This window comes from Streptomyces sp. NPDC060184, from assembly GCF_042728795.1.
Lineage (GTDB): Bacteria > Actinomycetota > Actinomycetes > Streptomycetales > Streptomycetaceae > Streptomyces.
This window is the reverse complement of the sequence record NZ_JBHWYX010000008.1, coordinates 115,344-173,014: the sequence shown is the minus strand read 5'-3', so window position 1 is coordinate 173,014 and position 57,671 is coordinate 115,344. Positions and strand designations below refer to the sequence as shown.

The 57,671-nt window shown below is 74.5% G+C and carries 20 protein-coding genes and 1 pseudogene (2 of these 21 cut by a window edge); 12 read left to right on the top strand and 9 right to left on the bottom strand.

Annotated features, from left to right (window positions below; all coding sequences use genetic code 11):
* Nucleotides 1–1,092 carry the 5' portion of a type VII secretion integral membrane protein EccD gene (gene eccD, locus ACFWEE_RS08025; RefSeq protein ID WP_386887415.1) on the bottom strand. It extends 309 nt beyond the left edge of the window, so only the first 1,092 of its 1,401 coding nucleotides appear in the window; it begins with the start codon at nt 1,090–1,092; its stop codon lies beyond the left edge, outside the window.
* A gap of 284 nt (nt 1,093–1,376) precedes the next feature.
* Here eccD and eccCa point away from each other — a divergent pair, with 284 nt between their 5' ends.
* Nucleotides 1,377–5,318, top strand: coding sequence for a type VII secretion protein EccCa (gene eccCa / locus ACFWEE_RS08020; protein ID WP_386887438.1), 3,942 nt, complete (start codon nt 1,377–1,379; stop codon nt 5,316–5,318).
* A gap of 85 nt (nt 5,319–5,403) precedes the next feature.
* Here the strand turns inward: eccCa and ACFWEE_RS08015 are convergent, their stop codons facing one another.
* Together ACFWEE_RS08015 and ACFWEE_RS08010 are read right to left on the bottom strand one after the other, a co-directional pair.
* A complete protein-coding gene (locus tag ACFWEE_RS08015; protein ID WP_386887413.1) occupies nt 5,404–6,663 on the bottom strand; it encodes a S8 family serine peptidase in 1,260 nt (419 codons plus the stop codon).
* A gap of 35 nt (nt 6,664–6,698) precedes the next feature.
* A complete protein-coding gene (locus ACFWEE_RS08010) occupies nt 6,699–10,031 on the bottom strand; it encodes a right-handed parallel beta-helix repeat-containing protein (protein WP_386887412.1) in 3,333 nt (1,110 codons plus the stop codon).
* A gap of 396 nt (nt 10,032–10,427) precedes the next feature.
* Here ACFWEE_RS08010 and ACFWEE_RS08005 point away from each other — a divergent pair.
* Nucleotides 10,428–10,582 (top strand): annotated as a pseudogene (locus tag ACFWEE_RS08005) (IS5/IS1182 family transposase); the annotation flags it as partial.
* A gap of 31 nt (nt 10,583–10,613) precedes the next feature.
* On the opposite strand, the gene ACFWEE_RS08000 reads toward ACFWEE_RS08005, so the two are convergent.
* The gene (locus ACFWEE_RS08000) at nt 10,614–11,651 is read right to left on the bottom strand and encodes a quinone oxidoreductase family protein (protein ID WP_386887410.1); all 1,038 of its coding nucleotides are present in this window, start codon (nt 11,649–11,651) and stop codon (nt 10,614–10,616) included.
* An 868-nt stretch (nt 11,652–12,519) separates the two neighbouring features.
* On the opposite strand from ACFWEE_RS08000, the gene ACFWEE_RS07995 reads away from it, so the two are divergent.
* From ACFWEE_RS07995 to ACFWEE_RS07980, 4 genes are all read left to right on the top strand, one after another.
* The gene (locus ACFWEE_RS07995; RefSeq protein ID WP_386887409.1) at nt 12,520–12,717 is read left to right on the top strand and encodes a hypothetical protein; all 198 of its coding nucleotides are present in this window, start codon (nt 12,520–12,522) and stop codon (nt 12,715–12,717) included.
* A 389-nt stretch (nt 12,718–13,106) separates the two neighbouring features.
* Nucleotides 13,107–13,757, top strand: coding sequence for a response regulator transcription factor (locus ACFWEE_RS07990; protein WP_386887407.1), 651 nt, complete (start codon nt 13,107–13,109; stop codon nt 13,755–13,757).
* Between the two features lie 169 nt (nt 13,758–13,926).
* Complete coding sequence (locus tag ACFWEE_RS07985) at nt 13,927–15,117, top strand: hypothetical protein (RefSeq protein WP_386887406.1); 1,191 nt, start codon at nt 13,927–13,929, stop codon at nt 15,115–15,117.
* Between the two features lie 228 nt (nt 15,118–15,345).
* Nucleotides 15,346–17,436 carry a hypothetical protein gene (locus tag ACFWEE_RS07980; RefSeq protein ID WP_386887404.1) on the top strand — a complete coding sequence of 697 codons (2,091 nt, stop codon included), beginning with the start codon at nt 15,346–15,348 and terminating at the stop codon, nt 17,434–17,436.
* Between the two features lie 24 nt (nt 17,437–17,460).
* Here the strand turns inward: ACFWEE_RS07980 and ACFWEE_RS07975 are convergent, their stop codons facing one another.
* Entirely contained in the window at nt 17,461–19,536 is a 2,076-nt protein-coding gene (locus ACFWEE_RS07975) for a cysteine/serine endopeptidase inhibitor (protein WP_386887402.1), read from the bottom strand.
* Between the two features lie 505 nt (nt 19,537–20,041).
* On the opposite strand from ACFWEE_RS07975, the gene ACFWEE_RS07970 reads away from it, so the two are divergent.
* Genes ACFWEE_RS07970 through ACFWEE_RS07960 form a run of 3 tightly spaced genes read left to right on the top strand, consistent with a single transcriptional unit; the run spans nt 20,042 to nt 24,794 of the window.
* A complete protein-coding gene (locus ACFWEE_RS07970) occupies nt 20,042–20,230 on the top strand; it encodes a hypothetical protein (RefSeq protein WP_386887401.1) in 189 nt (62 codons plus the stop codon).
* Nucleotides 20,218–23,091 carry a hypothetical protein gene (locus ACFWEE_RS07965; RefSeq protein WP_386887399.1) on the top strand — a complete coding sequence of 958 codons (2,874 nt, stop codon included), beginning with the start codon at nt 20,218–20,220 and terminating at the stop codon, nt 23,089–23,091. Before ACFWEE_RS07970 ends, ACFWEE_RS07965 begins: the two co-directional genes overlap by 13 nt.
* A gap of 53 nt (nt 23,092–23,144) precedes the next feature.
* Nucleotides 23,145–24,794 carry a hypothetical protein gene (locus ACFWEE_RS07960; RefSeq protein WP_386887398.1) on the top strand — a complete coding sequence of 550 codons (1,650 nt, stop codon included), beginning with the start codon at nt 23,145–23,147 and terminating at the stop codon, nt 24,792–24,794.
* Here the strand turns inward: ACFWEE_RS07960 and ACFWEE_RS07955 are convergent.
* The 4 genes from ACFWEE_RS07955 to ACFWEE_RS07940 all read right to left on the bottom strand — a co-directional run bounded on the left by ACFWEE_RS07955 (nt 24,775) and on the right by ACFWEE_RS07940 (nt 31,954).
* Entirely contained in the window at nt 24,775–27,000 is a 2,226-nt protein-coding gene (locus ACFWEE_RS07955; protein WP_386887396.1) for a hypothetical protein, read from the bottom strand. The genes ACFWEE_RS07960 and ACFWEE_RS07955 overlap by 20 nt on opposite strands.
* Before the next feature lie 552 nt (nt 27,001–27,552).
* A complete protein-coding gene (locus tag ACFWEE_RS07950; RefSeq protein WP_386887394.1) occupies nt 27,553–29,253 on the bottom strand; it encodes an ArnT family glycosyltransferase in 1,701 nt (566 codons plus the stop codon).
* Nucleotides 29,250–30,257 carry a glycoside hydrolase family 26 protein gene (locus tag ACFWEE_RS07945; protein WP_386887393.1) on the bottom strand — a complete coding sequence of 336 codons (1,008 nt, stop codon included), beginning with the start codon at nt 30,255–30,257 and terminating at the stop codon, nt 29,250–29,252. The genes ACFWEE_RS07950 and ACFWEE_RS07945 overlap by 4 nt, the downstream gene beginning before the upstream one ends.
* Nucleotides 30,254–31,954 (bottom strand): glycosyltransferase family 2 protein, encoded by a 1,701-nt coding sequence (locus tag ACFWEE_RS07940; RefSeq protein WP_386887391.1) that lies wholly within the window; start codon nt 31,952–31,954, stop codon nt 30,254–30,256. The genes ACFWEE_RS07945 and ACFWEE_RS07940 overlap by 4 nt, the downstream gene beginning before the upstream one ends.
* Before the next feature lie 413 nt (nt 31,955–32,367).
* Between ACFWEE_RS07940 and ACFWEE_RS07935 the strand changes: the two genes are divergently transcribed.
* The 3 genes from ACFWEE_RS07935 to ACFWEE_RS07925 all read left to right on the top strand — a co-directional run.
* Complete coding sequence (locus ACFWEE_RS07935) at nt 32,368–32,823, top strand: YbaB/EbfC family nucleoid-associated protein (protein WP_386887389.1); 456 nt, start codon at nt 32,368–32,370, stop codon at nt 32,821–32,823.
* A 108-nt stretch (nt 32,824–32,931) separates the two neighbouring features.
* Nucleotides 32,932–33,282 (top strand): hypothetical protein, encoded by a 351-nt coding sequence (locus ACFWEE_RS07930; RefSeq protein ID WP_386887387.1) that lies wholly within the window; start codon nt 32,932–32,934, stop codon nt 33,280–33,282.
* Nucleotides 33,282–57,671 carry the 5' portion of a hypothetical protein gene (locus tag ACFWEE_RS07925; protein ID WP_386887386.1) on the top strand. It continues 9,318 nt past the right edge of the window, so the window shows 24,390 of its 33,708 coding nt (coding positions 1–24,390); the start codon lies at nt 33,282–33,284; the stop codon falls past the right edge of the window. The genes ACFWEE_RS07930 and ACFWEE_RS07925 overlap by 1 nt, the downstream gene beginning before the upstream one ends.

Genomic DNA, 57,671 nt, shown 5'->3' with positions numbered 1-57,671 from the left:
CACCAGCAGGAGCACGGCGAGCACCCCCGCGGTCAGGACCTCGGGGAGTACCGGGTTGCGGCTCAGCGGCACCAGGCAACCCGCGCACAGAAGGCCGGAGGCGCCGTAGAGGCCGGTCATCCAGCCGCTCGCCAGCTCCGTGCGGGTCGTCACGTCCGTGCCGTCGTAGGGCTCGATGCCCTCCTGGAGCTGCTGCGGGTTGGTCGGCAGGGCCGGCATGCGCATCCCGGCCAGCTGGAAGGACAGGGCGGGCACGAAGCCGCCCAGCAGCACGGCCAGCGACGCCACGGCTGCCGCCGCACCGTCCACACTCAGGTCGAACAGGCTCATCAGGACACCCGCCAGCACCCCGGCCAGCGACACCAGCGCCGAGGCCACGAACAGCGGCGTGCATACGGCGGTCAGGGCGAGTGCGAGCACCGCGCCGCCCGCGCAGGCGGCGGCGGCGGCCAGCAGCCGGGCGCCCAGCACCTGGTTGGCCTGGGGGCCGGCGATCTCACCGCCCGGCTGCAGCCAGCCGGCCAGGGCCAGGAACGGTCCGGCCATGAAGCCGAGTGCGGCGGCGCCGGCCGCGTCGCCCACCGCACGGCTCGCGGAGGCGGCCCCGGCCAGCAGCAGCAGCCCCGCCACGCCGGCGGCGGCCATCCGCGGCCCGGTCGGACCGCCGGGCCAGGCCAGCACCGCCAGTCCCAGTGTCAGGGCGGCCACCGCCATGCCGAGCAGCAGACGCCGCCCGGCCGCCGCGTCCCAGCTGTGCAGCCGGTCCCGGGTCACCGTCGCCATACCGTCCACCAGGTCGTCGAGCCGTACCTCCGGCAGCGACTCGGTGTGTGGCCGCAGGTACAGGACCTCGCCGTCCTTGAGGTCCACCGCGGCCAGGGTGCTCTCCTCGTCCAGCGCGGCGCCGCCGAGGCGCTGGAGCACCCACCCGTCGTGCTCCAGGCCGTTCTCCTCGACCTCCTCGCCGGCGTAGTGCAGGACGGTGGGCAGCAGATCGGCGACGGGTACGTCGGAGGGCACCGCCAGGTCGATGGTCCTGGCCGGGGCTCTGACGGTGAGGCGGCAGAGGCCCGCAACGGAGCTGTCGGTCATCGTGGGTCTCACGTTTCCATGAGTCGGGCCGGGGGAGCCGGAGGTCTGACCCGAACTGGCAAGATGCCGACGGGAGTCATGCGAGGGCCTGCTTGGACGTACCTATCGTCGCCATGCAGACTACTGATGGGCGGTCGAACGGAATTATGGGCCCCTACCGACGGCGTGTCACAACGACGGGGATTCGGCGACCAGTTACGCGGCGCTCAACCCCGATCCTTTAAGGAGCAGTTGCGTTGAGCGTGGTTCTCTTCCGCAGACCGGCCCGCCGCCGTGGTCCCGACATGCCCGAGGGTGAGCTGAGCCTGCAGGAACCCCCGACACTTCCGGAGACCGTGCCGGACAGCTCGGCGGTGTGGACGTACCTGCCGATGGCCATGATGTCCGTTTCCATGATGCTGATCTTCATCAAGCCGGGTGGCGGAAACAGTTCGTTCACCTACATCGCGCTGGGCACGATGGTGATGGGCTCCGGTGCCATGATGGTCGGCCAGGTGATGCGCAAGGCGGGGGAGCGCAAGCAGCGGCTGCGCGGAGAACGCCGGGACTACCTGCGCTACCTCACCCAGATCCGGCGCCAGGTCCACCGGGCGGTCGTCGAACAGCAACTGGCCCTCGCCTGGCGGCATCCGCATCCCCGGACGCTGCGTGCGATGGTCCGCACCACCAGGCTGTGGGAACGGCGGGTCAAGGACGAGGACTTCGGCGAGGTCCGGATAGCCGTCGGCGACCAGCAGTTCGCGATGCGGCTCAACCCGCTGTCCACCAAACCCGTCGAGGACCTGGAGCCGCTCAGCGCGCACGCCCTGCGCCGCTTCATCCGCGCCTACAGCACCGTGCCCGGCCAGCCCATCGCGCTCTACCTGCGCTCCTGGTCACGAGTACTGACCCGCGGCGACGAGGCCGCCACCCGCGCCATGGTCCGCGCCGCACTGAGCCAGCTGGCCGTGTTCCACCCGCCGGAGGAACTGTGGATCGCGCTGTGCGTCTCGGACGAGCGGCGCGCGGACTGGGAATGGGTCAAGTGGCTGCCGCACAACCTGCATCCGCAGGAGCAGGACGGCGCCGGACCCGCGCGCATGGTGGCCGCCACCCTCAACGACCTGGAGGAGCTGCTCGGCGCCGAGTTCACCGAGCGCCCGAGTTTCGACCCGGACGCGGTACCGGGACGCGACGAGCCCTACACCGTGATCGTGGTCGACGGCGTCACCGTGCCCACCGGTCACCGGCTGGAGGGTCCCGGATTCCGCAACACCGTCGTGCTGGACCTCTCCGGGGCACTCGCCTGGCGCCCCGGCCGCACCACCCTGCGCCTCGACGTGGCCCCCGACGCCGTCCGCCTGGTGCGCACCGACCGCAGCCGCAAGGAGCAGACCACCCTCCTCGGCCGCCCCGACCGGGTCGGACCCGTCGCCGCCGAGGCGCTGGCCCGGATGATCGCCCCGTACCGCATGAGCCTGGCCGCCGACATCGCCGAACCACTCAGCTCAGACGTGCAGTTGACCCAACTGTTGGGCATCCCCGACCTCTACCGGCACACGCCCGAGACCCTCTGGAGGCGCCACGCCGGCGCTGCCCGGCTGCGGGTCCCGGTGGCCGTCGGCGCGGACGGCACACCCGTGGAACTCGACATCAAGGAGTCCGCGCAGGGCGGCATGGGGCCGCACGGCATGCTGATCGGCGCCACCGGCTCCGGCAAGAGCGAGCTGCTGCGCACGCTGGTCCTCGGACTGGCCCTCACCAACTCCTCCGAGACGCTGAACTTCATCCTGGTCGACTTCAAGGGTGGCGCGACCTTCCTCGGCCTGGACGAACTCCCGCACACCTCCGCCGTCATCACCAACCTCGCCGACGAAGTCGCCCTGGTGGAACGTATGCAGGACGCCCTGCACGGCGAACTCATCCGCCGCCAGGAACTGCTGCGCGCGGCGGGCAACTACACGTCCGCCCTCGAGTACGAGAGGGCCCGCGCATCCGGTACCCCGCTGGAGCCACTGCCCAGCCTCTTCGTCGTGGTCGACGAGTTCAGCGAACTTCTCGCCTCGCACCGGGAGTTCATGGACCTCTTCGTCATGATCGGCCGCCTGGGCCGGTCGCTGGGCGTACACCTGCTGCTCGCCTCCCAGCGCCTGGACGAGGGACGCATGCACCAGCTGGAGAGTCATCTCTCCTACCGGATCGGCCTGCGCACCTTCTCGGCCATGGAGAGCCGCGGGGTGCTCGGCGTCCCCGACGCCTACCAACTGCCGTCGCAGCCCGGCGCCGGCTATCTCAAGAGCGGGGTGGAGGCACTCACCCGCTTCCGTGCCGCGTACGTCTCCGGGCCCTATCGGCACCGCCGCGGCGCCGCCGTGCAGGCCAGGGTCGCCAGCCAGGTCGTGCCCTGGACGGCCGGCTGGGTGGTCCCGCGGGCCTCCGCCGCGCCCGCTCCCGACCCGGTGGAGGAGACGGAGTCCGCCGAGAGCCTGCTGGCCGTGGCCGTCGACCGGCTGCGCGACTCAGGTCCCGACGCGCACCGGGTGTGGCTGCCGCCGCTCGACGTACCGCCGACCCTGGACGGTCTGCTCCCCGGCATCGAACCCACCGCCGACCGTGGCCTCAGCGCCACCCGCTGGCCCGGCACCGGACGCCTCCGGGTACCCGTCGGCCTGGTCGACAAGCCCTTCGACCAGCGGCGCGAGCCGTTGGTGCTCGACCTGTCCGCGGGCGGCGGCCACCTCGCCGTCGCGGGCGGCTCGCAGAGCGGCAAATCGACGGTGCTGCGCACCCTCCTCACCTCGCTCGCCCTCACCCACACCCCGGCCGAAGTGCAGTTCTACTGCCTCGACTTCGGCGGCGGAACCCTCTCCTCGCTCACCGGTCTGCCGCACGTCGCCGGGGTCGCCTCCCGTCTCGACAGTGAGCGGATCAGCCGAACGGTGGCCGAGGTCACCACCGTGCTCGAGCACCGTGAGCGGTTCTTCCTCGACCAGGGGATCGACTCCATGGCCACCTACCGGCGCCGGCGCGCGGCGGGGGAGTTCACCGACGAGGCACACGGGGACGTCTTCCTCGTGGTGGACGGCTGGGCTCAGGTCAAGCAGAACTTCGACCACCTGCTCCCCACGTTCAACCAGCTCGCCACCGGCGGTCTCAACTACGGCATCCACCTGATCACCACCACCACCCGCTGGGTGGAACTGAGCGCGCAGGTACGCGACCAGAGCGCCACCCGGCTGGAACTGCGGCTCGGTGACCCCATGGACTCCGTGGTGGACGTACGCAAGGCGGCCGTCGTTCCCCGGCTGCCCGGACGCGGACTCACGGTCGACGGCAAACTGCACTTCCTGACCGCCCTGCCCCGTCTCGACGGCGTCACCACCACGGAGGACCTCAGCGAGGGCGTCACCGCGCTGGTGGAGAGAATCGCCGATCACTGGTCGGGCGAACCCGCGCCCGCCGTAAGGATGCTGCCGCACCGACTGCCCGCCTCGGCCCTGCCCGCACCGGAGTTGGGCGACGGGCTGCGACTGGCACTGGGTCAGGACGAGGAAAAACTCTCCACGGTGTGGCACGACTTCAGCCGGACTCCGCACCTGGTGGCGGTCGGCGACACCGAGAGCGGCAAGACCAACCTGCTGCGGCTGGTCGCGCAGGCGGTCACCGCCCGCTACGCCCCGACCGAGGCGCGGGTCCTGGTCGTCGACTACCGGCGCGAACTCGTGGACGCGGTCCCGCCGGAGTACCAGCTCGGGCACGCCGTCTCCGTCGACGCCCTCAAGGAACTCGTGGGCGGCTCGGCGCGCGCGCTCAAGACCCGGCTGCCGGGGCCCGACATCACCCCCGCCCGGATGCGGCTCGCCGACTGGTGGCAGGGGCCCAGGCTGTTCGTGCTCGTCGACGACTACGACATGGTGGTCGGCAGCAACAACTTCGACCACCCCTTCGCCCCGCTCTTCGACCACCTGGCCCTGGGGCACGAACTGGGACTGCACGTCATCGTCGCCCGCTCCGCCACCGGCGCCGGCCGCGGCCTCAACGACCAGCTGCTGCGCCGCCTCGACGAGGCCAACACCCCCGGAGTACTGCTGTCCTGCCCGCCGTCGGAGGGCTATGTCTTCGGCAACATCAAGCCGCGCAACCTGCCCGCGGGACGTGCGCGGTACATCGCCAGGCGCAAGCCGACGCTGATCCAGACGGCACTCGCGAAGACGGCGGAGCCCTCCGAAGGAGCGGACGGGAACTGACCCGGCGCGCGTCGGACCGGGAAGAGCGTGCCCGGCCCGGTCCGACGCGGTGTCCGGACAGGGACGGGCGGCTGCCGCCCGCCCGTCAGGTCCCGTCGCCGCTTCTCCCGTCGCCGCCAGGGGAACCCGCCGGCCGCCACCGGCGAGTACGGGCCCGGGGGAGCGTCAGGGCGGCCCAGACCACCAGGAGCATCAGCCCCGCGCCCGCCGCCGCGAACAGCGTGGCCCGGCGGACCGGCAGGGCCGCGTCGTCATCGGGCAGCCGTACGGCGGCTCCCGGCGCCGGGGCCGCGGCGCGGGCGGTGTTCCCCGGCGCCACCACCGTCACGGCCGCGAACGGATCGAGCCGGGGGACGACATCGGGGTAGGCGCTCGTGGTGAGACGCGCGGCGGTCTCCGCGCCGGTGAGGCCGGGGTGGGAGGAACGCACCAGAGCCGCCGCCCCGGCCACGTACCCGGCGGCGAAGGAGGCACCCGAGCCGATGTAGTGCCCAGTGCCGCGCGCGCCGATCCCGACCACTCCGTCACCGGGTGCCGCCAAGTCGGCGGAGACCGGCAGCAGGGCGTCGTCCGGACGCTTCCCCTGCGCGTCGACGTCCAGCACCGACAGCACGCCGGGCTGCGCGGCGGGCCAGTAGTCCCGCGGCGTCGGCTCCTCGTCCTGCGCCGAGGACCTGGCCGGCGGGTCGGGCACGGCCGCCGCGATCACCAGCACGTCCTTCGCGAGAGCCGCCTCGACGGCCTTCGTCAGCCCGTCCGATCCCCGCACCAGCGCCGGCGAGACGGTGATGACGTCGGCGCCCGCCGCCGTCGCCGCCGCTATCCCCGAAGCGACGCTCTGCGCGGTGGCCGCGCCGCGTTCGTCCGTGCCGCGTACCGCGAGGATCCTGGCCCGCTGGGCGACCCCCGCGAACCGCACCCCGTCGACGGTGGCCGCGGCGACCAGCCCCGCGACGAAAGTCCCGTGCCCCACGCAGTCCCGACCCGCAGGGCCGACCGCGGTCACCCGGCCGGACAGGGCGGACGCCGTCGTGGACACCCCGGTGTCGACCACCGCCACCGTCACCCCGGAACCGTCCGAGAACGGCCAGGTGCGGGTCAGTTGGAGACTCCGCTGCTCCCAGGGCACGGTCGTGGCCCGCTGGGCCGAGGCGCTGGTGCAGTCCGCGTCGGCGTCCAGCCGCGCGGGCATCACGGGCAGCCGCACCGGCGTGTCGTCGGCGGCGGACGCCTCGGTCACACCGCCCAGCGGCAGCAAGGTTCCCACGCAGAGACAGACGGTCAACGCCCGTGCCAAGTGCAGGAGATGAGCCAGAGGAGGGCGCCGCCGAGACATGTTCCGCATCCTACGGGCAGCCGCCGGGCGCCAGCGGCCACCCCTCACCCGTTCGGCGTCGGCATCCGCGTTCCGGGCACGTCGCCGGGCATCAGGAGCCGCAGTTCGTCCAGGCTCGGTGCGGCGATGGCGCTGACCCGGCCCGCCTGCCTGGTCATCATGGACTCCAGGACCTGCCGGGCCAGCCGCCCGTTGCCGAAGGAGCGGTCGCGCGGCAGGGAGTCGAAGTACTCCCGCAGCAGCCCGCCGACGCCGGGGCCGCACTCGTAGCCCGAGGCGTCCGCGTGCATGCGGACGATCGTCACCAGCTCGTCGGAGGTGTAGTCGGCGAACTCCACACGCCGCGAGAACCGGGACGACAGACCCGGGTTGGACGCGAGGAAGGACTCCATCTCCCGGGTGTAGCCGGCCACGATGACGACCACCTCGTCACGGTGGTCCTCCATCAGTTTCAGCAGGGTGTCCACGGCCTCCTGGCCGAAGTCCGAGCCGGAGGAGCCGCTTCCCGGAGTGAGCGTGTATGCCTCGTCGATGAACAGCACGCCCCCACGGGCCCGCTCGAAGACCTCGCGGGTCAACTGCGCCGTGTGGCCGACGAACCGGCCCACCAGATCGGCCCGCGCCACCTCGACGAGCTGGCCCTGGGGCAGCACGCCGAGCGAGACGAGCAGTTCGCCGTAGAGTCGGGCGACGGTGGTCTTGCCGGTGCCGGGCGGACCGGTGAAGACCAGATGGTGACTGATCCGGGGACTCGGCAGGCCGGCGGCCTCACGCCGCCGGGCGGTCGACAACAGGTTGACCAGATCGGTGACATCGCGTTTGACGGCCGCGAGACCCACCATGTCGCCGAGCCGGGACAGGGCGTCGCCGCGGTCCGGCTCGCCCGCCTCGCCGTGCGGTCCGGCCGGGACCTGAATCCCCACGTCCTCGGGGACCAGCAGGCTCAGGTCCCGTTCGCTCACCTCGGTCTGTGCGGCCAGTCGTACGGCCTGCCGGTCGACCATCTCCTCGAACACCTGGCGGGCGGCACGGCCGTTGCCGAACGTGGCGTCCTTGGGCATGCGCTCGAAGTGCGCGGCGAGTGCCGCGCCGGTGCCCTCGCCGAGCTCGTACTGGTGCCGGGTGCACATGGTCTCCATGATGGCCACCAGCTCGTGCACCGTGTAGTTCTCGAACTCCACGGTCCGCGAGAAGCGGGACGCCAGGCCCGGGTTGCTGCCGAGGAAGGACTGCATCTCCCCGGAGTAGCCCGCGGCGACGACGACCACGTCCTCACGGTGGTCCTCCATCAGTTTCAGCAGGGTGTCCACGGCCTCCCGTCCGAAGTCGGGCCCCGAACGCCCGCCGTCGGAGGTCAGGGTGTACGCCTCGTCGATGAACAGCACGCCGCCCAGAGCCCTGTTGAAGGTCTCGGTGGTCTTGATGGCGGTACCGCCGATGACCTGGGCGACCAGATCTGCCCGCGAGACCTCGACCAGGTGCCCGGTGCGCAGCGCGCCCAACTGGGCCAGCACGGTGCCGTAGAGGCGGGCGACGGTGGTCTTACCGGTGCCGGGCGGGCCCGCGAAGACCAGGTGACGGCTCATCGGCGGTGCCGACATGCCCAGCTGGGCCCTGCGCTGGGCGAGTTGGGTGAGATTGACGAGAGTGCGGACCTGCTGCTTGACGTTGGCGAGGCCGATCAGCCCCTCCAGTTCGGCGAGCGGCCCGCTCTCCCCGGTCGCGCCCGCGCCGTCCGGCGCGGTTCCGGCCGGGTCGGTGCCCTCGACATCGCCGTAACCCCAGGCGTCCCGGCGGCCGTTGCCACTGGAGGTGAGGGACTCGACGGCCAGCCGGTCGCCGGGCTGCGACTGGACCAGGCCGCTGCCCGCGTTGTCGCGCACCGTGCAGTTGACGACGGACACCGGCAGGGAGGTCTCCACCCGCAGGCCGTCCTTGCCGCTGCCGGCCAGGGTGCATCCGTTGAGCGAGGCGCGCCCGCCCTGCCGGATGACGGCGCCGCACTCCGGGGCGCCGACCACCTGGAGCCTGGTGCCCGTCAGTTCGCCCTCCGCGTCGACGAGCACGCCGTCCGCTCCGGCCTCGCGGATCTCGCAGTCGCGGGCCGTGAGAGTACCGTCGGTGCCCACGGACAGACCCGTTGCGGCCGGCGCGCGTACGGTGGTGCCCCCCACGTAGAGGTTGCCCGCGCTCTCCACGTGGACGCCCGCCGCGCCGGTCCTGGCGATCTCGCTGTCCTCCAGCCGTCCCCGGCCGTCCTTGGCGACCTCGACGCCGTTGCCGCCCGCGTCGCTGATCCGGGCGCGGCGGATCATCGGGTTGGCGCCGGTCGCGATCCGAATACCGGCGCCCGCGGTGTCGATCACCTCCACCCGGTCGAGTTCGGCGGTGGACTCCTCCTCCAGCAGCAGCCCGGACGTGGCCGCGCAGTCCCGCACGGTCAGCGAGGTCAGCGACGGCGATCCGGACCCGGTCACCCGCAGCGCGGGCGCCTGGGAGGATTCCAGCCAGCAGTCCTCGTAGGTGCCGCGGCCCCGGTCGGTGATCAGCAGGCCGTTGCCCCCGGTGCGGGCCGTGCGGCAGCGGCGCAGCAACGGGTCGCTGCCCTGCGAGACGACGAACGCCGGACCGGTGGTCGCGGTGACCCTGATGTCCTCCAGCACGGTGCGGGAGGCACTGGTCAGATGCACACCGATCCCGACGTCGTGGACCACCGTGCGCACGACCCGCGTTGTGCAGCGGCCCTCCAGCGCGACGGCCGGCTGGTCGGTGGAGGAGATGTCGCAGTCCTCGACGGATCCCTGGGCGTCGCCGTTGGCCAGGATTCCGTTGGCCCGCGCGTCGCGCACGGTGCAGCCGCGCACCGAGACCCGGCCGCGTTCCCCGATCACCACACCCGACGTGCCCAGATGCTCGACGGTGCAGGACTCCAGGGAGCTCTCCACGGCGGAGGTGACGACCACTCCGGCCCCCACGCTGTTGCTGATCCGGCAGTCACGCATCGCCAGCGAACCGGTCTCCCGGGCGAGGACCGCCGTCCACGCGGACCCGGTGACCTCACAGCCGTCCATGGCCACTTGGCCGCGTACCGCGTCCACGACGGGCAGGTCCTCGTCCCCGCCGCGCAGCACCAGATCGGTGAGCATCACGGCGTCGGCGCGCAGGCTGACCGCGCTGCCGCGCCGGGGGCGTATCTCCACCGTCCCCCGCGACTGTTCGGCGACGATGGTCACCCGTATGCCGACGACGAGGCTCTCCTCGTACGTACCGGGGCCCACACTGATCACCGCGCCGCTGCGCGCCCCCACGAGCGCCTCACCGATCGTGCGGAAGCCGCCGGTTCCGTCGGAGCGGACCGTCAGTACCTGGCGTGACACGCGCTCTCCATCTCTCGCAGACTCACGGTGCCGATCGCCCTTGGCAGGGTGCCGACGGCCCCCATCATGCCTGGCTCTACCAGGTGTTGACACGTCGGCCCGAGTCGGGGACGCCGCCTTTCCCGTCGGACGCGGCCGATCGCCGGGCTCGGCCGGCACCGTCCCGGCCGCGACCGCGGTACCCATGCTGACGGCCGCCTCGACCCAAGTGGTGTCCCCACGGCAACGGAGTTCGCGCACCTCGCCCGGAGCCGGGTCGAGCAGGCTGCCGGCGGAGCCCCCGTGGGCGTCCGGCGGAGCCCCCGTGGGCGTACCGGACACCGACGTCGCCTTCGAGGACCGCGACCGCACGAGGGCGCGGGTCCCCTCGTCCCGGGCCGAAGCCGGCGCTGCGGCAGACCCCGTAATCGGTTCGCCAAGGACACGGTGCTGAGCGTGGACGCACCTCGGTGCCGGCCCGCGGCGACCACAAGGTGGCCGAGCGGTCGAAGAACCACCGCTCCTCCTCCGACCACCAGGTCGTCTTCGAAGCCGACACCCGCACCCAGGTATCCCGGCCGTGTCACCCGGCGGACCCCCGCATCAGCTGCGCGTCCCCTTGGGGGATCCACTTCCGGCTGCATCCGGCAGAATGAGCAGCTTGCCGGTGGTACGCCGAGCCTCCAGATCGCTGTGGGCCTGGGCGGCCTCGGACAACGCGTAGCGCCCCGTTATGGTGACCTCGAGCGCCTTGGAGCGCACCCACTCGAACACGTCGGCGGCTCGTCGGAGCAGTTCGGACCGATCGGCGACGTAGTCCCCGAGGCTCGGCCGGATCAGGGTCAGCGAGCCGCCGTGGGCGAGCCGAATCGGATCAAACGGCGGCACGGCACCACTTGCCGCGCCGAAGAGCACGAGATGGCCGCGGGTTCGCAGGCTCGCGAGGCTCGCGTCGAAGGTGTGCGCGCCGACGCCGTCGTAGACAACCGGCAGTCCCTGACCGCCGTTGAGCCGCCTCACCTCGGCTGCGAGATCGTCGACCTCGGAGGAAAGGATCACCTCGGCGGCCCCGGCACGCTTCGCCAGCTCGGCCTTCGCTGCGGTCGATGTCGTGCCGATCACCCTGCCGCCGAGATGGGTGATGAGCTGGGTCAAGAGCAGCCCCATGCCACAGGCAGCCGCATGCACGAGCACCGTGTCGCCCCCCTGGACCGGGTAAGCGTCCGTGACGAGACAGTGCGCGGTCATTCCTTGCAGGAGCACGGCGGCGGCGGTCTCGAAGCCGATGTCGTCGGGCAGCGGCACCAGCCGCGTTGAGTCCACCACGGCCCGCTCGGCATAGGTACCGGGAATCTCCACCCAGCCGACCCGGTCCCCCACGGCGACGTCAGTCACGTCCGGTCCGACTTCGACGACCGTGCCGGCGCCCTCGACGCCCGGAGTGAAGGGCAGCGGGAGGCTGTACCGGCCTTCGCGGTGGTAGACGTCGAGGAAGTCGACCCCGGATGCGGCGACCTCCACGACCACCTCGCCCGGACCCGGCCGCGGCTGGTCCACATGGGCCTCCTGCAGCACCTCGGGACCGCCCACGGAAACCACAACGTCCCCGTGCGCGGCATCGTGCGGGACGGCGGTGGACATACTGCCTACGGGGCCGTCCTCGATGCCATACAACGGCATCGACGCAAGCCGCGCGGAGACCTCCGCCGCACCACCGCTGGTGGCGTGGGAGAGAACCGTGGGAGCCCCTGGACAAGGCACCCGACATCATCCTCGCGGCGGTGGACGAAGCGCCGGCCGCGCTCCCGGACCAGGCAACCCGCTCGTGCGCGGTGCGGGTTGCGGCGATCAGCCGAAGTGTGCGTCTCGCCCCCGGGCACGCCGACCGCCGAGTTCGTCCCCGACGACCGGTGCAGGAGGTTGACGACACTCGCTGCGAGACCACAACGGGGGCGAGGGGTGTGGGCGACGAAGCTCGGCAAAGAAGCTGCAAAGGGGTTGGATAAGGGCAGGTCGCGAAGGGTGCTCTCCGTGCGAGCGGAGATGAACCCGTACGGCACCAGCACCGTGTCGACCCGACGGAGTGCTCTCCGTGCGAGCGGAGGTGAACATGCCCCGGTCGGCACGGGGCGGGTGGCCGTTACGGCGGTGCGGCAGGTGCCGCGGGGGCAGGGCGGGGGTCACATGGTGCAGTGATCAACTACCAGCTTTGCCTTACTCGGAGTAACGAAATGATCATCGGGTGAGCGGTTCCGGTCGGTCGTCCGGGCCGCTCCGTCCGTTCGTCATGCGTCCCACACAGCCCAGTCCGCTCGGTCCCGCTCGGTCGATCCGGTCCGTTCGATCCGCTCGGTCGACTCGGCCCGTTCGACCGGCTGGTGCCGGTCCGTTCCGGTCCGTTCCGGTCCGTTCCGGTCCGTTCCGTTCCGGTCTGTTCCGGTCTGTCCGGTCCGTAATGTCCGTACGGAGCGCGGAGAGCGCGGGGCGCCCCATGCCGCGAGGAGTCACCATGCAGCAGTCCGGCCAGCCTTCGGCCCCCTTCGACGAAGCGCGCGACGCGTACGAGGCGCACCGGCGGGCGTGCCGTCAGTGCCGGGTGGACGGCCTGCCCTGTCCTGCGGCCAAGCATCTGCGTCGCGCGCACAACAACGCGCTCCGCGCGGCCCGTTCCGCCCCGGCCGGTCGGTCGCCGCTCCGCCCGTCCTGAGGCGTCCCGCCCGGTACCCGGTACCCGGTACCCGGTCGCCCGTCGAACTGGACCTGAACAGAGGCGGGTTGCACCACCGCGTGCATCCTCACCGCCCTCCTCGTGAGAGTCCGACGGTGCTGACGGAGGTGTTGCGTCGGCGCCCGTGACCCAGGGTTGTCCGACAGTGCACTGCTTCTGCTTCATCGTGCATGGACCACCGGGTCGGGCGGGGCTGATGCCCCGTGAGCTGTGATGATCGGAATCGAGAGAAGAGAGCACGTACTCCACGACTCCGTCGGTCCGGCACACCGGGCGGACCTGCCCGATCGGCGAAGGTGCAGATTCCGGGCCGTCACGGGACCTGTGCGCTCCTTCCGCGCGGTATCGCGCCCTCGACAAGGAGTCCCATGGCTGATCAAACCGACGAAGCGCGCGCCGTCCCGGGAGTCGTCGTACAGGCCGACGATCTCCTCACCCGCGACGGGACGGCCGCTTTTCTGGGCGCGGACGGCCGGGTCACGCTGCTGGAGGCCGACCGGATCGCCGACGCCGACATCCTGGTCGTCCTCACGGCCACGGTGAGTGGCAAGACCCTCTCCACGATGAGCCGGGCCAGCCAGGCCACCGGGGGCCGGATCCGGATCGTGCTCGTCGCCGACCACATCTCGGAACAGCAGCTCGCGCTGGCGGTCAACCACGGCCTGGTGAGCTTCCTGGTGCGCCCCTTCACCAGCTTCAGCCGGATCCTCTCGGCGGCCGTCGAGGCGCATCGGGGGCGCGCCGCCCTGCCGCCGATCCTGATGAACATGCTGCTGGACCGGATGCGCACCATGCAGAAGGACGAGTGCCCCACCGGCCTGCTGCCGGTCGAGCTCTCGCAGCGCGAACTCGATGTGCTCCAGCTCCTCGCGGAGGGGATGGACACCGTCGAGATAGCCAACAAGCTCAGCTACTCGGAGCGTCTGATCAAGAGCGTCATCCAGGCCGTGATCAAGCGGCTCGACCTGCGCAACCGTACCCACGCCGTCGCCTACGCCATCCGTATGGGCATCCTCTGACCGGCGGTCCGCTCCGACCGGAGGTGTCGAGAAGGGTACGGGTGATGTGCGTCCGTGCAGGCCCCTCCCGCACCGGTCCACCCTCCTGCCCGCTCTCCCTAAGCTGCCCGGAGAGTCGTCGCCACGTGAGCGGCTGGGCCGACGACCGCACCACCTGGACCGGGAAGGCATGGAGATGAACCACCGCGAGCCACAGGCCGGACACTCCGACGAGTTCGCCGGAGCGCCGGACGGGCGGGCGGTATGGGAGAGCGAACTGCCCTGGCAGCTCCCGCATCCGGACCAGGCGGGGGAGGGGAGCCCGCTCTACGCGAACCACGAGGAACACGCGGCCGAAGAGGTCCCGCCCACGAACCCCGACGCGACCGCCGTCCGTCCCGTCGCGCACGCCCCGGCCTCGGACGCGACCGCCGCCCGTCCTGCCGCGCACGGCCCGGTCCCGGACGCGACCGCCGTCCTGCCCGTCGCGCACGCCCCGGTCTCCGGGACGTCGTCCACCCATGCCCCCGCCGGTACGTCCTCTTCCGGCGCCGAGGGCGGGTCGACGGTCCGCCGTACGAGCCGGCCCGCGACCTCCCCGCAGCCGACGGGCGGCGGCGGACGCCGTCGGCGGTCCGCCGGCGCAGGAGGGCGGCGGCCGGGTTCGCGCGGGCATCTCGCCAAGCCGATTCTGGCCGGAGCCGGCCTGCTCAGCGCGCTACTGCTGCTCGCCCCGCACCTCTTCGGCGACGACGCGCCCCTGCAGACGGTCAAGGCCGGCGCGGAGGACAGGGAGCCGGAGACCGGCACCGCACCCGACCCGGGCCACCCCGACGCCGCGAAGACGTCACCGCGCCCGGCGGCCTCCACCACGCGGCGAGGCGAGGACTCCGCTGGCGGCGGGCACGACGCCATCGTCGAGGTGGCGGCGACCGTGCCGACCGCGTCGGCGAAACCCACCACCGGGCCGACGGCCGCCCCGAGCGCGACCAGGAGCGCCACACCCACCAAGGCCGCCCCCGCGCCGACCGCGACAACGGAACAGTGGACGACCACCGTGGTGAACGGCACCCGCGTGCTGGATCCGGGCCAGTTGTGGTCCACCAACCGTATCGGCCTGAACTTCCAGGGCGACGGCAATCTGGTGCTCTACGACACCAAGGGCACCCCGCTGTGGTGGTCCGGGACGGTCGGGCAAGGCGGGGTCCGGGCCGTCTTCCAGGCCGACGGCAACCTCGCCGTCTACAGCCAGGATTCGCGGACCGTCTGGTCCTCGCACACCGAGGGCCACGACGGCGCCCGGCTGGTGCTCCGGGCCGACGGGAACGTGGTCATCGAGCAGGGCGGCACCGTGCTGTGGTCCACCGGCACGGCGATGTGACGCGCTCCGGAACAGTTCTGACGGACCGTCGGTTCAATCGGAGTCGCCATCGTACGGGCGGACGCCCCCTCATCTGCCGCCCAGAGACAGTCCGTAGGGAAGTCCCCGCGGTTTCGGCGGGGTGAAACTCGCTGGAGCGGAACAGAGTTGGCCGTTGATCCCTGCATGGAACCGGTCGATCACGCCCGCTCACCGGCGGGGAGCCCCGCCTGCACGGAGAAGCCGGCCATGAGTGGCAACCACACAGGAATGACCGCCCCCGGTGGAGGCGCTGCGGCACCGCTCGCACCGGGGCCTCGCCAGGACCCGGGCCGACCGGGTCCGGACACGCCGTCCGGCGGCGGTGCTCCCGCCGTCGGACGCCAGGGTGTCGGCGGCCCCCGCTTCACCGCCCACCGCGCGGGTGGGGCCTGGCTGGTGGCCCCGGTCGGCCCGGTGGATCCGCGCGCCCTCGCCTTCACGGCCGGGCTTGCCCCGGACGCCGAGTGCACCGTCGTCGTGGCGGACCTGCCCGACGGGTCGGACGACGCGACCCTGGACCGGTTCGTCCGGGCGATCCCCGCCGGGTCGGACGACCTGAGGCTCGTGTTCGGCCGGCCGCTGCGGGACGCCGTGACGGTCGCCCAGCACCTCGCCGTACGACTGGGCCGGACGGTCGTCGCTCCGGCAGGCGCACCACTGCCCACCCCCGGCGGAGGTCTCTGGGTGGGTCCGGACAGCGGACCGGGCTGGATGCGCTGCGCGCCCCGGGGCCCCCGGACGCCGGACTCCAGGGCCTTCCCGAAACCCTTGTGGGAATGCGCCGTCCCACCGCGCCCGTGGGCGATCGGCAGAAGCGTGGCGGAGCCCATTCCCGCAGGCGTCTGGCTGCGGCCCTCGGCGGAGGACCCCGCCCGCTCCGCCCAGTGGACGCGACTCGCCGGAGGGCCCGCGGTGTCCACCGAGCTGATGACCGTGGCGATCGGCGCCCCCGGGGCCCCGGCGCTGCCGGTGGCGGACGTCGCCCGGTTCTGGGAGGACCTTCCCCCGCGGCTCCGGCCGGCGGTCCGCTTCCTCTGCTACGGACCCGCCCGGCTGAGCGGCGGACGGCATCTCGGAGACGTCCTCGCCCAAGTGGTCGGCGAGCCGGTGCGCTTCCTCAGTGGCATGCCGCAGGACACGGGCGACGGGCGAGAGGTGGTGCTGACGGCAGACGACGGCACGCCGGGCCGCCCGCTCAGGGCCCACGAGTTCGTCCACCTGCCCCCGGCCCGATTCCCCGCTCCGCCGCCCTCCCCGTTCGCGGCGGCCCACCGATGGCCGCTCGGCGCGTTCCCGGAGATCCGGCCCGGTACGCATCGCCTCGCCGACGACGTCGTCGTCGAAGTGGTCCGCAGCGGCCTGTGGGTGCGGCCGACACCGGCCCCCGCGCACGCCCCGCAGATGCGGGACGCCGACCCGGACCCCGCACACGAACGGGTGCTCTGCGACGCCGCGTCACAGGAGCACCTTCCGCGGCTCCGCCGGCTCGCGCAGGACCTGGTGCGCTCCTTTCCCCCCGGACTGCGCGGCGCGGTGCGCCTGGGTACCGGCCGCCCCACGGCCCCGGTCGGCCGCGCCTCCTCGCACGCCTCCCGGGCCCCTCTCCCCGGCGTGCCCCGGTCGCCCGCCGTCCCGTACCCGGTGCCCACGGGCCATGCCTCCCCCGCGGGCGAGGCGCTGCCCGGAAACCCCGAGGCGCTGCGCGGAAACCCCGAGGCGCTGCGCGGAAACCCCGAGGCGGCCGAGGGCACCCCGGACTCCGCTGACGCCCTCGCGGCCGTCCTGCGCCGACTGGCGGGACAGGGCGCGCCGGACGCACCGGAGACCTCCGCGGACGGGAACCCGCCCGGCCCCACCGAGGACGTCCTGCTGGGCAGGGGGCTGCGGATGCTTCCCCTCCGCCCCGGGCCGACCGGCCTGCGGGCCACCCTCGACGAGCCGATGCGCCGCTGGTACGCCGCACAGGCCGTGGTGACCGACCCGCACGCCTGCGAGGCGTCGACGCTGGGCCCCGCCGGGGCGCCCGGCAACACCGTCTTCCTGATCCTTTCCGTGAACGGCCGCAGCACAAAATCGCTCGACCCGCTCCGGCCGGACCGCGTGCTCTTCCTGCCCGGCTCCCGGTTCCGCGTGCTGGAAGCCGGGCCCGGCGCCACGGACGTGGTCATGATGAGGGAGCTGGCGCCCGGGGAGTCGTCCCTCGACCGCGTACGCGACGCGGCGGCGGTGGGCGAACTCACCCGGGCCTGGCAGGACTGGCGGGCGGGGCGGTCCGGCACCCGGCCGGTCGGCCACTGAGGCCCCGTCGCCCGCCCCCGGAGCTCAGTCGTCGTAGGTGGTGGTGCACGTGTCGTCGTGGAAGAGCGCGCCCTCGGTGACGGGGAGGTCGTCGGCCGGGTCCTGGACGACGGTGGTCAGCCCGGTCAGCCGGTCCGCGCACGCGTGGGCGGCGGAGTCGCTGTCACCGCTGCCGCCTCCGAGGTACATGTCCAGCCAGGTCGTGGCTCCTTCGGGAGCGGTGTCCAGGCTGTGGCAGGGCCCGTTCTGCGGACTGCCACCGTCACCGCAGGCGTCCTCGACGATGAAGTACCGCCGCACCTTGGGGATGTAGAAGCGTGTTCCCGCCGGGTAGTCCAGCGTGTCCTCGCCGCCCGCGTCGGTGTGGCCGACCGCGAGGGTGATCGGGTCTTCCCACGTACCCGTACCACCGGCCTGGTCGTGGAGGACGGGGGCGGAGATCTGCGCACTGCCCCGGGGCGTGTTGTCGAACCAGGTGTACCCCGTCGTGAACGCGTTGCTGATCGTCTTCCCGGAGCCGCCCGAGCCGCCCGAACCGCCCGGAGCCATCGCACCCGTACGGCCGGAGGACGGGACGGTGGACGCGGACCCGGCGGGAGCCCGTCGCACCGACGGCCCCGGCGACGACGGTGAGGGGGACGCCGGCGACGAGCCCGCGGGGAGCGGATCGACCATGCCCTCCGGCAGCGTCGCGGGGACCCTCTCCTGATCGGTGGTGTTCACCGCGCCGAACGTCTTCAGGAACTGGTGCTCGCTCTGCTCGGTGCCGCTGCAGTCCTCGGACAGGGTCCCCGTCTCCGGGCACGCCTTGTCCCGGCCCAGCGACCAGAACGCCAGCTGCTGGATCCCCTTCTCCACCGCGAAGTCCGCCAGCCGGGACGCGTCGTCCGTGGTGAACACCTCGCCCTCGGTGTCGTTCACCCCGATCATGGGCGTGTTCCCCTCCATCGCCCACAGTTCCGCGTCCGACTTCGACGGCCAGATCTGCCCCAACTGCCCGTGCAGCGCCGTCGCGGCGTCGATCGCGGCCTGCCCCATGTCCGCCACCGCGGACCCGTAGTCCATCGTCATGATGTTCACCAGCGACACCCGCACCCCCGCACGCTCCGCGTCCTGGAGCATCGCCACCCCGTCCGCCTCCAGACCGGCCGCACCCGACGGCAACGTGAACTGCACGTCCAACCGTCCGCCCGCGCCCTCGACATCCTTCTGCAACGCCGCCAACGCCTCGTTACGACGCCCGTTCGCCTCCGTGTCCGCCAGCGCCGCGCCTTCGAGGTCGAAGTCCAGCCGCGACAGCCCCAACGCGTCCACGACCGACCGGTACTGACCCTCCAGCGCGTCGGCCGAGTCGCACGCCGAGGCGAGTTCCGTCCCCGACGCACCGCCGAACGACGCGATCACCTCGCCCCCCGAACCGCGCAGGGCCTCGATCGCCGACAGCCAGCCCTCGTCCGACACCGGCGTGTCCCCGTTGAACATCGCCTTGCAGCCCCCACCGTCCAGCACGAACCCCAAGGTCGCGTACCGCAACCCCGCCGCCCGCGCCTCCTCCAGCACCGACGGCGATCCCCACGTCTCCACGTACGGAGCCGCGAACCGCGACGGGAAGGCCGAACCCGTCGCGAGGGCGGGGTCGGACGAGGACGAGGAGGACGGGCGAGTGATCTCCCTGCCGTCGTCGGTGACGAACTTCCAGGTGATGCCCTGGACCAGCCCCTCGTCGAGCGGCGCGAGCTGCTCGAACGCCGTCCGGCTGAGGTCGAGATGGTCGGCGTCGCAGGAGGGGCACTGGTCCTTGACGGGCACGGTGATGGACTTGCCCCCGTACGACACCTCGACGGAGACACCGTCGCAGATCGGGTCCTCGTTGGGGTCGTCGGTCGTCCACCATGCGTGGGACACCGCCACGAGGTCCTCGGTCGCGGCGTCGACGACGTCCCCGCAGGCGCCGTAGCCGGCGGCGTCGTAGTACGTCATCCGGCCGGTCATCTCCTGGTTGGCGGCCGGGTCGTCGGCCAGGGCCAGGGACACACCGCCCAAGGTGACGGCCAGCAGCGCGACCGCGCCGCCCGCAAAGATCCGATTCCGGAGGGACACGGTTTCTCCTGTCGGTGGGGTGAGTCGTGGGCCGGCCCGCTCGGCCCGGGGCCGGGCGGATGCGGGAGGCCGTTCGGGAGCTCGCCGGACACACGGGCGGTCCGGGGTACGGGGCCGGGCGTGAACGCGCGCCGGGCCGATCATGGGAGATCGGGGAAGTGCGCGGCGGGGAAGCGCCGGTCGTCTGCCCGGCGGGCCACTCACTGCGCCTCTTCGGCCACCGCGCCACCGCGCCACCGCGCTGACGGTGTCGCTGGGCTGCCGTGTCGCCGCGCTGCCGTGTCGCTGGGCTGCCGTGTCGCCGGGTCGCCGTGCCGGGCGGGGACGTGGCGCGGTCGCGGACGGCGTGACCACTCGTGCACGACCGGCCCGCAAAAGGGCAGTACCCCGCCGCCGGCCTTGTGGGTCTCCGGGGCTCCCTGCTGCGATGGGCCGGGTCGGGTGCGGCTGCCGGTCACCGGGGACACGCACACAGGACGGCGAAGACGGCGAGCGGTGAGAAGGCATGAGCGAGACTCCCGGCCGGCTCACCGGCCGCGGGCGCACCGGGGGCCCGCTCCCGCGCCGCGCCGGGACGGCCACCGGCCCCGACTCCGCCACGGAACGCGCCACGTGCACCCGGCCGTCCGCCGCCGCCCGGCCCCGGCGCGGTGACGGCACGACGTACGGGGGCGGTACGCCGTGCGCCGGCTGACCGGTGGGCTCGGCCCCCTGCGGACGCTCGCGGCGCGACTCGGGGGCGCTCCGGGGGCCGCCGACTCCGGGCCCGTCGTCCTGCTCACCTCCGACACCGACGAGTCGGCCGGTCTCACGGCGACCGTCGACGCCCTGCGGCACGAGGACCCGGACCACGCGACCGTGGTGGTCGCGGCGGGCCTCGAAGGGTCCAGGGCCCTCTGGCGTCAACTCACCCCGGTGCTCGACGGTTTCAGGAAGTCCGGCATCACCGTCGTACGGCTGGTGTGGGCGGGCGCGGGCGCCGACGAGCCCGGACGGCCCGCACCCGCGCGGCGGATACGTGACGACTGGCGGCTGGAGGTCGTCGCTCCCGCCGGCCCGGTGGTGGTCGCGCCCGGCGGATCGCTGTTCGCACCGTCCGGAGCCGACGGTGCCGGCGGGTGGTGGCGCTTCGCCCCGGACCTGGGGCCGCAGCCCCTGGGCCTGCGCCATCCCGTACCGAGCTGGGAGGACGCCGCGGCCCACCTCGCCTCCGACGCCGTCGAGGGCCATGTCGTCGAGTCCGTCCCCGCGGGCGTGCTGATCCGCCGGGCCGAACCGCTGCCCCCGGCCGCGTTGTCGGTCGGCGCCTCCATTCCCGTGGACGGCCACCGGCTCGCGGTCGTGGTCGGCATCCCCGGCGCGTCCCCGGTCATCTCCCGGGCCGTGACCGAACTCCTGACCCGGCTGCCTCCTCGGGCCCGGTCAGCCGCGCGGCTGATCCCCGGAGACGGGCGCGACCTGCTCGCCACCGGTCAGGAAGCCGCCGATCTGCTGGGCACCGAGGTGGAGATCGTCAGCGGCGTGCCCGCCCTGCTGGAATCGGCGGACGGCACGGAGACCGAACCGGCCGTGGTGCTCGTCGGACCGGACGGCGAACCGTCGTGGCGGCCCTACGCGGAGACGGTCGCCTGCCTGCCCGCCCAGGACGGTCGTACCCCCGCACCGCGCATCGTGCGCCGACGGTCCCCCGTCGCGGGCCCGGCTCCCGTACCCGAGGGCGGGGCACTGCCGTTGGGCGACCGGTGGGGGGTCGTCGTCACCCGCGCGGGGCTGTGGGTGGGGCCCCGCGAAGCCTCCCGCCCCGAGAACCTCGGCCTGCTCCTCGACCCCGACACCATGGTCGTCGACATCGGCGTCCCCGGACGGCCCGTGGACGACGGACTCTGGCCGGTGCTCGACACCTTCTTGGACGAACTGGAACCGGCCGTGGTCGAGCGGACGACACTTCACGTCAGGGGCGCGTGCACCGCGCAGGGCGGGCGGCAGGCACGACGCCTCGCCGACCGGCGCGGACTGACCCTGGAGCACGACGAGGAGCCGGCGGCCGAGCACCACGCGACGGGCGGCGCGGCACGGACCGGGGAGGCGGACGCCTCGTCGCGGGAAGCGGCGCGGGCGGAGGCGGCCCCCGAAGTACCCTGGCACGCCTCGCCGATGAGCGTACGCATCCGGCACGTGGCCGCGCACCCCCCGGCCGCCACCGGCGAACGGCCCGCCCCCGCGGTCGCGGCGGACGGGCGGGCGGTGCGCCTCACGTCGACGGCGGACGGTGGAGGCGACGCCCCGCCCTCCCGGTCCGCGGACGGTCCGGGGGCCTCTTCCCCGGCCCCGGCTCCTTCCTCCGTCCCGGCACGGGTGGGTGGCCCCACCGCACTCGGCGTCGGAATGCCCGCAGGCCGGATCGCGTTCACGGCGCCGGTGCCGACGCCGGCAGCCACGACGGCACCACCCGGGGCGCCGCCGAGCACCACCGGCACCCCGGACACTCATTCCGTGTCCTCCGCCTCCTCCGCCTCCTCCGCGTCCCCCGCCTCCTCCGCTCACGGCGCCGGAGCGCCGCTGCCACCGGGGTTCGCCGAGGCGTTCGCCGCCAGCCGGCCCGTGAGTGGCCGGCCCGTGAGTGGTCGGCCCGTGGGCGGACCGGCCGGGGGCGCCGGGCCGGGGTGGGCTCCGGTCGCCCCGGAAACCGGCCGATCCTCCCCGCCGGAAGGCACCCCGCTCGCGCCCTCGGTACCGATCCCGCCGTCCGCTGCCGTGCGTTCGGCCGCCCCTCCCGTGCGCGTCGGCCCCCTCCACCGGAGCGGCCCCGTCGAGCAGCAGGCGCTGCGCGCGCTGGCCGGGGAGCAGTGGTGGCAGCAACAGGCCTCGGTGGCACGCACCTTGACGGTGATGCCGGGGCTGCGCGGGCAGGACCAGGACGACGCCGTACTCGCCGACCTGATCGCCGTACGCTCCTTCCTCACGCTCGACGACTCCCCGCTCGGCCGGCGCTGGCTGGAACACCGCCTGGCGGCCGGGTCCGCCGACGCCTACCCCAGCCTGGTCGGTCTGGCGTCCGGTCTGCGGAGGCTTCCGTCGTACCGGGGGATCGTCGTGCGCGACGTGGCGGCGTTCTCCCCGGAGTCGCGCGCACTGACGGCCGGTACGGAACTGTGCCACCCGGGGCCGGTCGGCGCGTACGTACTGGAGGGCGCACCCGCGTCGGCGGGCGACCGGTATCTGATCTGGTCGACGACCGGACGCAGGGTGCGCAGCCTGACCGGGCCGGCCGCACGGCCGGGACAGGGCGAGGAGGTCGTCTTCGGTCCCGGCACCCGCTTCCGGGTCCTCGGCACCCTGGGCGGGCACGGCGCCTCCACGGTGCTGCTGCGCGAGGTGGCACCCGCCGACCCGGTCGCCCGCCCCGGCGAACAGGACGCCACGGACCGGGGCGTACGCGAGCAGCTCTCGGCAGCCGCGGACAGCCACCCCACCACCGAGGGCGCCGCGCCCTGGCCCGGCCTGTTCTCCGGCCGGCTCCCCGAACGGGCCCCGCACCGCGACGACCACGTCTGATTCCGCGGACCGGCCCCGCTGCGCCGGTCGCACCCATCGCAGAGGAGAAGAGCATGTCCGCCGACCGAAGGACGCCGCGGCGCGGCACACCGCCGGAGGCCACCGACCAGTTGCGGATGCGGCGGGCCGTCGTGCTGTCCGCCCCCTCCGCCGACCCCGGCCCCGAGCCGGAGACGGGGAACCGGGGGACCGGAGGCACGCACCGCGAAGGCCGGAACCAGGGGCGGCAGGACGGCCGCAGGCGCGGAAGGCCCGACGGACCGGGCGGGGGTACGCAGGAGGGCATGCCCGCGCCCGCCAGGGGCAACCACCGGCCGATGCTCGCCGCCGCCGCGGTGGCCGGTGCCGTGCTGGTCGCGTTGCCGCTGGCCCTGAGCGGCAACGACAAGAACGACCACGAACTCGACTACGAGGCTTCGGGCCGGGAGACCGCCTCCCCGCCGGGCAGCGGCCCGAACTTCACCCTCGACGTGATGACGCCGACACCCTCCGAGAGGACACGCGTCCGCGAGGGCGACAACGCTCCCGGGCCGACCCCGTCCTCCGCGTCGAAGGCTCCCTCCTCGTCGGTGTCGGCCGCCCCCGCCATACCGGTCTCGCCCCCGAAGACGTACCAGGGCCCCGGAATACGGGCCCCGCACGCCTCCGTACGGGAGAGCACGCACCCCTCCACGCCGACGGCCCGGCCCGCGACGCCGCGCCCGGGGCCCACCCACGTCCAGGTCGCCCGCGTCGAGGCCGAGAAGCCGGACACCTCGGCGGCCGTCGAGGCCGACCGGGGACCCACCGCGGAGCCGAGCACGGGGCCGGGCTCCGGTCCCACGACGGGGCCCGCGACCCCGGCGGCCACCCCCGTACCGCTGTCCGCACGGGTGGCGGAGCCCGTGACGACGCCGACGCCGGGTCAGGAGCACGCGGAGGAAGGACGCACGGAGGAGGGGCGTACGCAGGAGCTCGCCGCGCAGGAGGCGGCGGCGCAGGAGGCGCGGAGGGCGACGGCGCCCGAGGGCGGACCCACCGAACCCGCCGGGCCGGACGCGTCGACCACGTCCACCACCACGCCCACCCTCACGTCCACCACCACGCCCACCCTCACGTCCACCGGTCCGAACACGGCAGCCGCCCCCAGCGCGCCGACGGACCCCCACGTACCGGCCGATCCCGGCACGCCGATGGACCCCTCCACGGCGACCGGTCCCGTCACACCGACCGTGGAGACCCCACCTTCCGTGGAGCCCCCACCTTCCGTGGAGACCCCTCCGACCGTGGAGACCCCTCCGACCGTCGGGACCACGGTGACGGACCCCACCGTCCGGACCACGGAGACCCTTCCGGGAGGACCGGACGCGGGGGCCGCCGTTCCGCAGGGCGCGGGCGACACGGTCGTACGGGCGACCCGGGTCCTGGAGAGCGGCCAGACGATCGAGTCCGAGCGGGCCGCCCTCTCCATGGGCGAGGACGGCAACCTGGTCGTCACCGACGAGAACGGCCTCGTCCGCTGGTCCTCGCACACCGAGGGCCAGGGCCACAGGGCGGTGTTCCAGGCGGACGGCCACCTCGTCGTCTACACGAGCGACGACCGGACCGCGTGGTCCTCCGGCACGGCGGGGCACGACGGTGCCGAGCTGGTGGTGCAGAGCGACGGTGACGTGGTGATCGAGCAGGACGGCACCGTCCTGTGGGTCAGCGGAACCGCCCACTGAGGGCGGCCGGCCGGCCCGACACGGCGGCAGGACCGGCAGGACCGGCAGGACCGACCGGACCTGCGGCTCTGCGCGGACCGCCCGGCCCTTCCGCGCCACGCGCACCGTCCGCACCGGCGGCACCGTCCGCACCGGCGGCGGCGGGCGGGCCGTCCGGTGTGGGCGGCGTGGCGAACGGGTCCCGCACCGGACCACGCACCACGCCGCTCGCCTCGTCCTCGCGCCAGAGCAGCAGCGCCGCCACGAGTTCGCGCAGGGCGCTGTCCCCGGTGGAGCCCGCCCCGCAGAAGCCGGCGGGCGGGAGTTCGCCCATCAGCACCGCCGTGCGCTCACCCGGACGGGCACGGACCTGGAGGATTTCGAACCGTGTGCCCGGCAGGAACAGCACCCGGTCCGGCTGTTCGGGTTCGAGAAGGGCGGTCCGGCGACCGGTGGCGGAGCGGATGAGGACGTCGGTGTTGCCGGGGCGGCCCGGCGTGCCCGTGAGCGACGCCGCGCACGCGCCGTACGCGGTGGCGAACCGGTGCGCCCGGTAACGCCGGACTGCCGCCGGGTCCAGCTCGGCGCGCAGGGCCACCACCCCGGCGTAGGCGGGGAGCAGGGACAGGGCCGCCGGCGCGGGCGGATCGGCCGTCGCAGGGGCGGAGATACGGGCCTGCCCGGGATCCTCCCCGTCCGGCCGGGCGCGGGCGGTGAACCGCAGTCGTACGGCGGTGAGTCCGGCGCGCACGGTCTCGGGCGGCAGCAGTCCGCCCAGCCCGGGTTCGTGACGCAGCGCCAGGTCGACGACCGCGGCGTCCGCGGGCGACCCCGCTGCGGGGCCGGGGTCCACGGCGAGAGGGGCGGCGGGAAACCCGTGGCCGCCCCGACCGGCGGCCGGTCCCGGCGCCACAGCGACGTGCGCCACGGGAACGTGCGCGGGAGGAACGGGCGCGGCCGGTCCCGGCGCGGCCGGGACGTGCGTGGCGGCCGGGACGCGCGGCCGGGGGATGCCGCCCGCCGGTCCCCAGGGACGGCCGGAAGTCACCACGCGCACCGGCGGGCCGCCGTCGGCGGACAGGCGCCCGAGGACGCCGTCGGCCAACTGCCGCAGCCGGGGCAGGAGTCGGGGGAGTCCGTCGTCGCAGAGGATCAGCTCATGACCGGGATGGGCAGGGGCCCCGCGTACCTCGTCGGCGTCGGCGGGTTCGGTCGAGGGGCGGATCCACAGCCCCCAGGGCAGGACTTCCAGGACCGCGCCGGACCCGCCGTGGTGGAGCCCCTGGCGGAGCATCGGCAGATGGTCCAGGGGCCAGCGGTGGTCGGTCGCGAACGCGGGATGCGGGGGTCCCTCCGGCTCCGGGGGCAGGTGGAGGAACTCCCTGGCCCGGACGGGGCGCCCGGGTGTCCCGTCCGGTGCGAGGAACAGGACCTCGTCCGACAGGGCCCGGCCGACCAGCGGGTCACCGACCGGGAAGCCGTTGTAGACGTGCACGGCTTCCCCGGTGAGGGCGGCGAGGCGCCGGCCGAGGGGCGGAGTCCCGGGACCGCGCCCCGGGCCGTACGGCATCAGGCGCGGCGCGAAGTCCCCGGGCAGGCTCCGCCAGAACCGGGCGATGTCCTCCGTCGCGGGTTCCGGCGCGCCCGGGGTGCCGATCACGACCGTGGGCGCGTCGGCCCGGCACCGCAGCCGCGCCGCGAGAAGCCCGCGGTACCGGTTCTGGGCGGCGTCCTCCCGTACCGGGCGCAGCCACAACCCCGCGGCCATCGGCTCGGCGACGGCGGCCGGTCCCACCGGCAGCGGACGGTTCGGCAGGCCGGCGTCCCACGCGGGGCGCGGGAACCGGCGGGAGACAGGGTGGACCTGGCCCTCGGGTGTGCACAGCACCCAGCCCCGGCCCCGGTCGGCCCCGATGAACAGGGTGCCCCCTGCGGAAGGGCGCAGGACGCCGTCGGGCACGACCACGTGCTGCCCCAGCTGCCGCGCCAGCCGTCGGCCCGCGGGTGCGGCGCCCCGGGCCGGTGTCCGGCCGAAGACCACGCGCAGACCGTGCGGACCGGCGGGCACCGCCCGTGCCAGCGCCTCCTCGACGGCGTCGAGCGGGGACCCGGGCGGGAGGTCCACCACCACCAGCGCGTACTCGGGGTCGGTGGCCAGACCCGCGGCGAAGAGCAGGGACTGGCGGTCCGGGCCGGCGGCCGGGTGGACCAGCCAGGCGTTGCCCACCCGGCGCACCCCGAGGCGCGGGGCGGGCGCTGCCGGTGTCCCGACGGATGGTGTTCCGGCGGGTGGTACCTCGGCGACCGGTGACGCTTCGGCCGGCAGTGCTCCGGACGGTGGTGCCGGGCGGACTCTCGACGGCAGCCAGGGGCGTCTCCTGCCGCCCGCGCCGCCGTCCTGGTTCGGTGAGGTCAAGTGCCGGTCCGGCAGGGCGCGGAACCGGGGGAGACCAGGCCGTGTTGTGAAAGTCCCGCCTGTCCGGCGGCGCCCCGGGAGCCGGGTGTGCCGTCACCGGCGAGGGGGGACGAGGGACGGGGTCCGACGGTCCTCGTCACCTGACTGTGTTTCATCCTCGGCGTCTCCGTGGTCGTGCTGCGGGGAACTGTCGGCGCCCTCGCGCGATGCCCTGGGGCCGAGGATAGGGAAAACGGCGGTCGCGAGCAGCGCCTGTGCCCTTCCGGGAAGCGTCCGTGCCCGTCGGTACGGACCGGGGCCGCAGGGCTTGCGGTCACCGGTCCGTCGGGGCCCACCGGGGCCGCAGGGCGTGCGGTCACCAGGTCATGGGGAGGCCGTGTGGGCGGCGGGCAGGGGCAGCCAGATCTCGAAGTGGCCCGCTCCGACCGACGTGCGGTAGATCAGCGCGGTGGCCAGCCGGTACCGTCCGCTGGACCGCATCGTGTCGCGGACCAACGCCTGGATCCCGCCCGGCCGGTCGGACCAGTCCAGGACGACACCGTCGAACCAGCCGTCCTCGATCGCGGCCCGGTACCCCTCCGGTCCGCCGAGGTGCCGGCCCGGCCGCCCGGTGTAGTCGATGTAGTAGATCGACGTCCACAGCGTGTAGTCCGTCAGCCCCCGTTCACTGAGGTAGTAGACCGGCGCTTCGTGCGGCTGGCCCAGCCACTTCTGGCCGGGCCGCACGTTCTTCGCGAGCTCCGGGACGAGACGGCTGGTGTCGGGCCAGACGCCGTAGTTCTCGGCGGACTGGGACATGCCGAAGGTCAGCGCGAGCACCCCCACCGCGATGACCACCTGCGGGAAACGGAAGTGCGCCCCCATCAGACGGTTCAGGCCGACCCCCGCCATCGGGGCGGCGAACAGCAGACCGTAACCGATGTGCTTGTGCAGCGAGATGCTGGTCTGGAGATGGATCTGGTAGGCGGGCGCCAGCAGCGCGGTGCCGGTCAGGAGGACCCCCAGAGCCAGCCGCCACCGGCGCGGCGGCCCGTCCGGCACCCGGCCGGGAACCTCACCGAGCCCCGCCCGGCGCGTGTACAGCACCGTGCCGAGTCCGGCCAGGGCGAAGAGCAGCCCGCCCCACCGGGCGCAGTCCCACAGCAACGGCCAGAGCGAGGCGGTCCCGTGGGCGCGCTCGGTCGTGGTGCTGCGGATCGCCTCCAGGTAGTCCGTGGTCAGCAGGCCGGCACCGAGCAGGAGGCATACCCCGGCGGTGAACACCGCACCGCGCCGCAGCGCCTCGCGCCCTCCGAGCCCTTCGTGGGCGACCAGCACCAACAGCAGCGCCACGGTGGGCAGATACAGCGCGGACGCGTACTTCACCCCCACCGTCAGGGCCGCCACCGGAGCCGCGGCGAGCGGCAGGGCCCAGTGACCCGGGGCGACCCGGACGAGGATCCACGCCGTCAGGGCGAGCAGGAAGAGCGCCATCGCGTCGTACGTCGCGAAGTTCCCGAGGAACAGCGTCGACTGGGTGACCGCGAAGACGCCCGCCGCGAGCAGCGCGGTGCGCTCGTTGAAGAGCCTGCGGGTGAACGAGTGGAGCAGGCCCGTGGAGCCCAGCATGAACGCCAGGCTCATCAGCCGTACCCCGGTCAGTCCGGCCGCCGAGTCCACCCAGGCGGCCAGCACCGGGTACAGGGCGGGCGATCCGGAGAAGTAGCTCGCGAAACCACCGTATTCGGGCATGCCGTGGAAGAGGTGCCCGATCATGGCGTGCCCGGCGTAGACGTAGAGCGCCTCGTCCTCGAAGGCGCTGTTGTGCAGGCGCAGCGACAACAGGGCCTGCACCAGCAGCAGACAGGCCAGCAGGGCGCGGCCCACCCAGGTCCGGCGGCGTCCGGGCTCCGGGGACCACCCCCTCGCGGGCACCCGCCCCAGCACCCAGTCCGCCCGGGTGATCTCGTCGAAGGTGTACCCGGGGGCCGGCTGCGGGCCGCGCGCCGCCGGCACCCGTATCTGCAGGGTCGACTCGGGGTCCCACCAGCCGGTGGCGTTCCCGGGGGTCTCGGTGGTCGTCACGGGCGCCTCACGTCGAAGCCGAACCGCGGGTCGGCGACACCGCGGCGGAAGGCGGCGAGCGCCCCGGGACCACTGTCGATCCGCCAGTCGGTCCCGTCCGGACCGTCGTGCGCGTCGAGCCAGACGAACCCCACGACGTCGCCGCGGGTGGTCACGGCGCGCACCAGGTCCGCGACGTCCGCAGGCCTGCGGTCACCGGGCGGGGCCGCCGTCCCGGCGACCAGCACGGGGATACGGGTGAACGCCCGCGCCTCCTTGACGGCGGGGCCGAACAGGGCGTCGTACGTGCGGGGACCGCGCTCGGTGTAACGGCCCGCCACCCCCAGCCAGTCGGCGTAGGCGTCACCCGGGTAGTACGGCTTCAGGCGCACCGACGGCTTCACCGCCACCGTGGGGCTCCAGACCCACACGACGTTCGACACCCCCATGTCCTGGAAGAGGTCGTGGACGTGCCGCCACGCCCCGACGAACTCCTCGGCGCTCGCCCGGCCCGCTCCCCACGGCCGTCCGCCGTCGTTCATCCCGGGAGCGAACGCGAGCGCCACCGGCACATTGAGGTCGCGGAGCGCCTCCGCGACGTGCCTGACGTAGCCGTCCTTCGCGCCCGCCGCGATCTCCCGGAGCGTCGTCCCGAAGGGTTCCCAGGAGAGGTACGGCAGCACCCGCTGCTCCCAGACGGCCGCGACCCGGTCCCTGGGGAACTCCTCGTCCCAGGTGAAGCTCTGGGCGAGCAGCGTGGGCGCCTTGCCGGTCCTCCGGGACCACAGGGCGAGATAGCCCGGCGTCACCGGCTTCCCGGCGAAGGAGACCCCGAGGTACTTGTGGTTCCCCCGGGGCCGGATCAGCCAGGTGACGTCGAACGGCACGTACGGCGCGGTCCGTTCCTCCGCCCCCTCCCCGCCGGCGCCGATCGGTGCCGTACGGCTCGGCGCACACCCCGCGGTCGCCGCCATCGCCGCGCCCGCCGCCCAGCGCAGCAGCCCTCTGCGGCCCACCCCGCTCACGCCGGGACCGACTCTGCGGGGCGGCCGGGAGCGGACGCCGTGTCCGGACCGGTGGAGAGCGTCGCGCCGCCGGTCCCCTCGTCCTCGTCGGGACGCGGCAGGACCAGGACCCGCACGACGGCCGCCGCGTAGAAGAGCCCCGAGGCGAGCGGCAGCGCGAAGTCCTCCGGCACCATCGTGTCCATTCGCCACAGCGCCGCGCCGATCCAGACCGCGGTCGACGGCACGGTCCACGCCCAGACGCCGATCCACAGACGCCGGGTGTTGTTGCGGCGGGCCCCTCCCGAACCGGTCGGCTGCCAGCCCATGGGCCGCCGGCGCAGCACGTCCCAGATCGCGAAGACGTGCGACCAGCTGTAGAGGACCCGTGCCGCCCACGCCTCCAGCCGGTACGGAGCGCGGTGCCACAACGGGTAGACGACGACGAGGTAGAGCACCCCCGGCAGCACCAGCCGCATGTCGGTGAACTTCACCTGCTCGGGGAAGAACAGCAGGAGCACGGAGACGATCAGCGGCCCGGTGAACAGGATCAGCGCGGACTCGACGTAGTACACGAACCCGGACACGTAGCAGAGGCGGGCGGCGAACCGCATCCGTACCCTCCAGAAGTCCTGGACGCTGCCCAGCATGCTCATGGACGCCATGCACCAGCGGTACTGCTGGTTGTAGTAGGCGCCGACGGTGTCCGGGCACAGCCCGGTCGCCAGCGCCAGCGGTACGTACCGCAGGTCCCAGCCCCGGGCCCGCAGGTCGAACCCGGTGTGCATGTCCTCGGAGTGCTCGATCAGGCTGGTGCCGCCGACCTCGGCGAGCGCGGAACGCCGGTAGACGGCGCAGGAGCCGACGCAGATGGAACCGTCACTGCTCTGCCGGGACACCTGCACCGAACGGTAGAACAGCTCCTGCACGGCCCCGGCGCCCCGCTCGATCCAGTTCTGCTGGTCGAGCACCCGGAAGTACTGCGGGGACTGCACGATCCCGGTGTCCGGGTCGGCGTCCATGTACGGCAGCAACTCGTCGAGCAGATCGGTGCGCGGGACGAAGTCGGCGTCCAGGATCAGGATGAACTCGGCCTCCGAGTGCGCGAACCCGTACCGCAGGTTCCCCGCCTTCTTGTACCAGCCGCGATCGGGCCGCACCAGACAGCGGAAACCGAAGTCGTCGGCCATCGACGCGACCTCCTCACTGCCGGAGTCGTCGAGGACGAGCGGAACGACCTCCCCGGGGTACGACTCCACCAGGCGCCGGAGGTGGGTCCAGGTGTTGTGCAGCACCTCCAGCGGCTCCCCGCACACCGGCAGGAACACGTCGACCGACGGATACTCCCGCGGCGACCACGCCCGCACCAGCGCACGGTGCGCCCCGATGTCGAACCCCGGGCTGAACAGCTCCAGCCGCACCGAGATCAGCACCCCCAGCACCGAGAGCAGCAGCACCGGTGCGAAGAACCAGATCCACGGCCCGTGCCGGGCGGAGTCGATCTGGCTGTAGAGCACGCACGCGAAGCCCAGGAACGACGTGGTCGTCAGCAGCCAGGTCCGGCGCACCACGTACGCGTATTTCTCCCGCTCGTCGGGCGGGGTCGGCAGCAGCCCGCCGGGGACCGCCGGACGCACCGGGTTCCCGCGCCCGGGGCGGCGCGCCCGGCGGACGGGCCGTGCGGCACCGGTGGCGTGGACGACGCGGACGACAGCCATGATGTCGGGCTCCAAGGGCGGCTGATGTGGTCGCTGCCGTCGGCTCGCCGGGCCGAAGGACCCGGCGCCGCTCGCCCGGCAGCACGCCGGACACGCTAGGGAGCGGCGTCGGCCGGTACACGCACGCGGGCCGAACAGGGCCCTTTGGTGCACGACTTGTGTACGGAGTGCCGCCGCCCGGCGCGCCCCGCACCCTGCCCGCGCCACCACCGGCAGGCCCCCGCGCGTCCCTTCGGACAGAGTCCGCGTCCAAGCGGGCACGGGCGACCGCCCGGCGTTCTCCCCGGCACCCGCCTCGTGTTCATTGGGCGCTGTGCGGCGGCGGTACCCGTCAGCGCTGTGCGGCGGCGGTACCCGCCCCCGCCCCCGGAACGCTTCCGGGAGGAACGCAGGGCCGGAGGAGGAGTGAGCGGGTGTCCACGCCGTTCGACGAACAGATCGAGCAACTGCAGGAGACCTACCGGACGCAGTTGGCGCAGATCGACACCATGCAGCGCCGGATGCGCGAGGTGTCCGGCACGGCGACCGCCAAGGCACGGGCCATGAAGGCGACCGTCGGCCCGCAGGGCGAGCTGACCGCGGTCGAGTTCCCGACCGGCGCCTACCGCCGGCTGACGCCGAAGGAGCTGGCGGACCTGGTGCTCTCCACCGTCCAGGAGGCGCGGGCGAAGGCAACCGCCGAACTGGCACAGGTCATGGCACCGCATCTGCCCGAGGGACTGGACGCCGAACACCTGCTGCGGGGCACGGCCGACGTGAGACGGCTCATGCCGCCGGAACCGGCCATGTCCGAAGCGGTACGGCAGTACGTGGAGCAGGGTCGCATCGCCCCGGACTCCGCGGACGGGCCGAAGATCGCGCACCACTGACCCCCGGTTTTTCCCACGCCCCACTGACCCCGGTCCCGCCCCACGCCCCACATCGCGCCCCCGGTGGACGCGGTGCTCGTACCGACCCCGCCCGAGGAGTGAGCGCACATGCCGCAGGTCACCCGTGTCGACACCGAGGGGCTGCAGAAGGGCGCGGACCTGCTGGGACCGCTCGGCGAACGCCTCCTGGTGTTCGTCCAGGGCACGCTCCGTGAGCTGAACTCGACGGCGCCGGAGGGGAACGACAAGTTCGGCCGTCAGTTCGCGGCGAAACGCGACCCGTTGGCCGCCGAGCTCGGAGAGGGCCTGGAATCCCTGAGCAGGCTCATCACCTCCATCGGGGACGGGCTCAACTCCATGGTCGCCGTCTTCGACGGCGCCGAGCGGAATGCCTCCACCCTGACCGCGCGCCTGAACTCCCAGCTGAACGAGGGCGGCAACGGCGGGGGTCGCCGGTAGTGGCAGGTGCTCCCGAGCCGCTCCGCTGGGCGGCCTACCTCACCGGCACGGAACTGCCCGAGGCGGACCCCGCCGGGCTGCGCCGCCAGGGAGAGATCTGGGCGGATCTGGGCCGAAGGGTCCAGAGCATGGTGAGTGAGGTCAACGCCGCCAACGCCCAGGTCCAGGGGCACATCACGGGTGATCCCGCCGAGGCGTTCACCGACTACGTGCGGCAGTTGAACACCACCCTGCCCGGGTTGGCGCAGGCCGCGGAGAACATGCAGATCATGCATGACGACTTCGCCCTCCAGGTGGAGCACGCCACCAACCTGGTGATCGCGATGCTCTCGTGGATGCTGGTCGAGCTCGCGTTCCTGGCGAACTCGCTGTTCGGCCTGGCCGCCGTGCCGGCGCTGATCACCGGCGTACGCGCGGTGATCATGGCGATCCTGCGGCGTCTGCTGCTCTCGACGGCGGTCGGCGCCGGGATGATGACCGGCCTGGAGACGCTGCTCCAGGCGATCGAGATCCTGGAGGGCCACCGCAAGAAGCTCGACCCGAACGCCATCAAGGACATGGCGGTCGGCGGTGCGATCGGTGGCGCGGCCTTCGGTGCCCTGTCCGGACTCGGCCGAGTGGTGGCGCCCCGCGCGTCGAACTCGCTGATCGGCAGAACCCTGATCGGCGGCACGGCGGGCGTCGTCGGCGGCGCGGCGGCGAACGCCGCGATCGGTGGGGAGATGGACCTGGGACTGGCGTTCCTCGGCGGAGCGGCGGGCGCCGCCCTGGGGACGCCGGGCACGGGCGGCGGGACCCGCGGGAAGGACCCGGCCGCCGCCGTCCCCGACGTGGCGAACCTGGTCAAAGCGCCGGACGACTCGACGTTCACGGGTCCCGGGGGACCGAAGGGCGGGTCGGCCGTCGATCCGCTGACGGTCGCCACCGGCGAAACCTCCGGGCCCGGCACCACGGGCACCGCCGGAGGCACGACCGGTGCTCCTCGCAGCGGCACGGCGGCGGGTGCGGCCGACCCCGGCCCCCCGCCCGTCATCGGCACGACGGGCGGGGGCACCCGAGCGTCCGAGGGGGAGGCAGCTCCGAGTACGCGCACGCGTGCGGTCGCGGGCCCGGACGAGCGCTCCGGTACGGGCCCCGGTGAGGACGGACGTACGGCAACGGGGCCGACGGCGGCCGAGAACGAGGGGACGCCACCTTTGTCCGCGACACGGGCCGGTGACGGCGCCCCCGCCGGTACGCCCGAGGCGCGCCCCGGTGCCGTGACCGCAGCCGGCGACGGCGCCGGGACCACACGGCCGGCGGGCGACGGACTGCCGGGCTTCACAGCGGCGCCCCGCGCCTCGGCCGGACCGGAGACCGTGACCGCCGCGACGGACGGCGGAGCCGCAGCGGGGACCCCCGACCGCGCGCGGCCCGTCGTGGCCCGAGGGCCCGAGGCCGGGCCGACCGCGGTGGCCAGGGGGCCGGAGACCGGGACCACCGCGCCCGGAAGCCTGGACGAAGGCGCCGCCGCGGTCAGGGCCCCGGAGCCCGGAGCAGCCTCGACCGCCTCGACCACGGGCCCGGGAGACGCGACCGTCCCGGCGCGACCCACGGAGCCGGGGGCCACCGTGAACCGCGGCGGCGAGTCGGCGCCGCCCGCCCCCGTGTCCGCGCCGGTCACCGTCTCCGCGCGCCCCGACACCGTGGCCTCCGCGCCGGTCACCGTCTCCGCGCGCCCCGACACCGTGGCCTCCACACCGGCCACCACCTCCGCGCACCGGGTCGGGGCCGACGCGGCGCCGGTCCGGTCCGCCGGCCCGGACCCCGTGGTGGCGGTGCGCGAGAACACCGCCCCACCGGCGGTCGGACCGGCGACGAACACGGCCGGCCTCGGGCGTCCCGACGCACCGGCCGCCACCGGACGGCAGGACGCCACCGCGCCCGCGCCCGGTACGGCACCGCCCAGGCAGCCGGGTGCGGCCCAGCCGGGTCCGTCCACCGCCACGGTCACCCGCGCGAGCGCGCCCCGTACCGAGGCACCGGCCCCCCGGACCACCACCCCGGCCGCCCCGGCCCCCGGGACGGCGCGCGGCGACGGGGGACCGGAGAGCCGGACACCGCCCACGGGTGCGCCGGAGGGCGCCCCGGCGCACCGGACCGGGACCGCCGAAGCCGGCGCGGACGGTGCGCCGCTCCCGCGTACCTCCGACGACACGCCTCCCGGGCGGGGGGAAGACGGAAGCGCGAGCGACCCGGCCTCCCACGACGAGAGCGCACGTCCCCGCGACGAGGCCGACGGGAGTGCACGTCCCCGCGACGACGCCGACGAGAACGCACGTCCCCGCGACGAGGCCGACGGGAGTGCACGTCCCCGCGACGACGCCGACGACGGCGCGCCCCCACCGAGCGGCAGGCCCGAGGACGCCGCGTCGGCCGAGCCCTCTCCCCCCGGGACGGCGGAGACCGCCCGCACCGGCGGGTCCTACGCCTTCCGGGACGACGACCCGCTGCTCGGCGCGACCTGGCGCCGGGCCCAGGACGAGGTGACCGACCGCTACCGCTTCCGCTTCGAGGTCGAGGAAATGGCGGAGCGGCGGGTGGCGGAGGCGTTCGCCGCGTACCTGGACGACCCGAACCCCGTTCACCGCCTTCCCGAACGGGCGCTCCCGGACGAGGAATCGGCCGAGGACGTCCGGGCGCTTCGGACGTCCTCGGCACCGCCCCGCGTGGAACGCGCCGCCGAGGACGGCCCCTTCGTTCTGGCCGACCCCTCCGACGCGCGGTTCCGCGTGGTGCAGTCCGAGACCCGGGACGCCTTCCTGGTGCTCGGCAACGACCGTGAACTCCCGCCGGCCGTGAGGGCGGAGGCGCAAGCGCGGCGCCAGGAGGTGAAGAGCTGGTTCGACGCGCGCTGGGAACCCGACGCGGAGGCGTACCAGCGGGGGGACATCTCCCTCGCGGAGTTCCGCTCGCGGTTCGACGAGCTGTCCGCCGGGCTGCGCGACGACTTCGAGATCAAGTCCGCGGTGCGCCTGGCGCGGGAGTCCGCCCGGGAGACGTTCGAGGAGTTCGAGACGCGGCTGCGGGACGAGGGCATGTCGGCGCCCCCCGGCGGGCTCCGGGCCGCGCGGTACCTGACGGCCCTGTCGGAGCTGCCGAGGTCGGCGGTGGCGCGCGCCCGTGAGGCGTTCGCCGACGACGTGGTGGCGGAGGTGAACCGGCTCGCCGAGCAACAGCGGTCCGCAGGCGACGGCACCCGTGCCGAACCGCTCGACTGGCCGCGGCTGCACGACGACCTGCGTGCCGAAACACGGGACCTGGCGCGGGGTCTGCGGGCCCGTCTGGAGCTGGAGGTCACCGCCGAACGCATCTTCGACCGCGCCGTCGGGGCGGCCCGGGTGGAGGAGCGTCTGACGCGGGGCGCCGAGGACGGGATCGCCACGGTCGAGCGGATCGGCCTGTGGACGGACCGGGCCCGCCAGGACTTCCGTACCGACTTCGAGAGCGTCACCCGTGTGCTGCCGGGCGGCGACGGCCCGCCCACCCGGCGGATGCCCTTCGAGCAGTGGGTGGAGCGGCGCGAGGCCCTGGCGCCGGGGATGGACGATCTGGCCGCCCGCTGGGAGGCGCGGCTGCGGGCCACGGCGGCCGAGGAAGCCCGGCGCGCCCAGGCCGACAGGCGGGTCGAGGCCGCTCACGCCAGGTGGATGCGGTCCACCGGCCGGGAGCGGATCGAGGCCGAGACGGTGGACACCGCCGCGGTGGCCGCCGCCCACGGCGCGGAACTGACCGCCCGGGGCGAGGAGTTCCTGGCCGGTCGGGAGCGACGGGACCTGACCCCCGAGGACTGGAAGTCGTACGCCTTCCGGATGCGGCGGGCCCACGCCCGGCTCCTCGACGAACTGCCGACGCGCTTCGAGTACCAAGTCGCCCTGGAGCGAGCCCTGCAGGGGGCGGAGGTGCGTTTCGACCGGCTGGGCGCCGACGGGGTGCATGCCGAGCGCGCCCGCGAGCAGCTGCGGCAGGACGTCACCCGGGACTTCGGCGAGCTGGCGGGCCGGGCCGGGAACGGCACCTGGAAGCCGAAGCGGGTGGCGGCCGGGGAGGCCGCCTTCTTCCACCGGTATCTGCCGTCGCTGGAACGGTCGATGCCGCACCGGCTGCGGCTGGAGTACGGACTGGAAAGGGCGTTGACCGAGGGCGGCGAGCAGTTCGCCCGGCTGACCACCCGGCGCGGTGAGCTGACCGAACGCGCCGAGTACCGGTACGACGTCGAGGAGGCCACCCGGGACCGGCTGGGCGAAGGGTTCCGCGGGGACTGGGTGCGCCGCTACCACGACGTCTACGGCCCCGACGCGCGTGACATGGACGGCTGGCTGGCGCGCGAGCGGGAGGACGGCGACACCTTCGGCAGCACGGTCCGCTCCGAGTGGGACGCCCTGCGCGAGGAGATCGAGCAGGCGGACCGGCGGCGCGGGGAGGCGGCGGCAGCCGTCGAGCGCGAACGAGCCGAGCGGGAGGGCAGGGAGCGGCGGCAGCAGATGGCCGCCAACTTCGACTCCCTGCTCAGCAGGGACGTTTCGCTGCGCGACTTCGTGAGGGACGCCGGGGCGGCCCCCGGCGAGATCCGCACGGCGCGCGTGCGCGCGGAGTACGAACAGGACGTGGCGGCACTCGGGTCGGGCTTCGCCCGGGAGTGGGCCGACCTCCCGCGCTCCGTCCCCCGGGAGGATCTGCCCGGAGCCCGCACCCGGCTGATCGACAGGACGCGGCAGGCGTGGAACGACCTCGCCGACGCGGCCCGGAAGGAGGACGGCGCGTACCGGGCCTGGGAGAGCGACCCGGCCCGGGTCCTGGACCTGGCGCGGTGGGAGATCGACCGCGCCCCCTATCGGGAGGACACCCGCCCCGGTGGCCTCCTGGGCCCCTCGGACCGGGGCTCGGACGGTGCCGCGCAGCTCCAGGCCCAGGCGTTGGCGGCCCGCCCGGAGCGGGCACCGGAGGACCTGCGGGCCGCCGTCGGGAGCAGGGACCACGCCTACACCGTTTTCGGCGAACGGTTCTCCGCCTTCCGTGAGCTGGCCGGCTCCGAGGCGGTGGAGCGGGTCGCGGACGTGCGGGAGAGGTTCGCCGACGCCTGGGGGCAGGACCGTGCCACTGCGGCACCGGCCGAGCTGACACCCGCCCGCGTCGACGCGCTCCGGGAGCTGGACGCCGGGCTCGTGTCTGCCCGGGAGGCCGTCACCGCACGGGAGGCGGCCCGCGAGGTCTTCCACCGCGAGGTCGCCACCGTGGTGCCCGCCGCTCTCGCGAGCGCCGACGGCTTCCTCACCTCGGCGCCCGCGGCCGGCCTGGCGGCCCGGTTCCAGGACCTGGTGGCCGACGGGGCGACGACCGGGGCGCGGGCGCTCCGTACGGAGACGGTGCGGGAGTTCCGGCAGCGGTACGCCGACGCCCACGCGGCCTGGACGGCGGACCGCGAGGCGCACGCCGCCTTCGACCGCGCGCTCCACGACCGGACCGGCCGGAGCCCGCACGGCGGATTCGCGTACCAGCAACGACTGGGCACGCTCGCCGAGCGCAACTGGTACGAGCGGCAGCTCGACGTCCTGCGTCAGGAGTACGCCGCCGAACGGGCCCTGGCGCAGGCCGCCGAGGACGCCGAGGAGCGCCAGGAGCGGCTGCGGCGACTGGACGAGAACGTCCGCCGGGCCGCGGCGCACCAGCGCCGACTGGCACCGGAGGCCGTGGAGCGGACGCGCCGGTTCTCCGAACACGCCGACCGGTTCCGTGCCGACCGCGCCTGGGGAGAGGCGGTGCGCGGCTGGTACGAACAGCAGCGCCTGGCCCTCCACGCACCGGTGGTCGAACGGCTCGGCCGGTACGGTCCCGAGGCGCGCGAAGCCGCGGTGGCGAGGTACGACGCGCAGGTCCAGGCACTGTGGCAGGTGGCTGAGGCCCGGCACCGCGCCGAACTCGACCGTGTCGCGCTGTTCGCGGACGAACCCCGGGGCACCGTACGGATGGAGAACGCGGAGACCGTCCGGTGGGCCCGGACCCAGGTCGAGAGCCTGCGCGAGGAGCACGTCCGTACCGTCGAAGCCGCTCGGGCCGCCGCCTCGACGGCCGGGCTCGTCGCACCCCCGGCGTACGCCGACGCCGACGACTGGCGGACCCCTGCCTGGCAGGACGCCCAGCGGACCCTGCACCAGCGGTACGCCGAGCTGCTGGCACGGTCGGACACGGCCGAAGGCGTGGACAGAGCCGATGCCGATGCCGATGCCGGAGAGCAGGGGGAGGGCGTCCCCGGCACGCCTGCCAAAGACCCCGTCGACGCCGCCACCTTCGACGAGGCGTTCCGCGGGTGGGCGCGGGACAAGACCTCCGTGCTGACCGGGGAAGAGCTGACCGCCGTCCGCGAGCAGGTCCGCACGGAGCGCACCCGGCTCTCCGCCGTCGCCTCCGACACCGCGGCGGCCGTCCGGACGGTCCAGGACGCCTTCACCGTGGCGGCGGTCCGGCAGCGGGGACTCGACCACGCGCAGGCCGCGTTCGAGCGCACGTTCCGCACCTGGTGGCAGGAGACGTTCGACGCCTCCGCGCGCGGGCTGACGGACGGGTCCGGGACGTCCTTCGAGCCGGACCCGGAGACGGCCGGAGCGGTCCACGACCGGCTCGCCGCCGAATTCCACGACCGGGTGGGCCGGCTGGTGGACCGTTCCTTCACGGGCATCGACCCGGAACGCGCCCTCGACCAGACGGTGCGGCAGGCGGTTCGCGACCTGCGCGACATGATCGCGCCGCTGCCCAACGAGTTCGACCGGCGGCTCCACCTCCTCCTGCTCGACCCCGCCTTCGAGGCGGCGGTCGCCTCGTTCCCCGGCCACCGGGGTGCCGGACGCGCCACGGCCCTGACCGCGACCGAGGACGCCCCGGTCGCCGCCCACGAGCAGTTGCTGTCCGCGTTCGCGGCCGAGGGCACCCCCGTCTCCGAACCGGGGCGGGCCCGGGTGCTCCGCGACGCCCGGAGCGCGCTGAACGACGTCTTCGACCGGTTCGAACGGTCCGGCGCGGACACCAACGACCTGGCCGCGTCGATCGACAGGCGGACCAGGCTGGACGCGGTGCTGCGCGGTCTGCCGCTGCGGCTGGCCGAGCAGGCGGTCCGGGAACACCAGATCGTGCGCGTCCGGCAGGACGCGCGGGAAGCCGTGGCCTCCTGGGCGGAAGCCGGTCCCCGTACGGACGCGGCGTTCCTCGGCCGCTTCCCGGTGGACTTCGGCGCACCCGACCAGGAGCTCGCCACCGAACTGGGCGTGACGATGGCCGTCGTCGTCAACCAGCGACTCGATCAGGCACTGGCCCGGACGGAGGGGCTCGGTCCGCGGGAGCGGGCGGACCGCTGGCAGGAGGCGTACCGGCAACTGACGGCCCCCGAGCGGCTGCACACCTGGCTGACCGTGCGGCACGCCCGCGACCGGATCGGTGCGATCGCCGACGGACTCCTGGCCGCGCACCTTCCCCGGTGGCCTGAGTCCCACGGCGACCGGCCCCTCGGCGAAGCCGACACCGCTCGCCTCCGTACCGGCCTGGAGGAGCGCCTGCGGTCGGCGTTCGACGTCCTCCACCCCCGCCACACCTTCGTCCTCGACGACGAAGACGCCCTCGGGCGCAGGTGGGACGCCGTCCTGGCCGCGGAGGCCCAGGCACTCCCCGCGCACGTCGCCTTCGAGTCCACCGTCGGCACCGCGCTGCGCGGGGCCGCCCGCTCCTTCGAGGCGCTGCGGGGCGACCACGAGATCACGGACGACCGGTTCACCGCTCTCGGCGGCGACTTCCGCCGCGACTTCCTCGACGCCTACGAGACGCTGTGGGCGCCGCAGAAGCTCCCCTCCGCCTGGGCCGACCACGATGCCGCCCACTCCGACCCCTTCACCACCGGCCTGGCCGACGCCCGCCTGGACGCCCTGGACCCGGAGGGAAGCCGCGGAGCCGTGCGGACGGCGGACGAGTGGGAGGCCGGGCTCCGCCGGACCTACGAGGAGCCCGTCTTCCGGGAGCTCTGGCACCGCGCGACCGGGCTGCTCGATCCCGGACTGCTCATCGGCCGCGACCCGGAGACGGCCGCCCTCCGCGAAGCGCAGCACCAGGCGCTGTTCCGTGTGATGGACCACCTCGGCCGGGAGGGGGACGAGCGGGGGGCGCGCGAACTGGCCCGGGTGCTGGTGGAGCGGACGCCGGGGATCGGCTCCCCGCGGTCCGGGGTCAGGGGTGGAGCGGGACCCCGCGCCGGGGGGAGCGGCGCGGGCCGGGTCCCGTTGGGGCCCGGGGGGCTGGACACGGCCCTGGACGACCCGTACCCGTACTGGCCGGATCCGGCGACGGACCAGGTGCTTCCGGGCCGTCCGGACCCGGCGACGGAGGAGGCGTTTGCGGGCCGTTCGGATCCGGCGACGGACGAGGTGGGGGCGTATCCGCTGGACCTGTTCCCGGGCGACGTACTCCTGGGTCTGGGTCTGCCCGACCCGCTGTGGTTCCCGCCCGAGGGGACCGGCGTGGCTTTCGACGGTGTCGGTGCCTGGCCGGTGGACGGACTCGACGCGTCCGGTGGCCTGCCGACCGGGTACGCCGATCCTGGTCCGGTCGACCTGAGCTTCCTCGCCGACCTGGACTTTCTCTCCGATCCGCAGTTCGCGCCGGATCCGGACTTCCAGCCGCAGCTGGACCTCATGCTGGGCCTCGGCCCGCTGCCGGACCTGGGCCTCCTGGCGGATACGACGGCGGTCCAGCAGGCTTTGGCCCAGGAGTCGACGGGGGACATGCAGCGCCGTCTCCGGTCGAGGTTCGGTCCGCTCTTCCCGGACCTGTGGGAGCAGGCCACGGACGTGCTCCGCCCGGCGGTGGAGCTCGGCCCGGAGGCGGAGGCGTTCGCCCTGCGGCAGGCGCAGATGCGGGCGTTGGGCCGGATCGTGGAGGTGCTCGGCGGCACCACGGACGATCCGCGGGGAGACGCCCTGACGCTGGCGGACACGCTCGCGGCACAGACGCCCGGCATGCGGTCCGAGGACCCCCGGGACGACTGGTCGCATCGCGCGCGGCCCGCCGAACAGCCGCAGCCGCAGGCCGATCCTGGGCCGCAGCCCGGGGCGGCCGTGCCCGACCCGCCCGGCGACACCTGGGAGCAGCGGGTGTGGCGCGCGAGGCCGTGGCGGACCGAGCCCACCGCCCGGCAGGCCGGGGAATCGCACCCGGGAGCACGGCTGACGGAGGCGCAGCAGGCCCACCTCTTCACGTTGCTGAACACGCGCGAGCGGGTTCTCGACGAGATCCTGACGTTCGGCTCGGTCGCCGACTGGGCCTCCCGTTCCGCGCGCGTGCCGATCGACGTGGCCGAGGTGGAGCGACTGCACCGGGAGTACGTCGGCTCCTGGCCCGAGCCTCCGGTGCGCCGCGGTGTCGTCGGGCTGTCGGCACCCATGACGGTCGCGGCGTGGGAACACTTCCGGGCGAGGGGCCATCTGGAGGTGGGCGGCGGCCACCGCACGGTGTTCCGCGGGAAGACGGTGAGGCTGGGCAGGTACCTCCGCGAGACACTGCGTCGGAAGGACGCGTTGGCCAGACTCTCCCAAGCCCGTGTGGACTGGTGGGAATCGGTCGGCATGCGGTGGTCGACCGACGCCATGCTCGACGCCGTGCGGGCCCACCTCGACGGCCGGACACTGACCGCGGCGCCGCCGGACGAGGAGATCCGTGCCGTGCGGGTGCCCGGCCTGCAGGCCACGGTCGACCTGGTGCACTGGCGGGAGACGCTTCGGCACCTGCTGGTGCTGAGGGACGAGCCCCGGATCCGCGAAGCACTGGGCGAGGCGTGGGCGGAAGCGTTCTTCGCGGGACGGCCCCCGCACACGGCCGAGGAGCCCGTCGTCGGCGTTTCGGCGCCCGGCGGGCCGAGCGTGGACCCCGCCCGGCCCGCGACGCCGCCTCCGGCACCGATGGAGGACCTGTTCGGCCCGAGCCCCGAGCCGACCCCGGCCCCGGAGCCCGCACGGCTGACGCCCGGCGGGCCGAGGGCGCCGATCGACGTGGACGCGTTCGAACCTCCCGACGCGGAGGCGATCCAGCCGTGGCGGGCACGGTCGTGGCGGTCTCCGGCGCGCCCGCAGCCCTTCGCACGCCCTGCCTGGCGCACGTATCCGACGCCGACCCAGCGAGAAGGGCTCTTCCAGCATCTGCGGGGCGCCGGGAAGGACGTGACCTTCGGGACCGTCGCCGACTGGCTGCACCGCACCTACCGCGTCCGGCTGGACGAGGAGCAGCTGGAGCGGCTCCAGTGGGAGCACCGGCTCGCGCGCACGGAGCGGTCCGCCTCCCGTAGCGGACGGTCCCGCAGGGCCGCCAGGACCTCCGCCCCGGGACCTGTTCCCGACACCTCGCGGGAAGCGGGCCCCTCGACGTCCGGCGCCGGCCGGAGCGGCGAGGGCGCACACCTCGGTCCGGAGATGGACGGGGACGTCGCACCTGGGTCCGCGTTCGCGCAGGGCGTGGGCGGGGACCTGGTGGACCGTCTGCGGGCCGCGTCCGGCTTGGAGACCCTGAAGAGCCGGTGGACGCACGCCATGGTCCTGCTCCGGCCGGCCGTGCTGATCGGTACGGAAGCGGAGACGGCCGCGCTGCGGGAGGCCCAGCGGCACGCCGGGTTCCGGATCATGGAGGTGCTGGGCCGGTCCGACGGTCCGCCCTGGACCAGGGCCCTGGTGGAGAAGGACGCCGAGGACCTGGCGGACGAGCTCGCCGCGGCGACGCCCGGCATCCGCTCCGAGCAGCCGGCGCTGCGGGCAGGCGCTCCGCACGGGGCTCCGGACTCCGCAGCCCGGCCGGCCCCCGACGTCCAGCTCCTGGGCGACGCGGCCCGGGAAGCGGTCCGGGCCGCCTCCCGGGGCGGGGAGCGGTCCGCGGTTCCGGCCGACGCCCTGGCCGCCTTCCTGAACAGGTCCGCCGCCCGCACCTGGCACGAGGACTGGCCGGCCGCGGACCTCGCGCGGATGGCCGCCGCCGACGCGACCTGGGTGGCCCCCGGGCACATGGAGCTCGTCGACGCGCTCATGCACCCGGCCCACCTGCACGTGGTGAAGGCGATCGTCCGCCGCCCGGAGCTCGGAACGATCCTCCAGGCGCGTCCCCAGCACCTGGACGTGCTGTCCGGCTCCGGTGAGCTGCTGCGGAGACTGGGCGCGCTGGACTCCATGACCCTCGCCGCGTACGCGCTCGGCCCGAGCCATCTGGACGCGAAGCTGGCTCCTTCGGCGGACGGCAAGCGCGAGTTGGTCGAGGCGATCGAGAACAGGTCTCCCGACGCGGCGCACCTGCTCGACGCCGTCGAAGTGGCGACCGTCCTCAACGGCCGGACCTCCCACATCCTCGCCGTCTCGTCCTCCGAGACCGTCGCCGACCTCGTGGCCCTCCTCCCCGATCTGGCCGCCGCGGTACTGGCCGGCACGGCCGAGAGCGCACGGTCCTTCGCCCGCGAGGAGACGCTGACCTCCGCCCTCTTCGCCCGGGTGGAGGCCGACGCGGAGATCGACGTCGCCGCCCTGTACGCCGACCGGGAACTGCGCGCCCGTCTGCAGACCCACGCCGACCAGACGGACCTCCTGCTACGGGCACCGGACCTGCTGGCGGCCGTGACCCGCGACCACGGTCTGCTGGACGTGCTGGGACGCGACGCGCGGCTGATCGACGTGCTCTCCGACGCGCCGGACTTCGCCGACCGTCTCGGCGCCGACCCACGCCTGGTGACCGCCGCGGTGGACAACCCCGCTGTCGCCGGCCTCCTCTCCCGCGACCCCGCCCATTTCGACGCCGTACCCGCACACGCCCTGCTGGACGCGGTGCGGCAGGCGGCACCCATGACGTCGACCGAGCGGGGCGGCCCCACCACCCGGATTCCGAGGACGTCGACCGGGGACACGGTCTCGCTGGCGGACCTCCGGGCCGCGCTGCCCGCCCTGGACGCCGCCCTGACGGTGGAACCCCTCCTCGCCCTGGAGCTGCGGGCCGACGCCGACCTCCGGCGGACGCTGCTGCTCCACCCGGACCTGCTGGCCGACCCCCACGAGTACCGCCGCCTGCTGGGGCCCGACGCCGAAACCCTGCGCCCCCTCGTGCGGGAGAACTCGCCGCTGCTCGCCCCGTACGTCCTCAGGGCCGCCCTGCGCCACCCGGTCCTGCGGTTCTGGCTCGGCCACTCCCCGAGCCTGCTGGAGGCCGGTCCCGGCGACCCGCGGATCGCGTTCACCGACGCCGCCGGGGCCGACCCGCTCGTGGGACGGATGGCCTGGGCCAACCCCGCCATGAGCCTGCTCCTCGACCACCGGTCCCCGGGCTCACCCCACTTCGGCAACCTGCGCGCGTACGGGGAGCTGGGGCCCACCGACGAGCGGATCTTCACCCACTACGGGCTCGAAGGCTTCCCCGACCTGCTGTACGTCGAGGACCGGCAGCGGCTGCTCGACGTACTGTTCCGCAGCGACGCGCTGCTCCGCCTCGCCCGGTACGACCGGCGGGTGCTGGACGCCGTCGACACCGAGGCGGTGGCGGGCCTGCACGCCCGTCCGCGGGTCCTGACCGAGCTGGCGTCCCGGCCCAACTTCCAGCTTCCCGCCGCTCATTGGCGTGCGCTCTTCCACTCGCCCGGACTGCTGCGCGGACTCGACGGCGACAGCGGCCTGCTGAGCCTGCTGGCCTCGGCGCCCGAGGTCTTCCGCGAGGCCGTCGCACGCCCCGCACTCGTCGACGCGCTCGACACCGAGGCCTTCCGGACCGGGGTCGCGGCCGTCATGGAGGCCCGCAGGGCGGAGAACGCCAAGAAGAGCAAGAAGAAGACGAAGGCGTGGACGACCGCCCTGGCGAACCTCGTCACGGCACACGGCGGCGACGCCGTGCTGTCGCCCGAGGGCGTCCGCCTGCACGCCGACGACGCGCACTGGGCCGGGCTGTGGCACCTGGCACCGGAAGCGGCCCGTGCGGAACTCCGGCGCATCACCGAGGGATCCGGCAGCGAGGAGCGGCCGGCCGCTCTCCTGGCCGTCGACGACCTCGTCCGCGGCAACGGGACGCTGCTCGCCGCCGCCCGCGCCAGCCGCGCCGCCGGAGCCATGCTCTTCCAGGACCCGGAGCTGGCCGAGATGCTGGTGGCGCGGCCCAGACTCCTCGCGACCCTCCACGACCCCAACGCCTCGGTCCTCGTCCTCCTCCGCGACAACCCGTCGCTGACGGCTGCGCTGCGGACGAACGACTCCCTCTACGCGTACACGCTGCTGCGCGGCACCGTCAGCCGGCTCGCCGGTGATCCGGACCTCGTCCGGCGACTCGTCTCTGTACCCGACCTGGTCCGCTTCATGCTCCAGCGCCCGCGCGAACACGCCATCGCGACCAGCGACCCCCACCTCAGACGGCTGATGGAGGAGCGGAACGACGTGGCGCGGGTCCTCGCCGACGACGGCCGCGTCGCCGAACTGCTGCTGTCGACCCCTTCCCTCGCCGCCGAGCTGGCCGCCTTCCACACGGGCAGGGACGAGGACACCGCGGTCGTACGGGCCGTGCTGAGCGGCCTCCCGGCGGCCCGGTCCATCGCGGCGACACCGGCGTACGCACAGGTACTGCGCCGTTTCCCTGCCGTCAGCGGGGCCGTCGCCGCCCACCCCGAGGCGTTCAGCGGCGCGGCGCACTTCCGGCGCTTCCTGTCGGACGACGAGCTCCTGCGCGCGCTCCAGCGCCACCCGGACCACACCGGGCGGGTTCTCGCCTCCGCCGCACTGCTGGAGACGGCGCTGCAGGCCCCCGCCGTCGTGGACGCGCTCGCCGCCGACCCGGAACTGGCACGCCTGCTGGAGCGCGGCCCGCAGCGCGACTCCCTCCATGAACTACTGCGCACTCAACCTGAATTGGCGCACACTCTGGCGGTCGCCGAGGGCGGCCTCGGGCACGCCCTGGTCACCGCGCTCGGTGCCGTGCGCGGCCTGACCGACGCGATGGCCGCCGACCCGAGGATCGGGCACGACCTGCGGGACGCCCCCTGGCTCGCCGGCGCCCTGCTGCGCGGCCACGGCCTGGTGGAACACGCCGCGGAGGAAAGCCCGTTGTGGCGCGCGGCCCGTGCGTCCCGGCCGCTCGCCGACGCCCTCGCCCCGCGCCTGGTGCGCCGGCTCGCCCCCCGCGAGACGCTGCTCCGCCGGTTCGCCGAGCACCCCTCCGCGCTGGCCGGCACCGCCCCCCAGGAACTGCGGCGGCTGCTCACCGACACCGAACTCACCCGCTTCCTGGACGACACCCCGCGGTTCGCCGACCGGTTCTTCACCGCCGCGGCCCTGCGCGACCGCGCGCTCCAGTCGCAGGGAACCGGCGGAGAACTGCGCCGACTGGCACGCGACGGAGCGGAGTTCGACCGGCTCTCCGAGGACCCGACCGGGCAGCGCCTGCTCGCCGCGCTGCCCCGGGCCGCCGCCCCCGCCGCCGACACCGCCGCGGCACGGCCCCAGGAGACCGCGCACCCGGGAGTGGGAACGGCGGCGCGGCGCGGCCGGAAGAACGGCAGAGGAACGGTGAGAGCGGCCGTCACCGTGCGCGCCCCGGGGACCGACCAGCCGTCGGTATGGGCGCAGGCGCTCACCTCGGTGCCCGAAGCCGCCGGCCTGCTCCTCGCGCCCCGCGGCGCCGCCATCGCCGCCGAACTCGGCCGCAACCCGGAACTGCTCCCCCTGATGCTGAGCGCTCCCGCCGTCCTGGAAGACCTGACGCTGAACCCCGCCGACTGGCAGGACCACGTCTTCGCCCCCTACCTCGCCTCCGGCGAAGCCGCGCTGACCGCCTTCGACACCGACTTCTCCGCCTGGCTGGACCGGCTGGGCGCGGTGGTGGAGGGAGACTTCCACCAGCGGATCCGGGACCTGGCGCAGGGTGCCTGGGACCGGGAAGCCGCCTCCCGCGCGGCCAGGGCAGCACGGGAGGCCGAACGCGTCGCCGAACGGCTGGCGGCATTCCGGCCGCACCGCCCCGAAACCTGGGACCAGAGCGCGGGACGGCTCCTGCACACCCGGCAGGCCCGCGCGCAGACGCTGACCCCCGCCCAACTGGCCCTCCTCACCGAGGTCGCCGAGGGGCGAAGGAGCCCGCGGGAGGCACAGAACCGGCAACGCCCCGTCGCCGTCCATCAGGCCCTCCACATCCACCTGGACGGCGGCAGCGGCGGCGCCTCGTTCGCGTACGTCCTCGCCGAGGACGGACACGTCGACACCCTGGTGTACGCCATCAGCCGGTCCCGGCAGAACAACGACTACACGTGGGACGGCTACGGCGGCCACTACACGGCCGGCCCGATGGACATCGGTGCGATACGGAACGAGCCCGCACTGCGCGCCTCGGTGGAACGGGTGGAACGGGCGACGGCGCACGCGGCCGGGAACCGCGACGACCGGCCGAAGGCCACCGGCAAGAAGGAGAAGGGCAAGGGCCGGGAGAACGAGCCCGCCGCCGCGACCCGGCCGGCCACCGAGACGTACCCGCGCGCGGTCGACCCCGACCTGACGCGGCTGGCGGAGGCGCTTTCGGCGTACCACGCGGCCCTCGCCGACCAGGCCGCCGCACCGCAGGCGCGGGAGAAGAAGGCCCCGGCCCGCGAGACGGCCCTGGCCGCGGCCCGGCAGCGCCTGCGCGCGCTGGGCCTGGACCCCGAACCGCCAATCGGCCTCGACGACGAAGTCCTCCCGGAGCAAGGCGGCACCGGGAGATTCGAGGCGGACGGGGCGAGAGGGCTGGGGGCGCGGCTCGGCATCACCACCCGTGCCGCGGAGGCGCTGCTCACCACGGCGGGCGGACACCTGCACGCCCCCGTGCTGATCGGCACGGACACGGAGACGGAACGCGCGCGCCGGGCCCACCACCAGCACCTCGTCGACGTCGCCGAAGTCCTGCACACCCGGGGCGCCGAAGCCGCCAGGGCCCGGGCCCTGGAGCTGGGCGGGCCACGGACGCGTGGCGCCCTGCCCGGAGCCGGGGCCCAGCAGAGCAGACCGGCCGACACGGAGATGCAACTCCTGGGACCCCAGGCCGGACCGAGCGGTCAGGTCGGACCGAGCGGTCTGGACGGGCCGAGCGGTCAGGCAGGGCCGAGCGGTCAGGCCGGGCCGAGTGGTCAAGTCGTCCCCGCCATCCGTCCCGTGACGGACCTGGAGGCGGAGGAGCTGGAGCAGCGCGTTCTGGAGCCGCGTCCGCAACGGTCCGGCCGGCTCATGGCGAGCCTGGACCGCGTCCTCGCCGGCCGGGAACAGGGCCCCGACGCGGTGCAGGACGCCCCATGGGTCCCGGTGGTGCGCAGGGCCGAGGACGGGGAGCAGACCGCCCCCGAGCCCCCGCCGGAGACCGAAGCCGCGCCGCTGACTGAGGCCGAGCCGCAGACTGAGGCCGAGCCCGAGCCCGAGCCCGAGCCCGAGACCGCCCCCGCGCCGGAGACGCTCGCGTCGGCGCCCCCCGTGCCGGCGCCCCCCGTCCCGGACACGGTCGAAGCGGCCACGGCTCGGGTGACGGACGTCGCTGCACCCGCGACCGGGGCGGCCGGTGACGCGGTGGACGCTCCCGCCCCGGTCAGCGACTCGGTGCGGGCGTACGGTGCGGAGTTCGACGGCGCGCAGGGCACGGTGAGCCTAGGCCGGGTGCCCGAGGGCACGGTCGACTGGCTGCGGGACCGGCTGAGCAGGCAGCTGGAGGGGAGCCTCGGGGAGGACGCCGGCCTGCGCGACCAGATCCGCGTCCGGCTGACCCCCTCCTACCTCGTCAACGAGTGGTCCGAGGTGCGCGGTGAGAGCGGACTGGTTCTGCACCTGCGCCACCGGGGGACCGTACGGACCGTCCGGGTACGGCTGCGCCTCGGCGACCCCAGGCCGGCACCCGAACTGCTCGACGGGCTGGCCGAAGGGGTGCCGAACCGGGTCCAGCGCTGGGGCGCCGGGTACTCGGACACGGGGAACACCGCCGGCACGGCGGACCTGCGCACGTTCCAGTTCGCGGGCAGCCATGTCTGGCAGCCCTCGACGGGCGTGCTGAGCCAGATCGTGATTCAGCCCCAAGTGAGCCTCGTACACAACCAGTTGTCGACCCAGGTGAGCGTCGTCAGTGCCGCGCAGGCCCTGTCGTTGGTCACCGTCTCGGGCGGGGCTGTCCCGTACGCGTACCGCATGCGGTGGCAGCTGAGGGTGGACGACGGCGCGGCTCCGGCGGACTGGACCACGGATCAGGAGGGCCCGGCCGGGGAACGGATGGCCGTCTGGTTCCCCGAGCACCTCACCCGCACCGACCCGCCCGGGGCGACCGACAGCGCGGTCCCGGACACCGGGGCGGACTCCACCGGCCAAGCGGCCCCGGCGCGGGCGGCGGCCGAGCGGGAACACGCCCCGCTCCGGACGGCGGTGCACGAGGTGCCGCTGTACGGGGTGGAGACGGTGCTGAACCCGGAACGCGTCCAGCACGCCGCGGAGCAGGCGTTCGCGGACCATCTGGGCGCGATGTCGGGAGCCTCCCGCGAGGACCTGCGACGCTTCTTCGGCTCCCGCAGCCTGCGGGACGCCCTGCCGAGGATGCTGAACGGCTGGCACGCCTCACCCTTGCTGCTGGCGGCCGACGGCTCCGCACTGGGCTTCGTCCGGGTGCGCGCCGCCCTCGCCGACGACGGCCGCCAGTCGGGCCCGACCGCACCCGCCGCCGACCTGCAGCACCAGGTGGTGCGTACCGTCCGGGTCGTCGGGCAGTCGACCGTCACCAACGCCGTGGGCGCGGACCTCCGCCTCACGGTCGGCCTCTCCGCCCCGCGGAGCGACGCGGTGACCGCCCCCATCGGCGGCGCCCTGATGGTGAACGCGGGTGCCCGCCAGCAGGTGTCGTACGTCCTGGGCTCCGGCGGCGACCTCACCAGATCGCTGACCCTCCAGTCGGGCGGCCCGATGTTCCAGGTCGAGGGCCGGGTCACCTTCGAGATGCAGCTGGTCCTGCCCAAGGGCGGTGTCGCCCTGCCGGCCGCGACGAGCCCCCTGCACGCGGACGCCGACGGTGAGGGCCGCACGGCCTACCCGGTGGTGTTCCGCGTGCCGTCCCGGGCCGTGCTGGAGGGCGTGGTGGAGCCCGAACCGCGCATGCTGCCGCCCGAGATGGTCCGGCTGCGTTCCCTCGGGATCTCGACCACGACCCTCCGCGTGGACGGCGCCGAGCCCCTGTACGACATGGCCGCGCGATGGCTGCGCGAACACGGCTTCCTGCCCTCCGGCACGAGCGGCCGGTGGACCGGCGCGGCCACCCGCGCCCGGTGGCTGGCCAACGCCCGCGCCCTGGACCACGCCCGCTCGGCCCAGACCCTGCGGGGCGCCGCCGACGAGCTGGTCGAGAGCGGCCACACGATCTGGCTGGAAGTTCCCGGCACCGGGGACGTGCAGCGGGTCCAGGTGCGGCTCACCGCCGAACGGACCGACGACGCGCCGGTCGCCGCCACCCGGTCGCTGCCCGGTCTGCAGACCAACAACTGGTCCGGCTACAACCGCCCCGGCCAGGAAGGGCGCAAGGTCACTCCGATGGGCTGGTCCCTGACCGGCATGGGGGAGGTGAGCAACCCTCTGGAGTTCCACGGACAGTTGCCGTTGCAGGGAGTGCGGCCGGAATACACCGCCAGCGGCTCGACCGCCACGGCCACCGCCACCACGTCGCTGGTCGGCCAGGAGAAGTACCTGTCCACCGCGGCCGGCGACGGGCTGCAACTCTTCGAGATCCCGGTGAGGTTGCGGCTCGACCTGCACTGGAGCCACGGCCCGGCGCCGCGCCCGCTCGTCTCCGAGGGCACCCTCGCCGTGGCCGTCCCCACGTACCGGACCGTCAGCGCGCCCGCGCGGGCCGCGTCCCCGGCGGTCGTGGAGGAGCCGGTCGCGGGGGAGGTGCCGGTCGTACGGGAAGCCGTCGCCGCCGGCCTCTCGATCCGTTCGGACGAAGCCGCGTACGGGTCGGAGGATTCCGGGTCCGAGCATTCCGGATCGGAGGAATCCGGGTCCGAGGATTCCGCGTCGGAGGCGTCCGACACGGAGTCGGTCGACTCGGTGCTGACCGACGAGCCGCACATCGCCGTCCGCGTCACGGAGGACGAACTGACGCGACTGGCGGGCGACGACGCGCCCGAGGTGCTGCGACGGCTGCCGGAGTCGGCCTTCGTGGACCGGGTGCTGGGCGGCGACACCTTGGTCCGGGTCGTGAGCCGGCTGCTGGGCGCGCCCCGCAGGGCGACGGGGGAGGAGGACCTTTTCGACCTCACCGCGCTTTACGAGGAGGAGGACGAGGAGGCGACGGCGGAAGGGGACGCCGTGGCGACGGCAGGACCTCACGCCGAGCGGACCGCCGAGCCCGCGCCGGAGACCGCCGTCGCACCCGGGGCCGAGGCGGTCTCCGACTCCGTGCGCGCAACCCCTGCCGCGCCCGCGCCCGCGGTCAGGACCCCCGCCGAGATCTGGGCCTCCGCCGACGCCGTGGGCCCGCTGGGGTGGGCCCGGCGCATGGCCGACGGGGCCTGGCGGTGGACGACGCGGACGACGGTGGGCGGCTCGCTCAGCGACCAGGACAGCATGGCCCAGCAGGTCCTGCGGTCCGCCCTCTCCTTCCACCAGCTGACCGCCAACGCCCTGACCGTCTTCGGCGACGGACTGGTCCTGGAAGGTGCGGGCAGTTTCGGACTGGTCACGGGCACGGACGTCTCGGTGGAGATCACCGGGTACCTGAGCGGTGTGCGCCGGCTGGAGGCCCCCGGCCCCCTGAGCATGGAGAGCTGGCTGTACGCGTCGGACACGGTCACCTCCACCCGCTCGGTGGGCGGCGGAGGACAGACCGGAGTGACCGTCAGTGGCGCCTACGACCCCGGAGTCTCCCTCTTCCCGAGCGGGCGGTACGTCGGCACCTCGTCCACCACCGTCGCCGCGACCCACTCGGACAATGCCTCGGACGCCCGGGTCACCGCGCACGGCGGCACCCGGATGCAGCGGTTCACCGCCGATGCCACCTACCGCGTGACGGTCGGTCAGGGCAGGCGCAACGTCGTCTCGGGGACGCTGGTGGCCGGTCCCCACGCGGTGCGCACCGTGGGCTTCCTGGTGCCGGACGCGGTGGAGTTCCTGCTCCCCGAGAGCGACCTGGCCAAGCACCCCGAGCTGGCGGCCCTCGCCGGGATCACCCCGCCCGCCCCGGACCGTACGCTGATGCTGCCCCAGTGGTACCGGGACACCGGCCAGCTCGGTCAGGGCGCCGTCATCGGCGTCGCTCCGGAGGGCCCGCGCGGACGGTTCCGGCAGAGCCTCCTCGACGCCATCGAGAAGGCCGCCCCCGGGGCGACCCGGCCCGGGGACGCCGGATACCTGCCCGGTCTCGCTTCCTGGGTCAGCGACCACTCCTCCTCGGTGGGGCTGCGCGTCGCGATCGGGGCGGGCCCCCGGGGCACCGGCTCGACGCACTTCGTGCACCGGGGCCGGCTGGGGCTCGCCCCGCGCCTGGTGACGGTGGAGGTGAACGCCCGCCCGAGACCGGGAACCGACCTCGACCAGATCCGGGGCAGCGGCGTCGACGACAGCGCACAGCTGACCCACAGCGCCGCCCACGGCGGCGGACGGAACGCCGGCCTGGCCGAGCCGGGCGTCCAGTCGCAGAGCGTCTCGTACAGCAGGGCCCGGCAACTGGAGGCCCGGCCGGTGCTGCAGCACGGGGGTCAGCGCCTCCAGACCACCTTCACCGGGGCCCTCGAAAGCGCGGTCGGCGCTTCCGCCACGTCCCAGCGCGAGACCAGGGCCTGGCAGCGCTCCGGCGAACTGGCCGAGTTCCAGGTGCCGTACCGGTACCGGGTCACCGTGCGCAGCAGTCCGATGTCCGGAGAGTCCAACGGGGTGGTCGCGGGTCTGGTCGCCTCGACCCTGGGCGGATTCGGGACGCGCGAACACCACGCCACGGCCGACGCCACGGCGACGCTGTGGTTCGACCGGGACGACCTGCCGGCCGGGACGGACCGGGCGGAGCCCTTCGTACGGCCCGCCGTCTTCGAGCGGGACCCCGCCGACCGGACCGCCCCGCCACCCGGCGCCGTCCTCATCGGCCTGGACGGGCTGACCCCCGCCGTGCGCGACGCCCTGGACGGCCGGGACTGGGTGCCCGACCGGCCGTTCGCGCTCTACTCCTTCGACGCCGGTGCCGAGCTGGCGCGGGCCCTGCGCGAGGTGGACCCCGCGCTCGCCGGTCCCGACCGCATGCACACCTCGTTCTCGGACGAGAGCCTGATGATCCGGCTCTCCCGGCTGGTGCGCCCGGGGGACGGCGACGCGGGCAGAACGCTCGACTCCGTCGCGGTGGGCCGCCTCATGGGCCGTACCGGGGCCCACCCCACCACCTCCGTACGGCTGCGGCTGCTGCCCCAGCGGATCCTCGCCACCGGCGACACCGCCCTGGACGACGTCCGTACGTCCGGCGACGCGTACACGGCGACCGCCGGGACCACGGTGACCCCGTCGGTCACCTCCCTGTACACGGCCAGGGTGACCTCCGACGACACCGGCCGGGTCGTCGTCTCCGCGCCGTTCACGCAGAACGCGGGGGCGCAGGGACAGTCGGGCGGCGGCAACAACTACCGGCGCGACTACCTGAAGTACGGGCTGCCCGCGCGTGCGGGCAAGCCCGGACCCACGACCGGCCACCTGATCCGGGCGCTGGCCGTCCTGCACGTCACCGGCCCGAAGGAGGACCGCTGGGTGCTCGGCACCATGGTCCTGCGTGCCATGGACACCCCGCCCCTGCCGACGGTTCCGGCGGCGACGGAGACCGCGGCGACCGGGACCGCGGCTGAGGGGACCACGGCGGCGGAGTCTCCGGCGGAGGGGGGCACGGCCTCCGGCAGCGCCGCCGTTCCCGCGCCCGCCGGGCGGGGCAAGGCGGCGGTGCGGAGCGGCGGCCACCCGCAGGGCGTACAGGACGGCGATCCGGACGCCGCCGAACCGGCCGCGGCCGAACTGGACACCGGGGACGTACGACAGCTGGCCGAGCGCCTCGGCGTGTCCGACGACACGGTGCGGACGTTGGCCGGCTCCGCATGGCGCCTCCTGGCCGCACCCCTGGAGATCGGCCGGGAACCGGAGGTGCAGGCGCGGCTGGAGGCACGGCGGGCCGCCGTGGTGCGGATCGCCGAGACCCTGCACGCCCAGGGCCCCGAGGCCGCCCGTGACCTCGCCGACCGACTGGCCGCCGACAACCCCGGACTGCGCGCCCCGGGAGTGAAGGTTCGGGGCGGCGCGAGGAGCGGGCCGACGACCGGAACCACCGGCCAGGACGGCGCCGGAGGCAGCGGGAGTACGAGCGGCCCCCAGCAGTCCGCGGCCCTGCCCCCCGCGGCCGTGCACCCCGCACCGCCGGTCGCCCAGCCGCTCGACACGGTGTGGCGTCCGCCGTCGCCCGAACCGGAATCGCCCCTCGGCACCGTCGTCCGGGAGCCGCGCCCGCCCCGCCCGCTGCCCGACCTCGCCGGCGTGTTCACCGGCGACGACGCCAGGACCGGCGACGACGCCAGGACCGGCGACGGCGCCCGGACCGACGTCGCGGGACCGGTGGTGCCCGAGGTCGGCCCGGTGTTCGCGCCGCCGGAGTACACGGGACGCCAAGGCGCCGGCCGGGAGCGCTACTCCTTCGCCGACGACCGGCTGCGGAACGCCGTCCGCGACGGGGTGCTGGGACTCCTGCCGCGTGGAGAGCGAGCGGCTGCCGAGCCGCTGCTCGACGCCCACTTCGCCGCCACCGACCCCGGTGCCGTCCTGCGCGAGGCGGTCGCCGGCGGGCACACCGCGGTACTGCGGCCGGCCGGCGCCCCGCTCGCCGTCACCGTGCGGCTGCGGCTCGCGGACTGGACCCAGCTCACCGGGCCGGGCGGCGAGCCCGTCGGCGACGCCGGGACCCACGCGCCGCGGGACGACGGACCGCGGCCGACCACCCGGCAGACCAGGGCGTGGGGGGAGAGCAGTTCGGCGGACCGGACCGTCGACCACGCGTTGAACGTCCCGCTGCCCCAGCCGGTCACTCAGGCGCTCTCCTCCCTGTCCTCGCTGTCGGGGATCGTCTCCGGGACGCAGGCGGTCTTCGGCGGCTACTCGAAGAAGACCGCCTACAGCGCCTCGACCGCGCGGAGCGCCACGCGTACCGTCCGGCCGGCGTCCGACCCCGGGACGGTGCGCTTCCTCCACGACGTGGAAGTGGCCCTGGAGGTCCGGCGCCCCGGGCAGGACGATCCGCAGCGCGCCCGCACGGTCGTCGAGCGGGCCCTCGTCGGTACCCATCCACGCGCGACCGTACGCGCCCTGCCCCGGGCCGCCGGCACGGACCACGCCACCTCGGCGCTCTGGACCGAGCTGTCCGGCGAGCCCCGGACGAGCACCGCCGACCTCTCCCGGGCCGCCGTCCCCGATCGGGCGGACGCCCTCTCCGGCACGTCCGGCCCCACCACCGTCGGTCCGGCGTCGCGCCTCCCCGCGCTGTCCTGGGTGGACTCGGTCACCGGGGCCGGGGCGTACCGGACGGCGGTGCTCGCCGCGGCCGGCCCGTCCCTGGCCGATCCGTTCGCGCCCTCCTTCGAGGCGTTGAACGCCTTCGCCGGAGTCCACACCCTGCTGTCCGGGCTGCTCGACGCCACCGCCGGAGGTCTCCACTCGGCGAGGCTGGAATCCGCCGACGGACGGTCCGACGCGGTCCGGGCCGACGCCACCTTCCACAACCCCCGGGCCGTGGCGGACAGCACGGAGCCTGCCCGGATCGACGTCGAGGACGTCCACTCCGCCGCGGCGGGCGCGACCTCCGTCCAGGGCGACGCCGCCAGCGCCGGGACCGGCTTCCTGCTTCCCCTGGTGAGGAGCGCGCTGGGCGTCCCGGCCCTGGTGCCCCTGCCCAAGGCCACGTACAAGCGTTCGGTGCAGTACACCCGGCGGGGGCAGCAGGCCGACAGCGTCGAGGCACGCCGGCTCCGGTACACCGACGAGCCCACCACCCTCGTCGAGTACGACGTGCGCGTGGCGACCGGGTCGCTGAGCGGGCGCCCCGGCACGCACGCCTGGATCACCGCGCGGGTGCGGATGCCGGCCGCCGACGCGGAACGCCTCGGGGACCTCGCCCCGGCCGCCGGAGCCCACCTCCCGGCACAGCCCGCGGACCCGGAGACCGCCGCCCGTACCGCTCCCGGCCGGGTGCTGACGCTGCCGCCCTCCGCCGACGGATGGCTGCCGCCCACCAGCCACGTCACCGAGATCGACCCGCACGGCGCCGGGGAGGCGCTGACCCGCGCGCTCGACCTCGTACGCAGCCGTTTCCCCGAC

What these genes read in the sequence shown, in the direction of transcription:
- eccCa (WP_386887438.1), top strand. Translation starts at nt 1,377, where the DNA reads ATGCCCGAGGGTGAGCTGAGCCTGCAGGAACCCCCGACACTTCCGGAG.
- ACFWEE_RS08015 (WP_386887413.1), bottom strand. Translation starts at nt 6,663, where the DNA reads ATGCGGAACATGTCTCGGCGGCGCCCTCCTCTGGCTCATCTCCTGCAC.
- ACFWEE_RS08000 (WP_386887410.1), bottom strand. Translation starts at nt 11,651, where the DNA reads ATGTCCACCGCCGTCCCGCACGATGCCGCGCACGGGGACGTTGTGGTT.
- ACFWEE_RS07995 (WP_386887409.1), top strand. Translation starts at nt 12,520, where the DNA reads ATGCAGCAGTCCGGCCAGCCTTCGGCCCCCTTCGACGAAGCGCGCGAC.
- ACFWEE_RS07990 (WP_386887407.1), top strand. Translation starts at nt 13,107, where the DNA reads ATGGCTGATCAAACCGACGAAGCGCGCGCCGTCCCGGGAGTCGTCGTA.
- ACFWEE_RS07985 (WP_386887406.1), top strand. Translation starts at nt 13,927, where the DNA reads ATGGAGATGAACCACCGCGAGCCACAGGCCGGACACTCCGACGAGTTC.
- ACFWEE_RS07980 (WP_386887404.1), top strand. Translation starts at nt 15,346, where the DNA reads ATGAGTGGCAACCACACAGGAATGACCGCCCCCGGTGGAGGCGCTGCG.
- ACFWEE_RS07970 (WP_386887401.1), top strand. Translation starts at nt 20,042, where the DNA reads ATGAGCGAGACTCCCGGCCGGCTCACCGGCCGCGGGCGCACCGGGGGC.
- ACFWEE_RS07960 (WP_386887398.1), top strand. Translation starts at nt 23,145, where the DNA reads ATGTCCGCCGACCGAAGGACGCCGCGGCGCGGCACACCGCCGGAGGCC.
- ACFWEE_RS07940 (WP_386887391.1), bottom strand. Translation starts at nt 31,954, where the DNA reads ATGGCTGTCGTCCGCGTCGTCCACGCCACCGGTGCCGCACGGCCCGTC.
- ACFWEE_RS07930 (WP_386887387.1), top strand. Translation starts at nt 32,932, where the DNA reads ATGCCGCAGGTCACCCGTGTCGACACCGAGGGGCTGCAGAAGGGCGCG.